Annotated in this window: 55 protein-coding genes (2 of these 55 cut by a window edge); 18 read left to right on the top strand and 37 right to left on the bottom strand. The window is 52.0% G+C overall.

Features of this window, described 5'->3' with window-relative positions; all coding sequences use genetic code 11:
• The 8 genes from TH5_RS01915 to TH5_RS01880 form a co-directional block, all read right to left on the bottom strand.
• Positions 1-922, bottom strand: the 5' portion of a protein-coding gene (locus TH5_RS01915) for a radical SAM protein (protein ID WP_114120455.1). The gene continues 302 nt to the left of window position 1, outside the view; only the first 922 of its 1224 coding nucleotides appear in the window; the start codon lies at positions 920-922; its stop codon lies off the left edge, out of view.
• Between the two features lie 110 nt (positions 923-1032).
• The gene (locus tag TH5_RS01910; RefSeq protein ID WP_147250037.1) at positions 1033-1788 is read right to left on the bottom strand and encodes a hypothetical protein; all 756 of its coding nucleotides are present in this window, start codon (positions 1786-1788) and stop codon (positions 1033-1035) included.
• Positions 1789-1870: 82 nt separating this feature from the next.
• Positions 1871-2926 carry an SPASM domain-containing protein gene (locus TH5_RS01905; protein ID WP_167443438.1) on the bottom strand — a complete coding sequence of 352 codons (1056 nt, stop codon included), beginning with the start codon at positions 2924-2926 and terminating at the stop codon, positions 1871-1873.
• A 98-nt stretch (positions 2927-3024) separates the two neighbouring features.
• The gene (locus tag TH5_RS01900) at positions 3025-3906 is read right to left on the bottom strand and encodes a hypothetical protein (protein WP_114120452.1); all 882 of its coding nucleotides are present in this window, start codon (positions 3904-3906) and stop codon (positions 3025-3027) included.
• Between the two features lie 45 nt (positions 3907-3951).
• Positions 3952-4365 carry a hypothetical protein gene (locus TH5_RS01895; protein ID WP_114120451.1) on the bottom strand — a complete coding sequence of 138 codons (414 nt, stop codon included), beginning with the start codon at positions 4363-4365 and terminating at the stop codon, positions 3952-3954.
• 335 nt (positions 4366-4700) lie between these two features.
• Positions 4701-5825 carry a radical SAM protein gene (locus TH5_RS01890; protein ID WP_114120450.1) on the bottom strand — a complete coding sequence of 375 codons (1125 nt, stop codon included), beginning with the start codon at positions 5823-5825 and terminating at the stop codon, positions 4701-4703.
• Positions 5822-6976, bottom strand: coding sequence for a radical SAM protein (locus TH5_RS01885; protein WP_147250036.1), 1155 nt, complete (start codon positions 6974-6976; stop codon positions 5822-5824). The genes TH5_RS01890 and TH5_RS01885 overlap by 4 nt, the downstream gene beginning before the upstream one ends.
• Positions 6977-6985: 9 nt before the next feature.
• Complete coding sequence (locus tag TH5_RS01880; protein ID WP_114120448.1) at positions 6986-8146, bottom strand: radical SAM/SPASM domain-containing protein; 1161 nt, start codon at positions 8144-8146, stop codon at positions 6986-6988.
• A 206-nt stretch (positions 8147-8352) separates the two neighbouring features.
• Here TH5_RS01880 and TH5_RS01875 point away from each other — a divergent pair, with 206 nt between their 5' ends.
• Positions 8353-9414 (top strand): serine/threonine protein kinase, encoded by a 1062-nt coding sequence (locus tag TH5_RS01875; protein WP_114120447.1) that lies wholly within the window; start codon positions 8353-8355, stop codon positions 9412-9414.
• Positions 9415-9469: 55 nt separating this feature from the next.
• Here TH5_RS01875 and pilV read toward each other — a convergent pair whose 3' ends face one another.
• The 13 genes from pilV to ruvB all read right to left on the bottom strand — a co-directional run bounded on the left by pilV (position 9470) and on the right by ruvB (position 23969).
• Positions 9470-10870 carry a shufflon system plasmid conjugative transfer pilus tip adhesin PilV gene (gene pilV / locus TH5_RS01870; protein WP_114120446.1) on the bottom strand — a complete coding sequence of 467 codons (1401 nt, stop codon included), beginning with the start codon at positions 10868-10870 and terminating at the stop codon, positions 9470-9472.
• A 14-nt stretch (positions 10871-10884) separates the two neighbouring features.
• The gene (locus tag TH5_RS01865; RefSeq protein ID WP_114120445.1) at positions 10885-11418 is read right to left on the bottom strand and encodes a hypothetical protein; all 534 of its coding nucleotides are present in this window, start codon (positions 11416-11418) and stop codon (positions 10885-10887) included.
• A gap of 4 nt (positions 11419-11422) precedes the next feature.
• Positions 11423-12463, bottom strand: coding sequence for an ATPase, T2SS/T4P/T4SS family (locus TH5_RS01860; protein WP_142994566.1), 1041 nt, complete (start codon positions 12461-12463; stop codon positions 11423-11425).
• A 111-nt stretch (positions 12464-12574) separates the two neighbouring features.
• Entirely contained in the window at positions 12575-13129 is a 555-nt protein-coding gene (locus TH5_RS01855; protein ID WP_097052822.1) for a type 4 pilus major pilin, read from the bottom strand.
• Positions 13130-13354: 225 nt separating this feature from the next.
• Complete coding sequence (locus tag TH5_RS01850) at positions 13355-14410, bottom strand: type II secretion system F family protein (protein ID WP_167443437.1); 1056 nt, start codon at positions 14408-14410, stop codon at positions 13355-13357.
• A 56-nt stretch (positions 14411-14466) separates the two neighbouring features.
• Entirely contained in the window at positions 14467-16212 is a 1746-nt protein-coding gene (locus TH5_RS01845) for a GspE/PulE family protein (RefSeq protein WP_167443436.1), read from the bottom strand.
• A gap of 201 nt (positions 16213-16413) precedes the next feature.
• Complete coding sequence (pilP, locus tag TH5_RS01840) at positions 16414-17163, bottom strand: type IV pilus biogenesis protein PilP (RefSeq protein WP_167443435.1); 750 nt, start codon at positions 17161-17163, stop codon at positions 16414-16416.
• Positions 17164-17287: 124 nt separating this feature from the next.
• Positions 17288-18574, bottom strand: a complete 1287-nt coding sequence (pilO2, locus tag TH5_RS01835) for a type 4b pilus protein PilO2 (RefSeq protein WP_114120440.1) — start codon at positions 18572-18574, stop codon at positions 17288-17290.
• A 10-nt stretch (positions 18575-18584) separates the two neighbouring features.
• Positions 18585-20303 carry a PilN family type IVB pilus formation outer membrane protein gene (gene pilN, locus TH5_RS01830; RefSeq protein WP_114120439.1) on the bottom strand — a complete coding sequence of 573 codons (1719 nt, stop codon included), beginning with the start codon at positions 20301-20303 and terminating at the stop codon, positions 18585-18587.
• 9 nt (positions 20304-20312) lie between these two features.
• Positions 20313-21197 carry a TcpQ domain-containing protein gene (locus tag TH5_RS01825; protein WP_147250035.1) on the bottom strand — a complete coding sequence of 295 codons (885 nt, stop codon included), beginning with the start codon at positions 21195-21197 and terminating at the stop codon, positions 20313-20315.
• Positions 21198-21219: 22 nt separating this feature from the next.
• Positions 21220-21717 (bottom strand): hypothetical protein, encoded by a 498-nt coding sequence (locus TH5_RS25250; RefSeq protein ID WP_097052815.1) that lies wholly within the window; start codon positions 21715-21717, stop codon positions 21220-21222.
• Between the two features lie 252 nt (positions 21718-21969).
• Positions 21970-22881, bottom strand: a complete 912-nt coding sequence (locus tag TH5_RS01815) for a hypothetical protein (protein WP_114120436.1) — start codon at positions 22879-22881, stop codon at positions 21970-21972.
• A gap of 50 nt (positions 22882-22931) precedes the next feature.
• Positions 22932-23969 (bottom strand): Holliday junction branch migration DNA helicase RuvB, encoded by a 1038-nt coding sequence (ruvB, locus tag TH5_RS01810; RefSeq protein WP_114120435.1) that lies wholly within the window; start codon positions 23967-23969, stop codon positions 22932-22934.
• 343 nt (positions 23970-24312) lie between these two features.
• Between ruvB and TH5_RS01805 the strand changes: the two genes are divergently transcribed.
• Entirely contained in the window at positions 24313-24705 is a 393-nt protein-coding gene (locus TH5_RS01805) for a hypothetical protein (RefSeq protein WP_114120434.1), read from the top strand.
• A gap of 83 nt (positions 24706-24788) precedes the next feature.
• On the opposite strand, the gene TH5_RS01800 is transcribed toward TH5_RS01805, so the two are convergent.
• From TH5_RS01800 to TH5_RS01785, 4 genes are all read right to left on the bottom strand, one after another.
• Positions 24789-25769 (bottom strand): ribonucleotide-diphosphate reductase subunit beta, encoded by a 981-nt coding sequence (locus TH5_RS01800; RefSeq protein ID WP_097052811.1) that lies wholly within the window; start codon positions 25767-25769, stop codon positions 24789-24791.
• A gap of 57 nt (positions 25770-25826) precedes the next feature.
• Positions 25827-26621: a hypothetical protein gene (locus TH5_RS01795; RefSeq protein ID WP_114120433.1), complete on the bottom strand. Its 795-nt coding sequence runs from the start codon at positions 26619-26621 to the stop codon at positions 25827-25829.
• A 113-nt stretch (positions 26622-26734) separates the two neighbouring features.
• Positions 26735-28657, bottom strand: coding sequence for a ribonucleoside-diphosphate reductase subunit alpha (locus TH5_RS01790; protein WP_167443434.1), 1923 nt, complete (start codon positions 28655-28657; stop codon positions 26735-26737).
• A gap of 384 nt (positions 28658-29041) precedes the next feature.
• The gene (locus tag TH5_RS01785; protein ID WP_167443433.1) at positions 29042-29671 is read right to left on the bottom strand and encodes a hypothetical protein; all 630 of its coding nucleotides are present in this window, start codon (positions 29669-29671) and stop codon (positions 29042-29044) included.
• 239 nt (positions 29672-29910) lie between these two features.
• Between TH5_RS01785 and TH5_RS01780 the strand changes: the two genes are divergently transcribed.
• On the top strand, positions 29911-31167 hold the full coding sequence (locus tag TH5_RS01780) for a hypothetical protein (RefSeq protein ID WP_147250034.1): 1257 nt from the start codon (positions 29911-29913) through the stop codon (positions 31165-31167).
• A gap of 102 nt (positions 31168-31269) precedes the next feature.
• Here the strand turns inward: TH5_RS01780 and TH5_RS01775 are convergent, their stop codons facing one another.
• Entirely contained in the window at positions 31270-31929 is a 660-nt protein-coding gene (locus TH5_RS01775; protein WP_114120428.1) for a hypothetical protein, read from the bottom strand.
• Positions 31930-32018: 89 nt separating this feature from the next.
• On the bottom strand, positions 32019-32288 hold the full coding sequence (locus TH5_RS01770; RefSeq protein ID WP_114120426.1) for a hypothetical protein: 270 nt from the start codon (positions 32286-32288) through the stop codon (positions 32019-32021).
• 338 nt (positions 32289-32626) lie between these two features.
• On the opposite strand from TH5_RS01770, the gene cas9 reads away from it, so the two are divergent.
• Together cas9 and TH5_RS01760 are read left to right on the top strand one after the other, a co-directional pair.
• A complete protein-coding gene (gene cas9 / locus TH5_RS01765) occupies positions 32627-35854 on the top strand; it encodes a type II CRISPR RNA-guided endonuclease Cas9 (RefSeq protein ID WP_114120424.1) in 3228 nt (1075 codons plus the stop codon).
• A 538-nt stretch (positions 35855-36392) separates the two neighbouring features.
• Entirely contained in the window at positions 36393-37166 is a 774-nt protein-coding gene (locus TH5_RS01760; protein ID WP_167443432.1) for an NYN domain-containing protein, read from the top strand.
• Between the two features lie 70 nt (positions 37167-37236).
• Here the strand turns inward: TH5_RS01760 and TH5_RS01755 are convergent, their stop codons facing one another.
• Entirely contained in the window at positions 37237-37920 is a 684-nt protein-coding gene (locus TH5_RS01755) for a hypothetical protein (protein ID WP_114120420.1), read from the bottom strand.
• Between the two features lie 148 nt (positions 37921-38068).
• On the bottom strand, positions 38069-38866 hold the full coding sequence (locus tag TH5_RS01750; RefSeq protein WP_114120418.1) for an Ig domain-containing protein: 798 nt from the start codon (positions 38864-38866) through the stop codon (positions 38069-38071).
• A 310-nt stretch (positions 38867-39176) separates the two neighbouring features.
• Between TH5_RS01750 and TH5_RS01745 the strand changes: the two genes are divergently transcribed.
• Positions 39177-39407 carry a hypothetical protein gene (locus tag TH5_RS01745; RefSeq protein WP_114120417.1) on the top strand — a complete coding sequence of 77 codons (231 nt, stop codon included), beginning with the start codon at positions 39177-39179 and terminating at the stop codon, positions 39405-39407.
• 173 nt (positions 39408-39580) lie between these two features.
• Positions 39581-40552 (top strand): hypothetical protein, encoded by a 972-nt coding sequence (locus TH5_RS01740; RefSeq protein WP_114120415.1) that lies wholly within the window; start codon positions 39581-39583, stop codon positions 40550-40552.
• A 387-nt stretch (positions 40553-40939) separates the two neighbouring features.
• Here the strand turns inward: TH5_RS01740 and TH5_RS25430 are convergent, their stop codons facing one another.
• Positions 40940-41110 carry a hypothetical protein gene (locus TH5_RS25430; RefSeq protein WP_167443431.1) on the bottom strand — a complete coding sequence of 57 codons (171 nt, stop codon included), beginning with the start codon at positions 41108-41110 and terminating at the stop codon, positions 40940-40942.
• A 322-nt stretch (positions 41111-41432) separates the two neighbouring features.
• Here TH5_RS25430 and TH5_RS01730 point away from each other — a divergent pair, with 322 nt between their 5' ends.
• Both TH5_RS01730 and TH5_RS01725 read left to right on the top strand, forming a co-directional pair.
• Positions 41433-42422, top strand: a complete 990-nt coding sequence (locus tag TH5_RS01730) for a DUF4238 domain-containing protein (protein WP_167443430.1) — start codon at positions 41433-41435, stop codon at positions 42420-42422.
• A 212-nt stretch (positions 42423-42634) separates the two neighbouring features.
• Positions 42635-43159, top strand: coding sequence for a Panacea domain-containing protein (locus TH5_RS01725; protein WP_114120409.1), 525 nt, complete (start codon positions 42635-42637; stop codon positions 43157-43159).
• A gap of 15 nt (positions 43160-43174) precedes the next feature.
• Here TH5_RS01725 and TH5_RS01720 read toward each other — a convergent pair whose 3' ends face one another.
• Positions 43175-43525 carry a hypothetical protein gene (locus TH5_RS01720; RefSeq protein WP_147250032.1) on the bottom strand — a complete coding sequence of 117 codons (351 nt, stop codon included), beginning with the start codon at positions 43523-43525 and terminating at the stop codon, positions 43175-43177.
• A 129-nt stretch (positions 43526-43654) separates the two neighbouring features.
• Between TH5_RS01720 and TH5_RS01715 the strand changes: the two genes are divergently transcribed.
• The 4 genes from TH5_RS01715 (at position 43655) to TH5_RS01700 (ending at position 46126) form a co-directional block, all read left to right on the top strand.
• Positions 43655-44383, top strand: a complete 729-nt coding sequence (locus tag TH5_RS01715; protein ID WP_114120405.1) for a hypothetical protein — start codon at positions 43655-43657, stop codon at positions 44381-44383.
• Between the two features lie 40 nt (positions 44384-44423).
• Positions 44424-44969 (top strand): hypothetical protein, encoded by a 546-nt coding sequence (locus TH5_RS01710; protein WP_114120403.1) that lies wholly within the window; start codon positions 44424-44426, stop codon positions 44967-44969.
• Positions 44970-44993: 24 nt separating this feature from the next.
• On the top strand, positions 44994-45584 hold the full coding sequence (locus TH5_RS01705; RefSeq protein ID WP_114120401.1) for a hypothetical protein: 591 nt from the start codon (positions 44994-44996) through the stop codon (positions 45582-45584).
• 188 nt (positions 45585-45772) lie between these two features.
• Positions 45773-46126, top strand: coding sequence for a hypothetical protein (locus TH5_RS01700; RefSeq protein WP_114120399.1), 354 nt, complete (start codon positions 45773-45775; stop codon positions 46124-46126).
• A gap of 5 nt (positions 46127-46131) precedes the next feature.
• Here the strand turns inward: TH5_RS01700 and TH5_RS01695 are convergent, their stop codons facing one another.
• The 6 genes from TH5_RS01695 to TH5_RS01670 form a co-directional block, all read right to left on the bottom strand.
• Entirely contained in the window at positions 46132-46935 is an 804-nt protein-coding gene (locus tag TH5_RS01695) for a Fic family protein (protein WP_114120397.1), read from the bottom strand.
• Positions 46936-47058: 123 nt separating this feature from the next.
• A complete protein-coding gene (locus TH5_RS01690; protein ID WP_114120395.1) occupies positions 47059-47748 on the bottom strand; it encodes a hypothetical protein in 690 nt (229 codons plus the stop codon).
• Between the two features lie 89 nt (positions 47749-47837).
• Entirely contained in the window at positions 47838-48101 is a 264-nt protein-coding gene (locus tag TH5_RS01685) for a hypothetical protein (RefSeq protein WP_114120393.1), read from the bottom strand.
• A gap of 532 nt (positions 48102-48633) precedes the next feature.
• Positions 48634-49797 carry a glutathionylspermidine synthase family protein gene (locus tag TH5_RS01680; protein ID WP_114120391.1) on the bottom strand — a complete coding sequence of 388 codons (1164 nt, stop codon included), beginning with the start codon at positions 49795-49797 and terminating at the stop codon, positions 48634-48636.
• A gap of 72 nt (positions 49798-49869) precedes the next feature.
• Positions 49870-50565 carry a PspA/IM30 family protein gene (locus tag TH5_RS01675; RefSeq protein WP_114120389.1) on the bottom strand — a complete coding sequence of 232 codons (696 nt, stop codon included), beginning with the start codon at positions 50563-50565 and terminating at the stop codon, positions 49870-49872.
• A gap of 39 nt (positions 50566-50604) precedes the next feature.
• Positions 50605-51267 carry a YjfI family protein gene (locus TH5_RS01670; protein ID WP_167443429.1) on the bottom strand — a complete coding sequence of 221 codons (663 nt, stop codon included), beginning with the start codon at positions 51265-51267 and terminating at the stop codon, positions 50605-50607.
• Between the two features lie 114 nt (positions 51268-51381).
• On the opposite strand from TH5_RS01670, the gene TH5_RS01665 reads away from it, so the two are divergent.
• From TH5_RS01665 to TH5_RS01640, 5 genes are all read left to right on the top strand, one after another.
• Complete coding sequence (locus TH5_RS01665) at positions 51382-52428, top strand: potassium channel family protein (protein ID WP_114120385.1); 1047 nt, start codon at positions 51382-51384, stop codon at positions 52426-52428.
• A gap of 2 nt (positions 52429-52430) precedes the next feature.
• The gene (locus tag TH5_RS01660; protein ID WP_114120383.1) at positions 52431-53069 is read left to right on the top strand and encodes a DUF2491 family protein; all 639 of its coding nucleotides are present in this window, start codon (positions 52431-52433) and stop codon (positions 53067-53069) included.
• An 18-nt stretch (positions 53070-53087) separates the two neighbouring features.
• Positions 53088-53510 (top strand): DUF350 domain-containing protein, encoded by a 423-nt coding sequence (locus TH5_RS01655; RefSeq protein WP_114120381.1) that lies wholly within the window; start codon positions 53088-53090, stop codon positions 53508-53510.
• A gap of 25 nt (positions 53511-53535) precedes the next feature.
• Entirely contained in the window at positions 53536-54198 is a 663-nt protein-coding gene (locus TH5_RS01650; RefSeq protein WP_114120379.1) for a DUF1190 domain-containing protein, read from the top strand.
• A 438-nt stretch (positions 54199-54636) separates the two neighbouring features.
• Positions 54637-57671: the 5' portion of a DEAD/DEAH box helicase gene (locus tag TH5_RS01640; RefSeq protein ID WP_114120375.1), read on the top strand. The gene runs 493 nt beyond the window's last position; the window shows 3035 of its 3528 coding nt (coding positions 1-3035); the start codon lies at positions 54637-54639; the stop codon falls past the right edge of the window.

Below are 57671 nucleotides of genomic sequence, written 5' to 3'. Positions count from 1 at the left end.
AAAGCGGACGGGAATGCATCTGCTCAAGGGTTGCCCCAGGTGTCATGTGAGGCACGACGAAGTCGCTTTTTCCCGCCTTTTCTCCAGCGGATTTCCCGACTTGGACAAACTTTGTCAACCACTCGATGGTGGCATCATAGTCTGGAACGAGCTCGTCATTGATCTTGCCTTCGCCATGTTCGCCGAAATAGTCAAAGGCGACTTCGGCTGCGCCAATCTTGTTGATGGCCATGTCGAACAGATCTTCCACCGGTGTCGCAATGGTGCCGCGCGTCCCTGTCACGCAAAGGCCGATGCGCGCGCCGCGGTCAGACATGCGTTTGAAGTTGGCTGCCCACTGGTCAAAGACTTTGTCTTTGTAAAAGCGGTTGGTATCCGGCTCCCAGCTGCTATGCAGGAAGAAGCGGGCTGTAATTTGGCTCGAAATCGCTTTGTCGACCTTGGCCCATTGCGCTTCAAAGTAGTCGTGCGCCTCAAGGAACATGTCGAGCTTTTCAGGGCTGACATTGATGTAATTGGACATGAAGTTGATGGCGACGTCTTCGAGCGGACGGTCAGTATAGCCGCCAGTTTCAACTGCTTCGATTGCGTGCTGAATGGTCCGATCACACGCATACTTCGCCATTTCAGCAAAATAGTCATCCGGGAGGGTATGGATTTCCCCGCCCATCACATCAAATTCAAGAGCGCTCAAAGGCAAGTGCTTCGAGAACTCAAGGGTGATATCGAGTGATTTCTTGAACAGCGGCAAAGACATGATGTCTTTGATCTTCTTGTGCTGGTTCGTGATAAAGCAGTGCTTGCAGCGAAGATTGCATGAACGGATTGGCATAATTTGCAGAAGCATGCTGCTCCGCGCCGATACCGGGCTCGGGACCACAATCTTCTTGTGCTCAAAATCATTTGCAGCGACATGGTTCATGGCGTGTTCTCCTTGCCGTCATCCGTTCTCCTTACGGAGAATAGGGTTTTATCGCATCCAAAACAAGGAAAGAAGTGTGGATAAAAGGAAACATGCGGCAGTTTTCCTTTTCAAGCGCGAGAGCTCGCCCTTAATACAGCCATAAAAGCTTCCTTCAATCTTTCCAGCGGGTCGGCATCCATCATCACGGCACTTCCAACGCCTTCAACCAGTGGGTTTCCATATGCATTACCATCTTTGACTGTCGGGTCGCTGTCCGCAAACCCACTCAGCCGAGAAGTAACCGTGACGTGTTTCGCAAACAGATAATTGTAATGATCTGGCCGGATGGGATAGGAAAGGGGAACCAAAGTGTTCAACAAGACATGGCGGGCAACATTGTGCCCTGGCAAGGCAGCGGAAACCTGGTCGTCGGATGCAGGAGAGGCTTCCGGATTGAGAAATACCAACACCTCTCCCTCAGGAGAATAGGACGAGACGGACGGAACCATGCGGTTCAAAACCATCGCTGTTACATCGGGTTGCCGAGAGACCTCGCTGGCAATAACCTCAAAGAACCGGTCAGACCAAGCCTGAAAAATGTCGTCTTCAGTGACACCCCCGACATCTATTCGGGGGATGTTCAGCGCTCTTTCCACCCATCGCCGGAAAACAGCGGGCTTCATAAACTGATAGTCCCATTCGTCGTTCGTGTTTGTTGGTATCACCACCACAGTCTTCCCACCGCGCGCGGCCACGAGAAGTGAAATGGCAGTCAGGTATGGATTGTTGCCAACAATAAGTTCGTCGCAGCTATAGTATGACTGCGTTCTACCAGAGTATGCAGGGACAAAATCACATTGGCGCATATCCAGGATATCACGCATGCGCTCTATCCCTCGTTCAGGCAATGTCCTGCCGACCACAGCGGCCTGCCGATTGGCTGTCGCAAACAGCATATTATGAGCCTTAATCACGGGAAGCTCCGTCCAGGTCGTAGAGCCACCCCCGGAGTTTGTCGCAGCCGTGGGTGTCAATGACCTCATCTATTCGGGAGAACAAGGATTTCCAGACCGGGCATAGGTCTGTCCTCCCGTAAGGATCGCCTGTGCGGTGGATTGCCTCACTCATGCAGCCACCTTCACACTCTCTGCGATATGGGCATGACTGGCACTCGGAGGTCAAATGTTCACTCCGGCGACACAAGGACTCCCAAATACCTTCTTTAAACTCGCCCCGCACTGCATTTCCAAGGCAGAACTGGTCAGAGTCCGCCATGTCCTGGCAGATATACAGGTCGCCATTCGGCTCAAGATTTAGCGAAAGAGCACCGCATTTCGACTGAAATGGACACCCGCCTTCGGAGAATAGTTGCGCGCTATCCCCGCTTCTGGTCGCTAGGCGGCTCGCCAATAGCTGAAAGAATGGCTGTATGATGATGCTTTTCTTGAGCACCCATTGATCAAACACATTCACATAGGTTTCGACCAGCTCGCCAATACTTGCGGCATTAACCGACCGGCCCCCACGAAAGACCGGTCGAAACCCGAGGCCATAATTGCTCTCTTGGGCAATGTCTGCTTCGGCGGCCGCATTTTTCACACCCTGGGCGTCCAGCACGAAAACGGCGGAAGGATTGGTCTTTCGGCGTCGCATCAAGGCAGCCCGGCTTTTGGAAAGCATGTGGCGATAGACTTCCGGGTCACCCGCGATTTTTCTTTGGTCTCCGAATGTATCCACCGATGTCCCGATCCGATGCCCGAACAGGGTTTGAAGGCCGACCACGCGATCCTCTGAGCCTATCAGATTGGATTGAACACCGTCTCTCACCGTGTCAAAAACCGTGGCGAGACGGTCACGGGCGTAGTTTACGCAGTTGTGGAGCTGCATACGCGGGACAGTGAGAATTTCACCACCAATATATTGAACCGAACAATGGCTATTGTTTCCTCTGCCATATCCATACAATGGCAAGAGCCGCCCGGCGATGAAGTCGACTGACTTTTTGAAGTCGTCTTCTTTCATTGCGTTGTCGGGCAGCTCTTGCCAAGAACTACAGAACGTGCAGTTTGCGTTACAGTGCTTCGTCATTCTGACATGGAGCGTAAATCGCTGCATGGCGGTTACACCTGTGTCCCGTCAGCCTCTTGCTCTGTTTTCGGTTCCGAGGACGGCGCCGGAGCAACTTCTGAAGTGTCCTGCTCGCTATCGTTTGCAGCCTGGTTCTCCAAGGCGTATTTTGCAGCGGCCTTCCTGGCTTTTTCCTCGGTCATGTCCTGAATCTTGCGAGCGACCTGAAGTGTGAAATTCCTGAAGCCATCAGAACCACCAAATGCTTCATAAACGACCTTCTTGATCTTGCGCTTGAAGCGGTTCGAGTACTCTTCGGTCGTGGTTTTTACAAACCGCTCAACGATATAAGGATCTGAGGGTTTGAACCCGCGCGTGCTACGCAGCTTCGAGGCGAACATATACTCGAGATACGAGGAAATCGGGAACAAGGACTTCTTGAAGTCCTTCTTTCCCAAGTAGCACTCACAGAATTCTTTCAGCCTTTTCTGATAGGCCTTTTCTTCCTTACGAGAGGCACCCAACCCGGGCGGAAGCAGGGAGACCGAAACTCCAAGGTTGGCGGCCATAGCCATGATTGTGGATGGCACGATATCGGTCGCATTCGCCGGAATTTCCAGAATGACCTCCACTTTCGCAGAAGCATGGGAAACCATGACGTCCATCAGGTCTTCGTCCAGCCCGGTCTCGTTAGCCTTATACAGGAAACCAACCTCGTAAACCCCCTCCCGAGGATCGAACAGGCCTTCGTCAACATCCACGCCATACACACAAGCAGGAACCTGGTCGATTTCCCAAAGTTCTGACAGTGTGATGTCAAAAACAGGCGGCGTTGATTGCCCCGCATCCCCCGTCTTTCCAAGGTTGACGCCCTTTGGAGATGTTGGTTGCTCGACAGAAGAAATGCCTCCTGTCTTTTCAAGCTTGACGCTCATTAAAATCTCCGTGATTTTCCGCGAGAGAAGCAGGTGGATGACGCCTTAGCGCCATCCACGAGAACCGTGGCAAGCTCCGTGACAGGCACCATGGCAATTGTTGTAGCAGTTGCCGTAGCAGTTCGTGTAGCACCCATCATCGGTATTCATGGTTGAGTCGGCAGCGACGCCTGCCTGGGCAACCTTCATAAGGTTAACGCCCGGGAAGTAATGTTCACTGAGTGTCTGACCATCTTCGCCGACATATGACTGCATCAACGACAGGAAAGCATCACTGACAGCCTCGGAGACCCTTGCGCTTCCGAGAGCCGCGTTGACGGCATCGTCTAGCTCAGGACTCAGGGACTCACTATCCGGAATGGTAATCCGTTGATCCTGACCGACTGACGCCATAGCGTTTGTGGCTGCCAAGATCATCGATGTCGAAATAGCAAGGTTTGCGGCCAAGGATTTAATCATGATGTCCCCCAATGTCGTTGGTGCGCGCGGCAGTCGCTGCGTTTATCGAGAAGCCAGCGCCTCGCAGGCACACTCCCCAGACCCATCATCTCCAGTAGCGGCAATGAAGTCTTTTAAGGATATACATTGAACCGACAAGGAAAAGCAAACTTTTATCCTTAGTTTCCGCTCAATATTCCTTGGTTTTTGTCGTGCTGGTGAAGGATTACTCCCGGTTTCTGGCGCGGCAAGCGCCTAAGTCGAAAGCGCCATTCCGGGATGGTTTGGGCAATGCCGGATCTAATGAAACTGATTTTCTCAGAACCTTAATTTCCATTATATGGTTGCTTGAAACTCTAAGTACGCTTCCAGTCACAATTCTCGTTGGAAACGATAGCAGTAGCTGCTTTAAACAGGCTATAGCCACCAGCGCATTCCCCCGAACCGTCATCCATACTGATAGCCATACACCCGCTTGAGCAAATCCTTCTGAACTCGCACGCGTGACAGTCGACAATGCGGCGCAGTTTGCGTTCTTCCACCAGATTATCCTTATCCAGTGCAAGCGTGGCTGTCGCCCGGCTGTTGCCGTCTTCGGAAGTCAAGGCTGTGCAGCCTCGCTTATAGCCGTCAGCATCAATGGTATGAAAGCGTGTGTCACAATTTCCGGACCAGCAACCATATCCCTTCGCCTCACCGCGACGTAATTCGTCGGCCGACTTCAACAGGCCGTCGAAAGGAGAAAGCGAGAGGTGAGGGCGCCCTTGCTCTGCGGCCTGTATATTCCATAGGACATAGGCACGGGCATATCTGGACATGTAGCGGCTGTACTCTGCGTTCGACAAACCGACAACATCCCAAGCCTTGCGCGCTTCACCGGTTTCCGTCACCCTTTCGAGATGCCCTCGGGTAATTCCCCGACTTTCGAGCATGCTGAAGAAATCGACCGGGTTCTTGAACGTCTGGAACAGCACCTTGGTAGCAGTAACCACCAGGTACGGATGCAAACCGTCAGCCAGAAGTTGCTCCATTTTAGGCCAGAACCGGCTTTCAAAATCGGCAAAGGATGTTGGGTCGTCTCTTCTGGTCAGGCGGATTTTGGCATCCCAGCTGACACCGACCTCGCCATTAAACTTGTCGTGATAGAGTTGCGCCCATTCATCGTTGTAGCCAAGCAAGTTTGTCTGAATGCCGTGTATCCATTCAAACTCCGGCCCAGTGGCTTCCAGAGTTTCAATCGCCTTGCGTAGCCATGCAGCCCCCATAAGCGTTGGCTCTCCTCCGTGCCACTGCACCAAAATGCGGTCGCCCGGCTTAGCGAAAGCACGAACCCTATCAGCGGTTTGCTCCACATCATCGTCACGCAGGCGGCGAGGGTTCGCCGGGATAAAGCAATGCTGACATCTTAGATCGCACCCTTCGAACACGCGCATATAGACCAAGTGGTCGAACTTTGGGGTAAAAGGTACTGTACCGCTCATACAACGCACGCTTTCTGCTTAGGAGCACTGTAGACGCTTGCGACCTCGGCAGCCCGGTTGCCAATTCTGAGATTGAGGTACCGGTCTGCCAGCTCGCGACCGCGGCTGGTCGCAAGAAACTGCCGCACATGCGTAATGTGCTTTTTATAGCCACTGCACTCATCTTCGCCATTTGGAGCCCCGTTCGGGGTGATGGGGCATCCTGAACCGCACCATGCCTGGTTCTCACAAGAAGCGCAGTAATCCTCTTTGTGCCCCAGCATCTGGTGTTTGACCCAGCGGCGGCGGGACCGCGATGACGAGAATGCCTCCCATCCTTCACGGGCAAAGGAGAACGGTTTTTCGACAGTCTGTTTGTCAGGACAGTTGTTGAGCGCCCCATCCGGCCCGACGACGATAAAGTCATTCATGCAGGAGCCACCCCACCTGTCTCCCCCGATACCAAACATGACGCCAGTGAGCACACCCTGGACAGTGCCAATAACAGGTGCCCAACCATCTTTTTCCACTCGGTTCATCACGGCATCAAACAAGCCTGACAGGAACCGTGAATGTTCCGCATTCGAAGGGCGGTCATCAAACGATGTTGCGAAGCTGTTGTAACGGTCGATATTGAAAGCCTCAAACTCACGGTCCATCATCCAGTCGACGATGTATTGTTCGCGGCCAAGTTCGCGACGGGTCGGGACGACACCGGGAATAACCAGAATTCCTGCTTCCCGGGCCATGTCGACTTTTTGCATCCAAAGGCTGTGGTAATTCTCGACAGAGCCCTTGATCTGCCGCTGACTGAAGTCGATAGACGAACCCACATGATGATTGAAGCGCTCCTGCAACATGGGCAGGTGGTCGCGCCGCAACGGAATAAGCGACGTCTGCATGCTGGTCATCGCACCGGGAAGCATCTCGTCCATCATCTCAAAACACCGGTTGTACCAATCAATTGGTACGGTCAGCGGTTCCCCGCCATGGAAAAGAACAAGAACGCCCTGATGACGAGCTTTCACCTGCATATCTGAGAGCAATGAAAACGATGACCTCAGGGTATCTTCGCTCATGGTGAACCGGTTGGCGCGGACATCTTCCGGGAGATAGCAGTGGGTGCAGCCCACATTGCAATAGTCGGTTGGCTTCAAATAACAGGTAATCATGGCCGCCCCCTAAGCTGCTGCTGTCTTCGCCGGATGAAGGTTCTGATTTCGGCGAACGGTATCCGGGTCCATTTTGAACTTTCGGATCGCTCCGTCGGCTTCGCCGTTACGAACGCTTTCCTTGATGCGGTCGAATGTCATTTTCCAGGACCAGCAGTAATAGAACTTGCCACCGAGGCCGCGGTCATAGAGAACAGCATCTCGCATGCAGCCTCCCTCGCACTCAGAGAAGTGGCGGCATGTCGTGCAGTCCATAGGAAGTTCCACCCGGCGGCGACGAATTCGTCTGGCGGGCAGCGAACGCATCATCTCGGGTATCGTGTGTTCATCGATATTGCCGAAACGATATTCCGTGTCGCCGAGGTCGGCGAATTCTGAGCAGTTATAGACATCACCATTAGGCTCGATGCCAAGGAACCGACCACCGCACTCGCGCGTCCATGGACAACGGTTGACTTCAAGATGGATGACCTTCTTGAGCATTTCATCAAGAGGCGTAATGGTGAACTCAGGCAGCTCTTTAATCCAGCGGTCATAAAGCCGAATTATCATCCTTCCGTAATTGTCCGGGGAGATAAGTTCGCCCTTTCCACTGTCGCGTCCGGCCGGGTAGCGATAATTGAAGCGCAGGTTGGGAGCCATTGCGCCATATTCCTTGACCCTCTCATACATGACGTCGGCAAGGTCCGCTGTTTCGTCCGTATAGGTTCCGATAATTTTCGGCACAAAGCCGTCGCCAATGAGCGCATCCATGCGCTTCCAGAAGATTTTCGAATAGAGCTTCGTCGAGCCTTTGAAATACCGGTTACGCTCATCCGGGTCAAAACTCGTGGAAACGGAACCTTCAAACACCTGCTCGAAGACATCTTTCCACCGCTTGCTGTCATAACTCAGCAAATTTGACTGGATTGAAAAGCGCACTTCCGGGTTGATCGACCGGGCATACTCAAAAGCCTTCCAGTAAAAGTCCGGGGGCATCAACATCGGCTCACCGCCGTGCCAGATCAGCACCGCACGCCCGGTAAGATAAGGGGCAAGCTTGTCAAAATACTGCTTGAACTGGTCTACGCTCCATTTGGGAGCACCATTAACCTCGGGCGGGGCGGAACAATAGTCGCATTGAGCAGTGCAATGCTTGGTCGGCTTAACGATGACCGTCGATATCGACATTTTCTCTCTCCGGTAATCCTTGCAGCGGTGGCGCGTAAAAGGATTTGTTACTTGTTATAAGGAGAATGACGTGCGCGCATCAAGGAAAATAATTCATATTGCTTTCGGAAAGCTTCATCTGAAATGCGGAAAGGCTCATCCACTCCGCACTTTCGGACCGGTTAAGAATCTGTTAATGATAGCCGTCGAAGAACGAGGAACCGGATATGCAGACCAATTACGTGCCGAACTACCAACTACAACTGCCCCCGTGTTCTGAGGGGACATTCGTCATTTCTGCTAGCAATACTATGTACAAGGTAGATCGTACGATTGGCCAAGGAGCGTTCGGACGGGTCTATTCAGGTCGGGATTGTAATTTCGATTCAGCAAGGGCGTTTAAGGTTATGTCGCCCCATAATGCCCATCTGGCATACAATGAAGTACAGAGGCTGATTGCCCTTCGCAGTCCAAGGATTTTGCATCTGCATGAAGCTTTCATCGACAATGGCGGTAACCTCGTTCTTGTTCAGGAACTGGCAGACAGCGACTTAGCGCGATTCATATGGTCGTGGGCCGGGCCTTCGTTAAGATACTGCCCGGAGCAGAGCGAACTCTTGACGCTAAAGGCTGCCAAGGAGCTCCTCGAAGCGCTGGCACTCATACATCGGAGCGATATCGGTCACCTGGATTTGCATCCGGGCAATATTTTCGTTACGTGCCAAAATTCCCTGGGAAGTGAACTGCGATTCCCTCACTACCAGAACGCTTTACCCGCTGTAGCGTTCAAGATTGGCGACTTTGGCATTGCTCGCGATCTAAGGAGAATACCAGGCGGGCAATTCAATTGGTCCATCTCTCCTCCCGAAACCCTCATGGGTGACGAATATAGGATGGACCATCGAATTGACATCTACAATATTGCAATGTGTCTCTTGCAGTTGTATTGCGGGCGAACCCTGTCGTTTACCAGGCAAGAACGACTGGATGGTAAGCCGTCCAGGCTTGCACGCTCCCTGAGAACGCGAATGGGCGAAGTAATTTCGTTAGGACTTCGGCGTCACCCTTTGTACCGCCCATGTTCGGCGGAAGCCTACATTCAGGAATTTCTCTCCATTGAGCGTTCAGGATATTCTGAATGGAAAAGGATGCACGAAGTCGACGAACACTGTTATGGCCCATACACCCCTTGGCAGATGAGGCGTTCGGCCAATCCGCAACGCCAGAATTTTTCGCTCGCGCATGTTGTGGCTTCGATAGATCAGACGCCACGTTTTCATCAGCGTTGAGAGAGTTAGGGGGCAGACAAATCTGCCCCCTCATTGCAGCCGCTCCCCGCGATGATTACGGATAGTAGCAATAGGTTTGCGCCAGAACGAGCGGGTTGATCTGGTTGTTGATGGTTGTAATCGCAATTCGCCACGAACTGCCAGAGTCGACAGCTCTGATCGAGATACCGCCACCAAGATTTCCGCAGATGTTCATGGCGCCACCGCTCGTGTTCAATGTACAGGCACCCCATGCTGCCCTGTGAAGGGATAGAAGAATTTTGGCTTCACCACCGGTGGCGCAATCTGGCTTTGGAACCGTCTCGTTGTGTTGCCGCATGTAGCCTTCCTGTGGCACATACTTCGGCAATAGCGCACTGACAGGCACACTTGCGCTCCTGTTCCGGACATACATTTCCGTTGCATCAACGGTCTCCACCCGGGATGTGCCATTGGGGTCGACGAGGAAGGTGTTGTCATCAAGGTCCGTAAACTGCGGAGACAGCATTTCTGTTTCAGCCAGCATTGTTCCCGTGGTTCGGATTGACCCATATGACCGAAGCCAGTTGGCATCCTGCATGAACAAGCCACCGCCCCAGTCTTCCCAGTACAGACTGTTGTTTCCATGAATTCGGGCGAAGTCGTTCCGGATGTGAATACCCTGATTGGCCGACAGTCCGTCATTCACCTCAACGTCATCACCGGTATTGTTGATGATGGTTTCTGCATCCAATTGCGACACGGCATCAATGTTTGATCCATCCATGTCCAGATCAGTATGCATCCGGTTTGCTTCAGGCACTCCAATGTCATACCGATAGAGGAAGTCACTGAGGACAGTTCCGTTGTCAAAGCCCAGCGTAGCCATCAGATGGCCAGCTTCAGGCGTAGCCGTACCGTTCGTCCAAAGAGAGGCCGCGGAGCGCCAACCGCCAAAAGCACCCTGGATGATGCCAGACGTGCCATCTGGCGGACTATCCATTATGAAGCCGCCCTCGGCACCCACCTTGCTTGCGATCGAACCCAGGTCGCCATCCTTGATATCCTGTCCGCCATAGGTCGTAATCATGACTTCGAGAACGTTCGTCGAAGGTTCACGGATAAGGACCGCGTGACGCTGGTTGTACGAATTGACATCGACATAACTCGACGGAAGGAAGCCACCTCCCTGCAAGCTTGGGAGGCCGCTCGGCCCGGATGGAACGGGGTCAGAAGCCGAAGCTCGTCCTACGGGGATAACGATCGGGGTGCCCGCGGTGGCAGTGGCTACCAAATCAGTGTAGTTGGCGCGCACGTAATTCCGGGTTGCCTCTTTCACAATAGCGAGCCTGTCCGCTGTCGCGCGCGCCCTCATCTGGAGATTGCTCTCGGACATCAAAGCAAGGACCCCGAGCAGGGCAAATGCAGAAACGCCAAGAGCCACTGCGACCTCAAGAAGCGTGATGCCCTTTTGATGTGCTTTCCTGAACCTTACCATCTTCCGTTCTCCAATCAATTAACTCTGGTCGCAAGAATCGGTTGCTGATCCGCGAGCGTCAGACCGCCAAAGCCCTGCGGTATTGCAATATTTCCCGTAATTGGCGTACCGGAACCGGCCCAGCTGTTGTTTGAAATAGTTCCGGCGCTGATTTGCTGACTTGCCGCCTGCCATTGCCCGGCATTCATGGAACCTCGTGTGTGGGCTCTCAGCGAGGCGGCCGTCGGGCCAAACTTGAACCTTGCTTCGGTGCCATTCTGCTTTTCAAACGGATCGAACACGGTCACAACGATACCTGTGCCATTTGACACCGATTTGATTTCATCTCCGTAGGCCCAGGATGTTCCGGACATGCCTGTTACTGTCGGCACGGGGCCTGATCCACACGCATTGTTCGCACAGTAGCGCACGGCCGAGGAATGATAGGCCATCATCTGCAAGACAATGGCATCTGCCACTTCTTGCTGGGCGGTAAAATCATCCTGTTTGCGATAGTCTATCTGCGAGAGAACAATCAAAAACAGTGCGATATAGAGCAGCGCCTGCATCGCGTCATCCTATCGGTGACTTGTGAGCAAGAACGTTCGCCTTCTGCCGCTCAATGTCGGTTCCAAGCTGTTCAATCTTGCCGTTGCGAATTTTCGAGCGAATGCCTGCGTCATCTCCGGGGAACAGGTATGACAGGCGAGGGGCGAACCCTTTCTGCCCTTTGCGGGTAATCAGCTCTTGATGAATGACGCCCGCCAATCCCTCTGCAAGGATACTGCGCGCGAGGTCTACGCTTTCAGATGCCGCCACATATTTCAGTAGAGAACTCAAAGCCTCTGTCGGCGAGCCCGCGTGAATTGTCGTCAGGACAAGGTGTCCATTCACGGCAGCTTTGATGGCCTCAGATGCCTCGGCCTTACCTCGCACCTCGCCCAGCAAAATATAGCGCGGCACATGGCGCATGGCGTACTTCATGGCAGACGCAAAATCACCATTGGCTACAGGTGTTTGGAAGCAACGGCCAAATGGTCCGTGTTCACCACTAAGCGGAAGCTCTGGCGGATCTTCAATGGCAACAGCGATATCGCCGTAATGGCGCAGATATTCAAGCAGAAGAGAACAGGCCGACGTTGTCTTACCCTGACCGGTTTTACCGGCAAAAATGAGTAGGCCTGACGAACGCGGCCCACCCAGAAGACCCAGATGCTGAATAAGTGTCTTCGGGTACTGCAAGTCGTACAGCCGCGGCAAGGGCCACATGGCCCGGCGACACGTGTACCAAATCCCGTTTACGTCTTTGATTTTTGAGACGCGGAAATACATGCCGTCGTATTGATACGAGAACTCATCCTCATTTCGCCCACGCTGACAGATTGCACGGTGAAACTGATCGAAATCCTCTATGGCGCCTTCGGGTATGCTAGAAAGAGGACCAGATGCCGTCGAGTTCCCATCGATGTTTCCTGCACCGCGCAAGGTGCAGTGACCGGTTTCACTGAAGAAGATATCAGTGAATTCAATGTCCGATAGGCGGAGACCGCCTTCGTCATCAGAGTTGTCATGAAAGTCGACATCCGTCGGCCCGGCTGTACTGAGTACTGACATGGGTACCTCAAGGAGAACGAAGCGGGCCACATGTTCAAAAACATCGGTCCAAAGGAAAAGTCCGGCCCCGACTGAGACGTCGGAGGCTAATGCCGGGGCCGGGCCACAGGCTTAGTAAAACGTCCAGGTAATCGTCGAGTTGTTCGACGTGCCGCAAGCAGATGTCGCCTCAACTGGCGTCAAGGAACGACCGGAGACAGAAGTGGACGAACCGCCGGTCACATCAACGGAAACGACGCCGGTGCCGAGATCCAGGGTTGCAATCTTGATACAGGCTTCGCTCGGAAGACTTTCGAACTCGACGGTAAAGTTCTGGTCCGAATTGTCTGTACCAATGGCAATGGCACCGTTGAACGAATGCTGTAGGCTGGCACTGGAACCGGTTCCCTTGACCATCCGGTTGGGAAGCTGATTGCTTTGCGCCAACAACGCTGCTGACAGGTTTTGGTAATCCGGCTGACCGGCATACAAGGAACGAACCGCCTGCTGAACGGACGCGAGCTCGCCCATGGCGGCAGTCGTCTTCTGACTGTTACTGGCGGTCTGGAACATCAGCATAACGCCCGCAAGAATAAGCGCGCCGACGCCGATGGCAGTTGCAACCTCCAGAAGCGTGATACCGCGCTGACGACGCGACCTGAAGGATTTGAGTTTTGCGGATAGCATCTCAGTCTCCGATGATGTGGTTTACCTATATAGGGTAGAAGTCAATCAAAGGAAAACGCAACCGCTATAAGCAAAAATAAGCAAAAAACAAAGCAAAACAAAATATGTGGACAAAGAGAACTTGCATTTCGATATTTTGTTTACAGTGATGGAGCAAAACGAAAGGCGCCCAGGTAGAGCGCCTTTCGTAATGTAAATGTTCGGATTACTGCAAACAGAGGTTGATTAGGTGACCTGCTGCTGGAGCGCAAAGATACCGCCCGAAATCAACCCAAAGACAGCGCCAAGGAAAACAATCGACAGGTTGCGCAGAACGTTCATCTGCTTTGTGATTTTTTCGACGCTTTCATTCAGCCATTCGCGGCCGAGCTTTTCGAGCATGTCATCGAAATTTTCCAGCTCCGAGAAGGACCGCAAGTCCCTGACGGTTTCCATGTCTGGATAGCCATAACCTGTTGCATACAGGGCTTCGCCGAGGTTTTTGCCTGCCGAGACATATCTGAGAGTGGACGACATGCGTTCGAAAAACCACGGATTTGCTCCCTTCTGCAAAATTCGAAGAATTTCGGGTATCTGCACCCCGGCTTTAACCAGGGCAGAGACTGAAAGCATAAATCCGGTTCCTGACAAGAGCCGGTAAATTGACCAAGGCGGATATTTGTCGAACTTGACCCGTAGTTTGCCCGTCCATCTCGGCAGCGTGAATAGAATGGTCATCATAAATCCGATGAAGGCACCCAGTAACGGGAACATCCAACCGTTCACGAAATCGGCCATCAACGCCATGTAAGAGGCAAGACCTGTCCATTGTTCTTTTGGGACCACCTCATCAAAGGCCGGGATAATCTGAAGGCCGAACATTGCCATAAAGCCGATGGCAATCGTTGACAGAAGGATTGGGTAGGCTATCCCGCCATAAATGGTCGATTTGATGCGCTTGCCGCCTTCCGCAATGAACACAGCGTTTTCCAGCGCCTGCGGAAGGTTCCCGGCCTCACCGGCACTAATCACAACCCGGTCGGTGTCAGGAATCCAACTGCCAAAGGCGGTGCTCAAAGGCTTGCCGTTTTCAATAGCTGTCAACCATTCCAATACCGCGATGGCTGTCGGGTGATCTGGCCTCCGCCCATCGTCACTCGCATGCTGCCACATAATCTTGAGCGCTTTGATCAGGTCAACACCGTTCGTCAGATAGCTCACCAACTTGCGATACACCCGAATTCGTTGTTTTCCGCCGAATTGTAGTTTGCTGAATGAGCGGTTCAAGTTGTCTAGGTTCATAGCATTTCTCCGACGGCCAGGCATCTTGTCGCCCGCTGGTTATCCGCCAATGTAGTTTAGGAAACTTCCTTAACGTCAATTACAGGAAGCGGGTCCATGAGTTTGCCGAATACGACTTGGCGGCGTTTCGCGTCGAACTCGCTCAATGAGCCGACCTGCGCCTCAAGTTCTTCAGGTGAGACCACCCCTTGGACGACCTTTTGCAAGCCATGCTCCAGGCAGGTCAGGCCGTCGAGTTCATTGAGCCAGTAGTCATAGGCACCGTTCTTGTTGCCATCGCGAATAAACTCCATGAACTTCTTATCTGGCATCGCAATCTCGGCTATCACGGTGCGAGAGCTATAACCATCGTCACATTCCGGGCACCCGGCTTCATTGGTGACGCAGATATGCTTGGCATTTTCTTCGCCAACAGATGCAATAAGGTCTTCATAGAGCGCTTCCTCAATCAGATCGTTCTCAACCGCCTGCGCAAGAGGAATTTTGCAATGCGGGCAAAGCTGTCTGACCAGTGACTGATAGATAAGGCCGCGCATCAGTTTATGATCGCAAAGCTTGTAGTCCTCCACGCCGTTATCGCGCAGGCGGTCAATAATCGACAGAGCATCGTTGGCATGAAGTGAACCCCACACCTGGTGCCCGGTCATCGCGGCAAAAAAGCTCAAAGAAGCCGATGCAGGGTCGCGAATTTCCCCAATCATGATAATGTCAGGGTCTGAACGCACCACCGCGCTCATTGCTTCTAGAAAAGCTTCTTCACGTTTGTTCTGGCTGTTCGCCTGAATAATCGGAAACTGAGCTGCCCCATCAATGACGTATTCGGGCGGGTCTTCGATCGTGATGATGTTTAGGGTGCCCTTGGAATCCTTGTAGACAGCATTCAGATTTCGCTGAAGAGAGGTGGACTTTCCAGAGCCGGTGGCCCCGGAGAATATGTTCATTCCCGTCTTGAGCTTGCGAAGTTTGTGCAGCTGCCGAATGTGATGCCTGCTGTATCCCAGCCTTTCAACATCACCTTGGTCAACGCCGACACCGCTTGAGTAAAGAATACGGGCAACCATGTATCGGCCCGACTCAGTTACGTTAAACTGTAACCGAACGGACTGCACACCTTCAGGCAATGGTGTCTCTGGCAGGTTTATCAGTCGGCCAAACTGATAGCTCCCGCGCTGATAGGATGAGTCTGAGGCTTGCGACATATTGAATGCCGCCGCACACAAGTCTTCGGCCATTGCGGCCGGGAGCTGCCGCAGGGGCTTCATCACCCCGTCCAGTCGAACACGAACACGGGCTTCGTATCGACCAATCATGACGTGGATATCTGACCCGCCCAGCTTCACGGTTTCCCCAATTAACTGGAGCACCGCCCTTTGCATTTCTGATTCTGTTAGGCGGTTCTTCCGCTTTCCGCCAAAACGTGTAGCAGCCCCCTCATAGATCTTGCGAATAACCTCAAGTTCGACATGAACTTCTCGCTCAACCTTGCGATAATTCCGCCGAAGCATGTCCCGCAACTGCATGGCTTCCGGGCTAATAGGGTCGTGACGCGAAATCACGAGTGTGCCGTTCGACAGAAAAGCACCGATCTTCCGAATGCTTTCCGAAACGACCAAATCCCCACTTTCCGCGGTGGGAACGTCACCAGTAAAGGTCAAAAGTGCCTTTATTTCCTCAGTCGTCGCCACATGAGTCTGCGACGTCCGACGAGGTTTGAGTTCTTGGCTAATCGGTTGTTTTGACAGCTTTACGGACTTGGTCGTCGCAGGAGCTTTGTTGGACTGAGCCGCCGAATGAGGAGCCATCCCGAAACCCGGTGGGGGAGTGGGATTGTCATTTCTGGCGGATAGACCTTTCTTGGGCGGCAGGTTCGCTGACGCAGATCTGCGTGGGGCTGGTTTCGCTTTGCGAACAGGGGTGGGCAACGGAGGAGGCGTTGCCTTTCCCATATTCAGTAAAGCCAGTATTTTTTGTAACATCAGGTCACCTGTCCCGGCTGCACGTCCTTAGAACATCAGTCCGCCACCAGGCATCAAAACGCCGCTGGATTGACTGCTGTCGCTTGTCTGCTTGGAGGCCGGTTGACTTGGGACACTATCTCCGAACGAAAGGGGATAACGGTTACCGGCGGCGTCGCGAACCAGCACACCAGTCGATGTCACCTTGTCAACTCTCATGCCGTTGGGCAGGCGCATGCCTTCCGTGACTTCGAATTCTCCAGCGTAAGGCACCAGCAGGGTCGCCTTGATGTTGTTGCCAGTACCAAGGATGGAAACGATGACAGGCATCGGACCAACATGTTCCGAAATCGACAGGTCACGCTCGCGACGGGGTTCCGGCGCCTTCGAAGGTGCCGGAGAAGCCACGGGTGCCACTTCCTCCGCAGCATCTGCACCGGTGGACTGTTCCGGGGGCGCGGACGGCTGCGCGACAGGAGCGGCTTCTTCAAGGCTGTCCGGGTCATTGTCGTCGCGCATCCCGGCGGCTTCATCTTCTTCCGGGTTATACAGAATGTTCCACAGCTCGACGCTTTTTTCGGCCAGCTCCTTTTTCTTGTCGAGAACAAGGATTTGACGCTGGGTCTCCTGCATGTCCCGCAATGTGCTGGTGTATGGGGATGTGTCGGCGGACGCCATGTCTTCGGGTGGTGTGACCTTCAGCCCATGCAGGCGACGCTCGACCTCTGAAACGTTTTTGGCGACGAATTTTTCAACGCGCTGACTGTCCATCTTCATGTCAACATGTGATGGCGGCACGTAAAGAGGGTCCTGAGCGACGGGCTGCTGCCCAGGTGCAACTGAGGCCGTTTGAGCCTGGAGCGCCCCTCCGGAGACACCGACCAGGAGAATTGCTCCCAATGCGCCCCGTAGTACGCCCTTATTAGCCATTGATTTTCTGAGGCAGTGGAAGCTGTTCATAGATTTTCCCCTCGATTTTCCAACTCATGTCCATGATGTCGAGCTCAACCTTGGAAAGCTCAAACACAGGAATTTCCGCGAGCACCCCAGCAAATTCGGTCGGGTAGTAAGACGTGCTGAAAGCAAAATTCAGCGTGTCGTAATATTCCGTCCGTGTTCCATTGGAGAACGCGATGTCGTGGAACAGTTCTTCAAAATGCGAATACAGATAGCGCCTGATCTTCCTGAGGCTGTCTGTCTCCTGTTTTTTCGGATACTCAGGAGCCTTTTCAAGCTTCCATGAGACGACGGCACTGTCTCCGTTCGGATTAATGCTCGGCCGGAAACCGTCTCTATTAAGAGTGTCGGCAATCCAGTTAACCGTGCCACCGTCTCGAACCAGAGAGAGCGAAACTTCTTCGTTGCGACAGGAAACGGTTTCCGTTTTCCATCCGGGTATTACTATTTCCGCATCCAGTATGCCATCAACGCAAGCAAAAAGAGCAGGTATTCCTTGAGCAACACCTTCCCACGGCATTGGAGGTGGCGGCGGAGGTGGCTTGCGACCGGTCAAACTTTGGGCCGCAAGGATAGCCGCTTGAACGGCAGCCTGCTCAGCGAGATAGTCCTGGTACTGCTGGTAGCCCAAGCCAAGTCCGAGAACAACTAGACCCGTTATACCGTACTTCGTTATTTTCCCGGTCGACGAGACTGAGCGAAGTTTAGTGGCTGGCTTTCGCGCTCGCAGAATTTCCTCGAGCTTTGCTTCCTGGGCGTCTTCATGCCATTCTTCGGGGGCGAAGATATGGTTCCACTCGTACACGAAGGCGAGGTCGGAGAAAGCCGCCAGGGCAGCCTCCTCGTCGTTGAAGAACCGATCACACCCCGGGAGAACGGCACCGTCTTTCGCCGCCACATAGTACAGGCCGCCTTCATTGACCTTGAATACACCAATCCAGTTTCCGTCAATCGTATCTGCGAGGAATGCAGCGAGAGACGCCATCCCGGGACGATGGTCCATCCCTTTGCTACCAAGACCGAACTGCACACCATGACGAAGACAGAACAGGTCAGCCCTTGCCCCAGTCGCAGCCCTTCGCGCCTGTTCGACAGGTTTTCCTTTTGTCGGGTCCTCAAAACCACGCCATTGCAGGCCGATAGCAAATGCCTTGCCACCGATACCAATGGTTCCGAGACCGTCATCGACGAACCCGTCAAAGCCCGCTCCACCCGAAAGGTGAATATCTTTTGTATCGTCGCCGATAGACATCTACGCTTCCTCAGTAATAGGTCGAGATCGCAGGACGGCTCTCAAGAAGAACAGGTGTCACGATGACCACGATTACCTCACGGGACTGGGTGGCTTGACGTGAGCCGCCAAGCAGCATGAAGTCGGGGTTACCTGCGCCGGACTTGTTAGCCTGATTGCGGACCTGCTCGAAACCGGACAGAACAAGGGTTCGGCCGTTCGGAATCATGGTCTGCTGAACAAAGTTCCGGCTGTTCTTGTTGGGAAGCTGGATTGTCATTCCGTTGACCGAAAACTCATCAAAGCCATCGTTCTCACCAACAAGCTCACTGATATTGATGCCGAACTGCAAAAGAATGGTCTGATTGTCGTCAAGGACGCGCGGCAAGAGAGACAGGTTAAAGCCTGTTGTAACGGTGCCAGGCGTCAGAGATGTTGTGGTATCGGTTTCCCCGGTGGTGACTTCGACACGTTCAAGGAAGTTTCGCGTCTTGGCAACCTGCACCGGTGCCGGAATGCCGTTGAGTGTCGTGATGGCCGCAGTGCTGACAACGGAGACACGACCGCGTTCGGAGAGCGCCTTGATCAGTGAAGATGAACCGCTCCAGTTGCTGTCCGGGTTGACGATGCCAAAGTTCAGGCCCGGGATACCGGTCTGAAGGGCGGTGGCGACCGCCGAATTTCCAAAGCTAAAGCCATATTTGCTCGAACCACTGAATAGCCCCTGAATATCAAGGGAGTAATCTTCATTTTCTGACAGGGTAACGTTCAGGACCTGGAGTGAAACCGCAACCTGTTTGGACATGCGCGCATTCTGGCCATCGATGTAGGCCTGAACACGACGAATGACATCTACCGGGGCCGTTACCGTAATGGTACTGGTTGAGACTGAGGCCGTTACACGACCGGCATTGCTGACAATGCTCTCGACCGAGGCAGTCATGTCATCCCAGATTTTGACAGCAATATTCGAACGGGCAGACTGATTGGAGCCACTTTCATCACCACCGGAACTTGAGGTTTCGCTGCCCGCATCAAGTGTCGACCGAACTTCGATGTCCGACGGAAGTGCTTCAACGGAATAAGTCCGGGTGACAAAGCGGAATATGCGAATTTCACCACCTTCATATGTCCAGGTCACACCGAAATGCGCCGACACACGGTCCAGGAACGATGACAGCTTGCCAACGTGGTCCATCTTCATTTTCTGACGCGAACCGACCACCGCCTTGATCAACCCGTTAGAGCTATTGGAGCTGTTCCCGCTTGCCGGGCCATTAATGAGTTCTTCAAAACTGTTAACGGCGATGCCAGGACCAATAGCCGTGCTGTCGGCACCGCTCGACTTCGAGCTGGAGCTTTCATCCTTCACGGTGAAAGTTTCGTCCGCAAAGATATCGGCCCCAAACTGAACGGGAATACCGGTGTTCTTGGTGACTTCCGTGCCAATCTGAAACAGTTCGAGCGGCGACGCATGGACAAGAGTCACGCCATTGGCCCCTTCGAACTGCGGAGGCAAAGGAGCGCCGTGTTCGGAACGGTATGAGACAGACGTGGTCCAGACGCCCTGGTTATCACGAACGCGCCGGGTATCCATTGGCGGCAAAGGGGACTTCGCCTCGGCAAGGCGGTCCGTCGAATTTTCCGCGACTTCCGTTACAGCATCATCAGCCTTCGGCATCACACTGTTGGCGCAGGCGGAGAAGAGTAGCAGCGAAGCAAGGGTCGCGGCCGTTTTGACAAACTGCATAGCTTGGCCTCAATTAATCTGTGATGGGTTATTGCTGATGACGAGGGATTTGTTGCCCCAGTAGAAATCAACGAGCGGGACCACATCGGCTCGAACGGACTGAACCAACGCTTCGGTCGCCTGGCGGAAATCACTGTTGAAGATTGCCGGAGCCTGCATCGGGTAAATGAAGTTGCTGTTGTAGACGACCGTCCAACCGGCGGTGTCTGCCCAGCGATAAAGGACTTCATAAAGGGTCTCACCGACCGAGGCGCGCCAGACGCCAACAGGATTGTTCGGATCAATCGGCGGTGCCACTTCTTCGGGGATTTCAGGGGACGTGGTAACGGCTGCCGCATCAGATGGAACACCGCCTGCGTCGACGACCTCTTCGCCAGCGCTAGAGGCAGCTTCATCCGGAACGCTCAAGTCGGCCATCAAAGTGGCCTGTGGCTGGGTTTCTTTCTCAGCCAATTCGAGCTCAGGGTCATAGGGAACCATGACGAACCCGGGGTCGGCCTGCTCCAGGGCGGCGGATGGAATGTCGGTGATACGAACGACATTGCCCTGGAAGGTAACGATAAGGTTGCTCTGCTTGGCGGTTTCCACAAGAATAGAGCGCCAGTCCTTGCCGCCGTCCCAAGACACCAACTGCTCCTGGTCCACGCCGACACCGTAGCTGATATATTGGTCGGCCGGGACAATCTGCATCACGGCAAATGACAGCGGAATATCATGCCCGAAACCTTCCAGAATCGAGTTTTCCTTGGCAACATTTGAAGCAGCAACCGTATTCTGCGGCGCATTCGCTGCCGAAGCTGACATTGCCGATACAGCCAGTCCCGCTGTGCATGCGATGCTGAGCAATGCTCGTTTCATATCAATACCCCACCCTATGATTTTCGTCGTTTTCAAGATGAACCGCCCGGTTGAGCGACTATTCTGCCGCCTGACTGACACCTTCAGTCGCGGTCGCTTCAGCAACAGGGGCGGGCCCACTGACTTCTTCCTCGCCACCGCGAATACGAACCTCGTATCCACGGCAAGCCATCGGCAGCCAGCGCGGGGTTTTATTGCGGTGATACCAGTTATGGACAGCTTGGCGGGTGATCCCGAAAGTGGAACTTGTCAGCTCAAGCGTATTCAACCGGTGCTGCGCGCGCCAAACATCAAACCATGCGAGCGAAGCAGCCGGGAAAGACGGCATGATTTCCGGGGAGTGGCGACGCGCGGCCTCGAAACCAAGGCAACTTAGCTCAAGCCAGATTGGCGGGACAGCTTTGGTGTCACCTGCGAGATACTGGGAATTCTTGGCCTTCCAGTTTCGCACTGACTGCGGAGTGATGTGGAATGCAACGGAGATAAGCCGGTCGCTCTTCAGGCCCTGCTTCTCACACCATGCAAAGAAGTCCCCATAGGTCTTTATTTCAGTCATCAACTACTTACGCCTGGCGGCGTCCCCGGTTATCTCGAAGGATTACATCATCTTCGACAAAGGAAAACTTTCAGGGCTTAAGCAAAACCCCTCTATATTTCCTAAGGTGAAACCGGGAAATTGGTCAACTCTTTTCGCAAAATCAAAAAATAACCGGGCAACATAGAAGAATTGTCCGCTATTTCAAGCAAAACTTAATGACATAAAGGAAAACTTGGGTTAGAATTCGCGCTTCCTTACAGATTGGCGATATCAGTTGGTAAACCGCTGCCAATCATCAAAGCGCCGGAGCATTTCGTTCCACCGGTGCCGGGCATCAAGACCTTTCTGAGTATCCTCTTTGAATTCACTGCGCGATTGCACGCCACAATAAAGCCGAACGACCTGCGATGCGTATTCAGCCGGGCTGTCATCATAGTGAGGCAATTCAAGAGCGAGAACAGCATCAAGGTGCGGCGCGACAAACTTCAAGCACCATTCCTGAAACTGCCTGTCGTTTCGGCATTTGATCTGGCTCTGCTGAACGGCCGTCAAGGTGTGAAATGGCTTTCGCTGGGCACGCCGGGCTTCTTCCGGGTTCTCGGGCTCTTCACCATTATCCAGCGCCCAGCAGGCGAGGTAAATTACCTCACCGCTTTTGCCAACTTCCAGTCCGGTAAGGGGATGTTTTTCCGGGCCGTCAATAATACCGCCGTCATCAAGGCGCAGGGTAACGCGCATGCCATTTCGGCAATCGTCGGCCCACCATGTCAGCGATGCCTCTCCGACGAATAGTGCGCGTTCCTTACCATCACCGTCTGACATGGACATAACAACACGCAGACGATGTCCCGCGTGCCGCGCGGTGCGCAAGCCGCGGAAAGGATGCACCAATGAAGCCTCTCCACTAAGAAGTACAAGATTGGCGGTCATACCGGCCAACGGCTTGGTCGCGAAGTCCTGGACCCGCACATAGTCCGCATAGATCGGCGCAATGTTCCGGTAATCTTCAGGGGAGCTAATATCTTCAACAAGGCCGCTACCAACCGTCGCAGCAGTTCGCGCCTCACTTGGCGGGGTCGTCACTTCCTGTAAGATTTCAGGTTCAGGCGCGGCAACGGGGGCCACAACTGGCGCTGCCTTGTCATTGCTGGCAGGAACCGACAGGCGTAAACCGGGAAACATATTGCGCCCCGGTGAAAAAGGAGAGGGACCTCGGAAAGGGGTGCTTGAGCTCATGATTTCGTGACTGCCTTTTTCGCGGTGGTCAGAGTTCGTTCTTGGTCAAACAGGCTCATTGAACCGTCGGTTTGCTGCGATGTTTCACAATGCGCCAGTATCCGCCCGCGCGATGTTCGCTCAATAATGCCCGCATGCAGCAGCCATGGTTCGATTTCATCTTCAATCGTTCCGGGATCTTCACCCAATGCGGCAGACAGGGTTTTCAATCCGGTCGGCTTGTTGCGATATCGGCCCGCAAGGCAGTCAATATATGCCCTCTCTCGCTCCCCAAGCCCTCTATCGTCAATCCCCAGCGCTTCCAGTGCATGAGAAGCAATGTCTGGTCCAATAGTCGTCGTGCTACCGGCCGTTGCGAAATCCCGAACGCGACGCAATAGCCGGTTGGCGATACGTGGTGTACCGCGAGACCGGCACGCTATCATTTCAGACGCTTCCTGCGTCATCTGGAGCCCCATGAGGCGACCAGACCTGAGTATCACGGATGCCAGGTCGTCGTTACTGTAGAGCTCCAGCTTGATGTCAATGCTGAACCTGTCCTTGAGCGGACGTGACAACATACCGGACCTTGTCGTTGCTCCGACAAGTGTGAACCGCTCGATAGGCAGCCGGATATGCTTTGCCTCAGGGCCATCGCCCGACAGAATATCAATGGCAAAGTCTTCCATCGCCGAATATAGCACTTCTTCGATATGCACGGGCAGGCGGTGAATTTCGTCAAGAAATAGAACATCGCCTTCAGACAGGGAAAGCAATGTTGTGGCGAGTTCTCCAGCATGCTTGATGGCTGGCGCCGCAATTGATTTAAAGCTCTTTCCGAGTTCGTTTGCGACGATCTGAGCAAGTGTCGTCTTGCCGAGGCCCGGGGGTCCAAAAAACAGCGTATGGTCGAGCGGCTCATTCCTGCTTTTAGCGCTTTCAAGATAAACGCCAAGCAGGCGACTTGCCTTGGGCTGTCCCACGAATTCGGATAGCAGCACCGGTCGCAAGGCCGGGTCGTCCTGAATGTTATGGCCTTGCAGAATATCTGTCATGACGCACTCTGGTCCTCGGTTAGAAAGCTGCTGGTCTTTTGCGCTCGGGATTCGGCCCTAAAGGAAAACACCTAAACGGATTTTTGCATAATTGCAAGGATAACCAACGGGTTCAAAAGAAAATGTCAACAAATTTAACGACCCGCGAGTGTTGTGTAAAGCAAAAACTAAGGAAAACGTGAAGAAATCCTTTGACGTAATCCATAAGACGGGCAAACATTATTTACGAACTCGGCCTCTGTACAACTCAGGGGCGCTCGCAATGGCGGCTGACCTGTCGCCCCGTAGTTCGAGGTTGCGAGCTCACTCTTTTGCAGGTTTTAACATCGTTCGGAGCGACAAAATGCCCAAGATGCTTTCCGTCATTACCGCCTTTCCGACCCGTTTGATGGTTGGTGTTGCGGTTGCTATCTCTTCAATTGGGGCCTCGACCGCAAATGCTGCTGGTATTGGCGACGTGGCAACTGATGTCAAAGGCCAGCTCCAGGGCATTGGTGACCTAGTGGTTGCCGGTGCATTTCTTGGGGGACTCGTTCTGATGGGTGCCGGTCTCGTTCGCTTGAAAGCCGCGGCTGATGCTGGTGGCGTTCAGGTTAAATACTCCGAAGGCCTGTGGCGCCTCGGCGTAGGCGGCGGTCTCGTTGCTCTTCCCGCAATTACCGGTGTCGGCGCAGATACCATCTTTGGCGAAGGCGGCGGTGAAGCGGCCAGCATTGGCGACATCGACATCGACTAAGGCGCTGTGGTTCGCCTTTCGTCCCGCGCGAAAAGACCCCCTGGACTTTCAGGGGGTCTTTTGTTGTCCAGCGTCAGCGAGGGCTATTCCTGAACCAGCCCATCTTCCGGCCAGACATCACCCCAGGTTCCTTGGGTCGCGTTGCGAGTATATTCGGTCGCCCGTTGTTCGAAGAAGCCAGCATGCTCGACACTGTTAAGCATGGAATCCATCCACGGCAGCGGGTTTTCGTCGATGTTGTACAGCTTGTCCATCCCAAGACGGACCAGGCGGTCATCAGCGACATACCGGATATATTGCTTCACTTCTTCCGGCGTCAGCCCCTGAACCGGACCTTCCTGGAACGCAAGGTCAATGAAACGGTCTTCGTGTTCGACGATTTCCTTTGCAATGGTCGTGATGCGTTCAAAGAGCTTATCACGGTCGATTTCCGGATGTTCCGCAACCCACTCATGAAACAGGCGGATCATCGACAGACAATGCAGGGTTTCATCACGAACGGAGTAGGTGACAATCTGTCCCATACCCTTGAGCTTGTTGAAGCGGGGGAAGTTCATCAAGATGGCGAAGCTTGCAAACAGCTGTACGCCTTCCGTGAAAGCCCCGAAAGCAGCCATGGTTTCAGCAACTTCCTGCGGGTTCTTCGGGTCGAATGACCGCATATAGTCGAACTTGTCCTTCATCTCGGTATAGTCGAGGAAGGCCTCGTATTCGGTCTCTGGCATGCCGATGGTGTCAAGAAGGTGCGAATACGCGTCAATGTGGATCGTTTCCATGTCCGAGAACGCGACCAACATCATAGCCACTTCCGGCGGCTTAATGAAACGCGTGTAATGGCGCATGTAGCAGTTGTTCACCTCAACATCCGACTGGGTAAAGAAACGGAAAATCTGGGTAACAAGGTTGCGTTCTTCGGGTGTCAGGCTGTGGTGCCAGTCCTTAACATCGTCGGCCAAAGGAACTTCTTCCGGCAGCCAATGCATGTTGTGCTGGTCTTTCCATGATTGATAAGCCCACGGATACTGGAAAGGTTTAAAGGCGATCCGTTCTTCAACTAGAGACATCTTCTTTTCCTGTGTCAGAAACTTGTTGGTCAAGTCACGGCTGAGTCGCGCGTGAAATCACGGTTTGGGGGAGGCGGGTGTTTTTGCGAGAGCGTCTTCGACTGCTTTCACAAGAAGTGGTTCGAAAATTGGATGGAGGCGACAGGAACGTTTCGCGGCCACGATGATATCGTCTTGGCCAGATCTGTCTTTCATCAGATCCACCAATCTCTTCAACTCAGTCAGCATCTCGGTAGTTAGTTCGCCTTCAGGCGTTAGCTTTCCGACGGAATGCTGATAGAATTCGTAGTATTTGGTGAAGACTGGGTAGTCCCCATCGGGGTATGATTCCTGGCGGAACCGGTAAAGGCGCTCAAAAAGGGTACGGTCGCACGGCTGGCTGATAAACGTTTCCGACGTGCTGAACCGCAGCCATCCCCGCTGAACTTCAGTCTTCTTGAGTTGCGCCAAAGCATCTTGGGCCGCCATGCAATCAAGCGTCAATTCTTCTGCCTTGATAACATTCAAAAGCCGCTGAGCATCAATTGGCTGATGCACCATGACGCGCATCTGTTCTTCCGTCGGCGTTTGACCCTTGGGCACAATAATCGGAATCAGATCAAGCGCGAAATCGAGTTGCATGTAGATTACAAGGTCGTTGTACATTCCCCGTGAGAAATGTCGCGGGAGAGATTCCGGTGTCAACTCAACGTCGCCGACTTTAATGGACGTGACGACCGGCCGATATTCGTCATTTTGGGGGTCTTCCTCCAGCGCGCGGAATCTCAGTCGCGTAGTCGCAACCACCTCAATATCACTGGCAGGCTTCCCAAATCGTTTGATGAAGTTTTTCCATTTTGCTGAAGTCAGCATTAGGTTTTCCTTTTGCGCATGAAACTATGGAGCCGGGGTGACGATGGACAAAAGGCGGGTGTTTGCTCGAAGAAAGCTACACCCGTCCCTCGTCGTCCATGCCTTACAATGTGTCACTGGCAGGCAAGGCACTCGTCATATGCGCCATTCAATGCTTCGGCGCTCTGAGGCTTAGCCTCGACGGACTTCGCGGCGGCACCACCAGAGATTCTCTGATTGGCGAAGGTCGCAACAACTTCTGTCGATGCCTCGGAAATCTTCTGCGCGCGCTTCACAGCAAGCGAACGGCAGTAGTAAAGGCTTTTCACACCCTTTTTCCATGCCGCCCAGTGAATCTGGTGTAGCTTCTGCTTGTGGATATCCCCCCGAAGGAAAAGGTTCACCGACTGGGATTGGTCAACCAGCGGTGCGCGATCACTCGCGTGCTCAACAACCCACATCTGGTCGATTTCGTTTGCGGTCTTGAAGACGTCGCGCTCAAGGTCAGAAAGGAATTCAAGATGCTGAACAGAGCCTTCATTGCGTGTGATGGAACGCCAGGTCGCTTCATCATCGCGGCCATATGATGCCAGGACCTTTTTGAGGTGCTTGTTGCGAACCTCAAATGTGCCGACCAGACGCTTCTCTGAATATACGTTGGCGGTGACAGGGTCGATACCAGGGGAGCATTGACCGGCAATAACGGAGATGGAAGCCGTCGGCGCGATTGCTGTTTTGTTCGAGAAGCGAGCCATGACGCCATGCTCTTCGGCATCGGGGCACGCTCCGCGCTCTTCAGCCAGCACTTCGGATGCTGCATCAACGGCGTCTTTGATGTGACCAAACATCCGTTTGTTCCAGACCTTCGCCATCACCCCATCGAACGGAATACCTTTTGCCTGGAGGAAGCTGTGGAAGCCCATCGCTCCAAGCCCGACAGAACGCTCGCGGGATGCAGCATAAATGGCGTCGTCCATGAGGCCGCGATATTGATTGCCGACCGCTTTATCGACAGCCTCACAGGCCTTTGCATAATCGGCCTCATCGAGGATAAGCTCACGCAGCTGTGCTTTGATAGGGTCACCGACTTCGCGAATGGCAGCACGTGTCATCGACGGTGCGTTTGCAATGAAGAAGCTCAGGACGTTGTCGAGGAAACGCATGACATCTTCAATGAAAGTCGGGTGCGTATTCCATTCGTCGAACTTTTCGAGATTGAGCGATGAGAGGCAGCATACGGCCGTACGCATCCGGCCCAAGTGGTCGAGACCGGTCGGAAGCGTAATTTCCACGCAAAGATTACTGGTTTTGACAATCAGGCCAGACTTTTTGTGATGTTCCGGGATTGCACGGTTAACGGTGTCGATGAACAGCAGGTAGGGTTCACCGGTTTCCATACGGGCAGTAAGCAGCCTGATCCAAAGCGAACGCGCACTGATTGAGCGAATTGTTTCACCGGTATGCGGTGACTTCAGGGCCCACTGGTCGTTTTTCTCCACCGCATGCATGAACGCATCCGAGATGGCGACGCCATGATGCATGTTCAACGTCTTCCGGTTCGGGTCTCCACCGGTCGCGCGGCGCATTTCGATGAATTCTTCGATTTCCGGGTGCCAGACAGGGAGATAGGATGCTGCCGAACCGCGGCGCAGACTGCCTTGGGAAATGGCCAGAGAGAGAGAGTCCTGGACCTTCATGAAGGGAACGACACCGCTGGTTTTCCCCACCTTACCAACGCGCTCACCGAGAGAACGCAGGTTGCCCCAATAGCTTCCGATGCCGCCACCGCGGGATGCGAGTTCAATATTCTCTGCCCACAAGCCTTTAATGCTCGGCAGCGAGTCCTGGCATTCATTCAGGAAGCAGCTGATCGGCATGCCGCGGTTGGTTCCAGCACTCGACAAAACCGGTGTTGCTGGCATCATCCAGTGATTGGAGATGTAGTCATACATCCGCTGGGCATGATCGGCATCATCTGCGAACTCGGCGGCCACATTGGCAAACCGATCCTGTACGCCTTCGCCCGGAAGCAGGTAGAGTTCTTTGAGCATTGCCATCGCAAATGGGGTAACCAACGCGTCACGTGAATGGTCTACGTGAACGCCACGTACATTGGTTGCGGCATCGACCGTGCTGCTGTTGATTGTGCTGTCAGATGTTGATTTAGCAACATCCGGAGAGATGCTATTCATGGCGAATTCCTGTGTGTTTTAGTTCAGATAAACTGACGGTCAGACCGGACGCGTTTTTGTCGCGAGGCTGCAATAAGACCTTCAAGTTCTCTTGCAAGAAAGAAAGAAACCAGACCTATATTTCTTCCCGTGGATATTGACTTTCCGAAAGGACATTAGTCTCAATGAGTTATGGGTAGTTATGTAAAAATCTTTCCTTTTTCCTTTGTGGCGTAGGAAAACAGGAAAGACTAATCAGCGGAATGACCGTTACGCCGTCAACCGCGAACTTCTTTGGGATAGCTGAGGAAGGTTCGTGGTGCACCACTGAACAATCTCGTTCCAGTCCTTAACCCGATGGAGGACATCTTCATCGGTATTGTAAGGCTGAGAATAGAGCACACCGACCTGACCATTTTCGGCAGCAGCGCGCACATGTCCAATACTGTCATCAAAAAGAATGCACTGCCCGCCTGGCTCCTGAAGCTCAAGGAGCGTTGCAACCTTCGACCCGTTCAAAGGCAACGTGATGATTTCATCCAGCTCAAAAGGCGCCAGATTTTTCAAACGCATCTCGCGCGTCAATGGATGGTTTCCGCCAGAAGTAACACACACAACAGGAGTGTCAGGGAGTTCCTCGCGGATGCGCGCAATACCGTCTTTTGCACCTTTCATAAGCGGAATGTCGCTATAGTAGTCTTCTGCGACACTCAGTTCGCGGATGATTTCCTGCATCTCCGCGGGCTTAAGGCTTGGGAAAGTGTATGCCAGATCATAAGACGGGTCGAACTTGTACGACATCAATGCGCGATGCCCACGTACTTCCTCAACATACCTGACTAATTGCGCCATATAGTCAATCAGCACCATGTCGGCGTCAAACACGATTTTGTATGGCATCATAATTCCTTCTGACGCGAGAGTAATTTATTGTTCGTATTCCTTTGTTCTGGCGACATCCTACACATTTTGCAGTGAATCTAAAGGAAAAAATGAAGTTGTCCTTTGTCTCTGTCGGGCATAGTCTCGTTTTACCAGCAGCGCATGGGGAAACTAGCGGCACTGCCCACTTCCAAAATTCGCTTTTTCCTGAAGATACCGGCTTTCAATCGAACGTGGGCACAACGGAGCACAGACTTATGGATTTTTCAGTCTATTTCCCGCGGGAAGAATACGAACATATGGAGACGAACTGGGGTGCCGCGGACTATCGGCAGCGCCAGGATTTGCTCGAACCTTTAAAGCTGGCAGTGGGGCGCTTCCTGTTCGATATGGCCCGAGAAGGCATGCTTCAACCGGTTTCGGGATTGCGCCACAGGCGCATTCGAATACTGGGAGAGTGGAACAAGCTCGTCAGTGACGCTGCCAGTGGCGCGACGTTTGAGGAAATCTGCGCCAACAATCCACTATCGCAATTGTATATCAGGGAAACGGACGAAACGATTTCGTGGCAGGATAATCCCTACAAACTGCTTTGCCACTACGTAACCTTTGACATGAATTCCCCCAACCTGGGCGATACCAGCGGTGAAGCGCGGTATGACGGGCTGGTGAGGAACATGAATTCAGGAACAAGTCCCCAATTTGGACATAGTCGCCTGAACCCACAGTATTGCAGCAACACCGGTGACGACATTTCGGTAACTTTTGATGCGTGGCGCGTAAACGCAGTCATAGAGCGGTTTCTGGAGCCAGATGCCTCTAAGCCAGTCGGGGCTCCCTTCACTCTCAGTGAGGAGCCCTTAACGGATGCTCCAGCACCGGTTGTTGAAGTCATCGAAGCAAACTTCCCCTCCGGGGAGGTCATCGTCACGAGCTATGTTAACCGGGACGATTTCAACGATCATGTCGAGCTGAAGATAGACGACAGGGAACTTCCCCGCCTAGATTCTGAGTTGGGTGCAGTCGCAAAAGCCAAGGCTATCGCGAGCGAACTTGGCTTCTTTACAATTTATGGCCCAGAGGTGTTTTCAGTCCTGGCCAAAAACGGAGCCATCATTATCAGCCGTCGACCGTTTGGGGACGAAGAAGAAAAAATCGACGATCCTGATGTCACTGTGCTTGCAGAATGCCTGTCTGGAGCGGTTCATACCGTCACCATTATCGACCGGGCCGTCCTGACGGAATTGTTCGCGAAGGCCTATGAGTGTTCTCTGGAGCATGCGGTGGAGCTGGTAGCTGAGTATCTGCGAGACCCATCCTCAGAGCATGTAGCTTTGACGGTAACGCCAGGAACCTATTACCTGCATGGGAGCTACATCCCAAATGAATTCCAACGGATGTTTCAATCCGATGAGTTGGACATCTCACAAATCCCTGAGGTGTCTTACATTGTGGCAAACCGGTGCCTTTGTGTATCGAACGATATCAGCGCTCCAACACCCAACGCATTCTAGCCTAGGAATCATGTGACCGTCGACGTGTCGATAGAAGCCAAAAATTTCGACACGTCGCCTCGAGTATGTCGACAGTAACGACATATGCCGACAGTCCAGCCCTCAGTCTTTCCTGACACACGTAAAGCTGTGTGTCGTATCCTTGTAGAAGGTGACCCAACTGCTGAAATTTCTGAAGTAGGCAGTGTCGGGATTGGCCGTACCGCTACCTGTCGAAGTCCAGAAATCAACACCATCCGGTAGAAGAAGATTGTTGGGAACTTCGTCTCTTGCCGGGACATACCAGTCATCATGTCCGTGTGCGACCAGATTGTAACATGTCACAAAAATGTTCGGACTAACTCCATCGTCCGGATTGGCGGTTCCGTCTCCAGCCGTGATGTGATTGTACAGGATCAGGGAGTTTGCCTCGCCTGTTATTGGGGACGTTGCTAAGGTCGCGAATGCTGAAGTACCCCAGTATCCCATTCCCATATCCGTGAAGACCGCATACATCGGAACGTTACCGTCGGGAGAAGTTCCAATGTAAACAGAGCCATCGGCGCAGATAGTGCCTGGCGAGGCAGCTTCGGGAGCTCCGTTGCAAGGCTCGGGCGCAACGGGCGGTTCTTCGGAAACATCTGTCGTCGACACAAGCTCCATTGTCCGTAGGTTATGGCGAAAAATGAAACCTGAGCCATCTGGCGACGCAAGGGCTGATGTGTGCAGATAGAAAGCCTGCGCTGCCAGGAAAATGAAGGCCGCTGTTAGGATGTTTTTCATGTTTTCCTATCCCCTAAAGGAAAACATGAAAATATCACCGATTTGAAGATCTGTCCAATTCTTGCACCTATCTTGGGTAGAAAAATCGTTCACATACGGATTGAAGGGGATGAATATTCAAAGGCAGGCTGCTCCACCGGACGCCAACCATCACGTGCCAGTTTGTCCTGTTCCCAGAAACTCAGCTTGTTGATATCGGGATACGTTTCCGGAGTATGTTCGGAAATCACCGGTTCCCGTTCCGCGGCATCCCAGAAAACCATACGCCCGTCAGGATGCAAACCAAGGCACTCCCCGTGATCCACCGTCCCGATGTGGCCATGAATGATTTCCGAACGCAGTCCAGCATGCTGTTCCATTGCAGTCATCCCATTTTCTTTGGAGCTGCCTGAATGTTTCCCTCATCTCTGGAAAGACACAAGACCTGGCCGAACGCCAGCTATCATTACTGTGATTAGAATGGTCGAGGTGGGGTGGGGAATAGAAGAGGGCGGGCCGGAGCCCGCCCCCCAAGTGGGCGCTATAACAGCTTGTCATTAGCCACCCAGCAATTCGCCTTTTGCTACAAAGACAAGCTCAATATGAGCAAAGTTTTCCTTTGCGTCAATAAATTTCTTTCATTTTCCTTAAAAATAAAGCAAAACATATTCCAAACTCCTTTCGATCCCAATCTTCGAGCTCCGTTCATGAGGGTCTTATGCAGCTGTCGATGTCAAAACTTGCTCCCGCCACGCAGGCTTTTATCACGATGAACAAGCCGTCCTATCGAGCCACAAAACCCTATCGGCTTGCATTGGACTTGGGGCAATCCTCGATCGGGTGGGCGGTCTACCTGCTTGATAAAAACCTGAAGGTCTCATCCCTTATTGACCTTGGCACCGCAATCCACCCCCATGGTCTGAATAGCAAAATGAGTGCCTCGAAAGGTGCCGAGCGTCGTAAGAGCCGGTTGGCAAGGCGGACCAATGCCCACAAGCGCCAGCGCATGAATGCATTACTGAAAGCCCTGACCAACCACAAACTGTTCCCGGCTTGCCAGTCTCAGCAGAACGCCCTCAAGCAGCTTCACCCGTATGCCCTCAGAGCCAAAGGAGTTACAGAAAGACTTGAGCCATTTGAGTTCGGCCGCGTACTTCTCCACCTTGCAAAGTTTCGAGGGCCGAAATTCAACCGGTTGTCGGACGACAAAACGGAGACTGGCATTCTCAAAGAAGGGGCTTCCAAGCTTGAAGCGGCCTTGGCAGAGCGTGGATACAGAACCATCGCGCAGCTCCAGCACGAACATCACTTGGGTAACCAGGATTCAACTCGTGTTCCGCAACAAGTCAAAATGAAAAAGCTCCGCATCCCGGCATCAAGCAAAGATGCTTTCGCCTTTTACAGCTCCAGAACCGCTGTTCTGTCCGAGTTCGATATCCTATGGGAGCGCCAGAAACAGGAACATCCGGACTTGCTGACAGACGATGCACGGTATGCCGTATTCCATGCTATCTTCGACCAAAGGCCGGTATCCATGCCAGAGCCTGGACGTTGCCCTTACCATCCCGAGGGGCCAAGGATTTCCAAAGCGCACCCGCTCTTCCAGGAATACCGGTTACGCCAAACGATTTCTGACATCCGTTTGACCGACAGCATGTTGCGAAAAAGGGCCCTGAATGACACGGAATATGAAAAACTGTATGATGCCCTCTCTACTCGCAAGGAAATGAGATTTCCGGCAATCCGCAAGTTATTAAAGCTGGACGACAGCATCCGTATCTCCCACGAATACGAAGGTGCCAAGGCGCTCAAAGGGAATGAAACCGCTGCATTACTCGGACACAAGGACCGATTTGGGACAACCTGGGCGAAGTTGCCCCTTCACGACCAGACGGCTGTTGTTGTCTGGTTACTTACGCAAGATGATGAAGATGCGCTGATTGCGTGGCTGCAAGACAGCTTTGCTCTGGCCGAAGACCGAGCACGAAATATCGCAAACACCAGCTTACCCATAGGCCAAGGCGGAGTAGGGGTTACGGCGACGATGCACCTGCTTCAGTTTATGCGCCTGCACCATTCTGCTCATGAGGCAGGGCTTCTGTCTGGTTATAATGACGCGAGGCTGATGACCGGTGAGATTTATGACGAACTTCCTTATTATGGGGAAGCTTTGCCCCATCGTGTCGGCTTCGGGGACGGGGTCAGCGAAGCTCTGGATCGCAAGTTCGGACGTATTGCCAACCCAAGCGTCCACATCGGTCTTAATCAACTGCGAAAGCTTGTAAACGCGTTGATAGCAAAGCACGGGCACCCAACACAGGTAATCATCGAGGTCGCAGACGAAATCAAGTTATCTGCGAAAGCCTTGGAAGCTCGAAAGAAGGCGAATGCAGATAACCGTTTCCGCAAAGAAAGACACCACAAGGAACTGGACAAGCTGGGCATACCTGAAGGAGGCCGTCGTGATGCATTGTTGAAGATGGCGTTATGGGAAGAGCTTGGACCTGACCCTGAAGCACGGTTCGACGTCTATAGTGGTGAACGCATCACCTTGAAATCGCTTTTCAATGGCGACTTCGAGGTTGAACACATCCTCCCGATGACGCGATCTGAAGACAACAGCCCCGCGAACAAGACGCTTTGCTCCACGCACCTGAACCGGTTGAAGGGTAACAGAACCCCTTGGGAAGCGTTTAGCCGTGACCGGATGGTCAGCGAGGACGAATGGCAGAAAATGCTTGAACGCGCCCGGGCTGCTCTACCACGTAAAAAGGCCGACCGCTTCACAGAGGCTGCATCGGAAAAGCTGATAGACCCGGAAGGATTCCTCGACCGTCATCTGCACGACACCCGCTATCTGTGCCAGGTCGCCAAGGAATATCTGTCTCTGGTCTGCGATCCGTTGCAAGTATGGGTGACAAGCGGCAGATTTACCGCTGCCCTTCGCACCCACCTTCAACTAAACACGCTTCTTAACAAAGAAGGCAATGTGAAGAACCGTGACGACCATCGTCACCATGCCCTTGATGCGGCCGTCATCGGCTTGATGGACCGGGTATATGTGACCGAGTTTCGCAGGTTTGAAGCGGCATTGGTTGAACATAGAGCCAAACCTTTCGAGTTCCGCATACCTTATGCGCGGTTCCGTGACGAACTCGAATGCAAACTGGAATACATGACAGTCTTCCACCGACCGAACAACGGGTTCCAACCGGGCAAGACCGATATGTCTTTGTGCTCCCCGGGAGAGATTCTCGTCGATACCATCTATCGTCTGGAGGGCGACAAACCCGCAGGCAATGAACTTACCCGCGTTTCCCAGCGTGTTGAAGTCCTCAAGTACTTCGACAGTATGAAGAAACTGCTTGAGGCCGACATGGCGGAACAAACCCGTGCATCGATGCTGTCTGTCATTGAGCCAGAGTTGGCTGCAAACCCGCCAAAAGACGACAAACAAAAGTCGTCTCGTGACTTTGCATTCAAATCGGCCTTGCTGAAGTGGGCGGACAAAACCGGGACTAATCGCGTCCGCATCTATACAAACAAGCGCGTTGTCATGGTTCATGGCAAACACGCCCGAAAATGCGATAATAACTCGTTCGTTGATGTGTTCCAGCAACCAGATGGTCAATGGATGTTCGATGTCGTATCGGCGTATGACGCAATCACCATGGGTACTGAGCCGCGGTGGAAAAAGACCTATCCAGCAGCTCGCAAAGTTATGCGGCTGTATAAAAATGATATGGTCTGCATTACAGAAGAGCGTCGAGCGTACATTTACCGGGTGGTGAGTTTCACACCGGGCAGATTACGATTACAACCGCACAACATGGCGAAAGGTCAAGAAGTCTCCAGCGCAGCTTCAACATGGCAAAAAGCGTCTCTCAAAAAAATCAATGTTGACATTCTCGGGCATGTCAAAGGCCTTCCTTACTTCGACCGATGAGAACAAAACCGGATTCATGTGATAAAACCGGCCAAAACCATCCCGAAAGCACACAGGAAACCCGGCATTTTCTCACGATGAATGCCGGGTTTCTTGTTGTAAATCATCGACTTACGGAAGGTCTATTGTAGCAAAAGGTAAATTGTTGGGCAACCAAGACCGCCAGCCTGTCCATCAGCACACCGGAGTCATTGTAGCAAAAGGTAAATTGTTGGGCAACCAAGACTTATTATCGCGGCTGGTCGCCAGAGCGGAACTGTAGCAAAAGGCGAATTGCGGAGTAACCAAGACACCATCATGATCGGGGAAAAGGCTGTCGATAATTGTAGCAAAAGGTAAATTGCGGAGTAACCAAGACAGCGACGAGCGAACTGCGCTTTTCTATTATTATTCAATGGTAAGGCTAACTTTCAAACCGCAGCAAGCAGTTTTCCTTTTTTGTGGGGTTTACGAAGGAAAACTATACTTTGTTGACTTGATTATGTGCCTTTTCCTGCCCATAATAGGGAAAAGCTCGCCTTGTGGAGACCGCTCTCTAATGTCGTTGTTGACGAAACTCAAAAGTTGCACCAATTCTGTATTTCGACGGGCGCATGCGCCGAAAAGCACAAAAGTGCTTGTTCTGATTGACGGAGACCAGTTCTCGAACGAGGTTACAAAACACATTTCCAGTCTACTGGAGGTGATGGGACTGTCTGCCGATGGCGCCATGCATGTGTATGCAAATGAGGCGAACATGGGATGGAATGCCAATGTGAAAGACGGCTCGGTCTCTATCACGAAGGTTCCTACTCACAAAGACGCTGCCGATTTGAGGCTTATCATGGACTTGGGAAAGTTCAAGATTGAGCCAGGCATGACGATTGCGATCGCAAGCGCAGACAAGATTTTTCTTAATGTTTTACGCATTCTCAAAGAGCGTGGATGCAGAACCATTTCCCTTTATCCTGCCAATGGATGGTCGCAGCCGGATTTCAGTCAGGCTGCCGACATTTGTATCAACATCCCTCAGTCAACGATTAAAAAGGCAATAGCGTCAAAAGCGCCTGTCAAAAGAAAGTCTCAACTGCAAATCAAACAGACCGTTCACATCCCAACCATGCAGGCAGCACTAGAAACTTATATGCAGATGGGAGGGGATAGGAATGCACGATTTCCTATCTCAGAATTCGGCAACTGGCTCAAGAACCATACAAACCTTGAAATCGACGGCAAACTGTCTGATGCCATTCGAGCGTTGCCGAATTGGCAGCTTTCCGACTTGGATGAGGCTCCTGTGATGGTAGAGCGAAAAAGCAAACCCAGTGCTTGAAGGCTTCATCGCATAGAAAATGCCCGGCCATCATTACGAAAAGCCGGGCAGGGGACAAGGCTTGGCCAGGTCAGGCCGGAACAGAAGCAGCAACGTCGGCCTTTGCATTTCGTTCTGCATGAAACTCTTCTGGAGAATATGACTTCTCCACGCCGGTTACCTGATTCCGAACCAGAATCTCGGAACATTTGATGCCGGGTTCGCCACGCATATAGCCAACATTGCGGTCGACATGGAGCTTGATGGTTTCCTGCAACTTGCCGTCTTGATAGTTGGCAATCTGATCCTTCTTCAAAACCGAGAATTTGTCGGAATCCCGCATGCCCTTGACGATCTGGCGGTAGATTTCCGGGTTGTCGATAACCACCGGGTCCTGTCCTTCCTGTTTGACGACAAACACGTCTTCCGAACCGGCCCCGTCGCCGGATTTCACCCGGGCAGCGTATTCAATCTTCGAGATTTCCGCATGCCAGGCTTTGCCGGACTTTGTCATGAAAGCATCTTCCGGCAGGTCGAAAAACTCCCGAACATTTTTCATGGTGGTTTTGACCGCCCAGTTGGTCGCACTTGCGGCGCTCACGACTGCTGTACCTCCAAGAGCCATGCCCACCAGGAAGTTAACTGTGGATGCGTCTGTGAAATCCCGAATGGTGAAGGCAGTTATGCCACCCACCGCGACCGCAGCAAGGGCCTTGAACTCAACCCCGCTGTTTTCAAATCGATCAAAGGCGAGGGAGGTTAGTTTGCTTGTCATGTTCTATTTCTCCTCAGAGATAGTTGACCGCCGGACCAAGGCAACGGCCGACACTTGACGACCATTCTTTCGAAGAAAGGTATCCCTCTACTATGCAAGTGACAAAAGCGGTGCTTTAGCTGACGTCTTTGTTACGACAAGACCTTGATTATGTTCGAAGGCAGAAGAATTCGCCTGGTTGCGATATATCCGAGTTTTCGTACCCCATAAATCCCGATGGAGACGAGATGTAAAGAGTAAGCATGTAGTGAACACCACCATTTTCAACATCTATCCCTTCGCCGGTTACCCAGTAAGGATTGGATGGTGAGGAGCTGTAATCCGGAAAGAAATCGAATTTTGCGTTTCGATTGTTCACTATAATGCTTTCTGCCACCAAATAGTCTGGCAAGGCTCCCCCCTGCGATGCGCAGTAGTCTTGCGCATCCTGCCAGGGCAGGGTCGGGTAGTCTAGTGCCATCAAATAGTAACGCACAGAAGACTGAGTGGTAACGTATTCAGAACCATCTTGGCAAGCAGTCCCAACAGGACCTGTGGTACACCCATCATAGACGAACACAGAGGCGCCCGCTGAAGCCGTGTTATTGGCAACGTCACTGACTGATATCTGGAAGTCGTAACTACCTCCAGAATAAGAGGTGCCCGTTATTTGGCCCGTCTGTGCGTCTAACGACAGTCCTGGAGGAACGCTTCCCGACCAATCCCAGAACAACGCATCGCCCTCTGGGTCAGATGCACTCAGCGCGGAACTATAAGCAGTCCCCATAGCCAAACTGGATACGATGCTACCTGACAGGACTGGAGGAAGATTTTCAGTTTCCACGGCTGATTGAAGCACATCTGTCGCCATTTTGTGCCTGAAGCGATATTCTTGTGCATCTGCTTCGGGAGCCACAACAAACGCACTTACTAACAAGGCAAAAAGCCAACTCAATTGGAAGCGCATGGCGGATACACCTCATCTCTAATGCCATATCTGTGCATCGTCTTCAAGGCCATGCCTTTGATAGCACGCTTTCCCTGAAGGATTAATCAATTAATAGTATTCATGAACTATAAGAAAACAAGCAGAGTTTTCTTATTTTAAGGAAAATTCGCTGTTACGGCTTCACCTATCAAGAAAGTCGGTCCAAATTGAGTACGAGCTCTGCTATGAGAATGGTTTCAACTGGTATCATTTTTGACGGACAGAAAGGCTTCGACTATATTCATTACCGGATAAGATGCGGACTATGTGAACATCGGAGGAAGAGCCAATGTCGGAATACGGTACCTGGGGCGTCGAGGACAACCCAATAGTCGCGCAAATCAAAAGATGCATGGATGCGTTTGACCGAATTGAGAGCAAAGTAGTTCACCGGCCGGATGATGAAGCGCAAACCACAGTCTGGCACAACATCACCGGGCGGTGGTATCCGTTCATTATTTCCGGCCTTCTCTGCGCAATTGCCATTGAGGCTGTTGCTGTCGCTGTGATGGTACGATAGCCGCCGCCCGGCTTGATTAACTACTGCCGTTAGCCCCCATATTTATGGCGAAACCTTCTGTTGTCGTCTAAAACCTTTGCATTTAAACTCAAGGTTGATGAACTGTGTGTAAAGCGCAGATAAACAACATGAGCAACCGCCAGACTTCGGGGTCTAAATATTGGAGAGGCTGAATGTTAAATAGAAATATCAAGACAGGGGCGGCGTTGGCGCTTGCCACATCCATAATGGTTTCCATGCCACTCAGTGCTGCGAGCGCTGCGGACACGGCATTTAAAGAAACAACACAAAGGTCCACTGCATTCATCAAAACAACCAGTGCTGAAGACTGCCCCTATATTCCAGCCGCGGTATCCAATTCTGGTTCGGATACTCAAGGCCTTGTGGCGGGAGCATTTCTGGGCGCAGCAAGCACTGTGGTCGCAAAGGCAGCTTACACCGGTGTAAAAGACTACCTTAACGATTTGAAGGACGCAAAAACCGCGACTTACATCGCTTCCGGTCCGGTTGATCTGACGGCAAACAACTGCATTGTCATTACCCGGGGCGTGGTTACGGCTGCCAGTATCTCTGATAAGACGGTGGAGGCGGGTATCTCTCAGGAGCGCTATAATCAGACGCTCCAACTGGCGAAGACGCCGGACTTTATGCTCCAGCTAAACATTCTTCAGGACGATGCCCAAAACATCCAGGTAGAGACAACGGCAGAGGACGGGACAGCCGCCACAGAAACGCTATCGCAGTTCGTGATTAAACCGAGATATTTTGTCTTTGGAAAGTCAGCGTCGGAGCGCAGTGAGACAAACAGCAAGGAGATTGGCCTCGTTCTGGTCCTGAGGGAAGAGCCGACATCAAAAACGTCCAAGGATGACGTAGAAAAGGACGCGACATTCGTAATCCCCATCAATCTGGGAAAAGTTGCACCTCGAACCTTCATGGCGACCTACGAGATGTTTCCAGGGGAAGCTGCCACACTCAAGGTCAAGAAGGGGACAAAGCTCAATGGTTATGCTTTGATTTCAGAGACAGAAGAGGCCGGGAAAATACTGAAACTGATATCCAGTGCGTATGAGGATAGCGGGGATGACATCAAAACCGCGCTTACCGATGCCCTGAAGGACGCCCTTCCCAAGTCTGAAGATTGATTTTACGGGGAGGGGCGGTTGACCAGCACCAACAGAAATAACCCTCGAGAGGAAAATGGGTAGGACTAGATGAAATAAGGATATTGTTGACATCAAAGAACAAAACCGGATTCATGCAAAAACCCGGTCGAAATCTCACTCGAAACAACAAGAAACTCGGCACTTTTCTGATGAAGAATGCGGAGTTTCTTGTTGTGTGTCAGATACTTATCTGAAGCCTATTGTAGCAAAAGGTAAATTGTTGGGCAACCAAGACTAGTCATCCGGCAGAAATGCGAGCGGATCGATTGTAGCAAAAGGTAAATTGTTGGGCAACCAAGACCATTAACCGGTCGTGCTGTTCGCGAGGTGAATTGTAGCAAAAGGTAAATTGCAAAGCAAAACGAATTACGACGAGGAGATAGCTTCCAAGACCTCGTCATCATCATCGAACCAGCCGTTTCCGGCTAAGTCAAACCGTTCGTCGAGCATTACGCACAGCTCAATGGCGGCCTTGGAAGGGTCGGCTGGGTGTTTACGAATGGTTTCTTCCACCTGAGTTCGAATGCTGTTGGCCATGTGGGTTCCTTTAAGTTTTTGGTCATTGTGGTTGGAGCGTGCGAGGGGCAGACGGGTCATCTCGTCAATGTTCTATAATATATCTTATGACAAATTTGTTGACGACGCCCGCAACTAGGCTCCATCTAAGAGTGGCGTGAAATCAAGGATTTTGGAAGCATTTCTTACTAAATCTCGCAGCAAGCATAAATAGCTAAGATAGCTAACCGCGCCGCTAAGCCGAGATGACTTTGCATATTTTCGAGAATTCGCCCTACCGGCCTTGAAAGGCAGACGTTCGAGAAAGACATTACGGCGAGAAAAGACTATGAGGACATCAAAAATGACGAAAACCAAAATACCCTCCGAACCCAAACATCACTTTGTGCCACAGTTCTGGATTAAACAGTTCCGGCCCATCAACAACCCTTCCATCCCTGAAAATCAAAAGTATCATGTATATGTGCTGCGTGATACAGCATCGGGCATTGAGCTGAAATTCGAGCATACATCTGGCTTGATGCAGGTTCCGCACCTATACACTATTCAGCCTGAAGGCGTTGCCAACACGGATGGCGAAACCGTCTATTTGAACCAAGTGGACAATGACGGCAGTAAAGCTTTTCAAGCTATTCTGGACGAAGACTACAGCGCCGCTGTCCGAGACGCGTTGGCAGAATTTTTCGCAGTTCAATTCATGCGTGCGCCCCAGACGTTGTCTCGCCATGCACCGCTTTCGCAAGATTTAGCCAGTGGAATTCGACTGGGCCTGGACGCAGGCAGTTACAACGAATTTTGTCAAATACTCCAAGGCATTCTCCCCACCGTTCCTGCCTTCACTGAGGAAGAGTATCAGCGCATTGTGGAGGTCTCGAAAAACATGAGCGAAAACGAAAGGAACAAATGGGAGGACGAGCTTTGTAAATTGTTGTCCGTACCTGGGGGAAACGCAGATATACCCTTTACCGATCTGCTTCACGACCGTAGTGGACTGGCCCCAATCAAGTCAGTATTACTCGACATGCAGTGGACACTGAAAAAAGCGGAAAGTGGTGACTTCATTCTTGGAGACGCATCCCTGCTCACGGACAAAGGAGATATTTCGTCTGGAATTAGGATACCATTCTCCATGTCGCAGGCTTTGTATCTCACACCTGCCGCAGCCCCGACCAGTTTGATTGAGACTGATATTGCTTCAGCGAATGAAGTCTTTAGTTTGAACCTGGAATCAGCAGCTCGCACAAGACAATGGCTTATTGGCTCCAAACAGGCTTTGGAACACAGGGATATTCAACATCAGTTCCGGAGTGCCCGCCCGCTTACACAGCCCTGATGACAGAAACCCAAAGGTGTTATCGTCATCAGGGCGTTTATCCTTGGGCACCTCTAGAATTAAAAAGAAAACTTCGATTGTTCGGCGATTTTCTTTCTTCTATAAGCGTTTTTCAGGTCAAAGAATAATTGAGAATACGAAAACATTATCTTTGCCGCCGAGGGCGATTGTGATGCGTTCATTGCCACACTCTTTTGCGAATAGGTGTGGTAATGAATGCAATAAACCAGATCGAGGGCGAACCAATGTTTCCATCTCAAAAAATAGCTAACTATTTCCTGCGCTCCGCCGCCTCTCGTGGGCAGTTTTTAAATGCTGGACAGGTTCTGAAGCTGACCTATTTAGCGCATGCGCATTATCTCGGTCAAAACAATGAGCCGCTGGTAAAGGAACCTGCCATTGCATTGAATTACGGCCCCACATTCTCGGATCTATACGCTGACCTATCGTCGTTCCGTATGGATACCATCTGTCAAACACTGCCAGAACCACTCTCGCCTGCGGCACCGGAGATGTCCGAAGACATCATGAAGTTCCTGGACAATTGCTTTGAAGCATTTGGGCATCTCGCATTCAAACAGTTGGCAGTCCTCGCGCGCCCTGAGGGTAGCCCTTGGCACAGCGCCCGCCAGCAACAAGACCGAGAAATAAGCAATACGGATATTGCAGCGTTCTATGCCCGTGAATATGCTTTCGACCCCAATTCCAGTGACGCAGGGCCATCACCTTCGATGTGAGATGCAATACCATAGTCAGCGTCTCATACCTGACGCTGCCAGCTTCGCCGCCTCGGTCGGGGACCGATACGCTTCCAGCGCTTCCTCATCGTTCTCGAGCACAAACTCGACGTAATCCCTATCGACACCCGGCATAGTGGGGAAGTTGGCGACCGTCTCTGAAGGGATGGCATCAATGTACGCCAGCAGAGACGTAACGACCTCTCTGAGATCGTGTTGGTTCTGAAGAACTAACCGCAGTTCACTAGCTTTCAGTTCGACTTCAAGTTCACTTCCCGGATTGAGAACCTGGATGCTGTCGCCGTGTCCATGCATTGAAGACCACTGTTCGACAAAAGCTTTAATTCTTGTTTCGCTCTCACACATGTTGGTACCCATTTCTATCAACAAAACCACCGCTCAAACATATTCCGGAACAAGCGGCAAGGTACAATTTATTTGTTGGTTGCGTTTATCGCTCATAGCATTTCCCCAGTATCAAAAAGGGAACATCACATGAGCAAAAACATGTTCGCCAGCATCTCAGCAGTTGTCGAGCGTACACAGATCGGCGGCATTGGGATTTTGGCCTCCGAAGACCAGAACACGTGGGAGCCTGACGAAATCTGCCGTTTCTTTCAGGATATCATCGATGGCGTACCGCTCAACGTGGTCGTTATGTGGGAAGTCTCCGACCAAGAAAACCAATCTAATGTGAAATGTGTCGAACCCTATGGCTTTCCACGTCATGCAACAAAGTCCTACGTGGTTATTCATGGCCGCGAGGAAATCGGAGCCCTTAGTTGGGCAGCATCTGTCGTCGATGGAGATTTTAAAACCGACCTTCAGAGGATCTCGTCAATTTGGAACAACGACAGATGCTTTGTTGTCGACCTTTCAACGCCTCGCCATGAGGTGCACTATGTGACAAAAGCAGAAACGGAAAGTCGGGCCACATTGATCCCGTTCGGGAACTTGCTCACTTTATCCAGCTTCACGAAATTGCTTCACATGCAGGATGAACTAGGGACCGTCAAAAATCTGGAGCCGGATGAGCAAAGGAGGCTTGGGCTATTGGCAGACCGAGTGCGCAACACTCAGATTCCGTTGGTGACACGAAGCCATCTGAAATACACCGAAGCATTGAAACTCTCTCGGCGAATGAGCGCGAAAACCTATACTGAATTTTCGAGGAATCAGAGTTCGGTGACGGAGGGTGAAACGCCCTCTTCCCTTCGGCCTTAGTCAAACATCGTGCCGGGCACAGTTGCCCTTGGAGACTTCTATGAATAACGTAACCATAAAGCACGCAGTTTGGGCCACAGGCGTTCCACCCGTCACAACCGCGTACTGGGCCCAGGAAGATTGGATGGCTTTCGAGGATGGTTTCAGGCCAGGTGATTATTATGGTGAACGCTATGACAAGCAAGCTTGGACTGAATATCTCAAGGCCAAGAACGAACGCATCGTAGCCGAAATGCGGGAAAATAGGGGCTGGTCTCCTGACCCTCGTTCTGGTGAACCACTCTTCGGTCGGACGGTGCACTCAGATGCAAAACTTGCCATCCGTCAGGCGGTGTTCGAGGCACCGAAGGTAGTAGCGTGGGTTCCGGAGGGTTTCTCCGAGCAGACCGGCTGGGTCGTCTATGACCCGAAAGAGCCAATTAAGGGGCTTGAGCCGGAGTTGCTTTGTTTGAAGCCCGTAGCACTCCCTATTCCGCTGAGCGAAACTGGGAGGAACATTTTAAATGCGGTGCTCGATGACGTTGTGCATTCCATGAGGAAACTTCACACAGACAGCAATGCAGATGTTGCGGTACCAAGGCCGTGACCAACTAATTGAAAGGGAAAAGCAATGCGCCACGCATCGTTATATGAAATTTTCGAGGATGCTATCGCGACACAAGGGTGGAGCGACAATAGCCAACGTGTCGTCCTACAGCGATACATCGAAAACCAGCAATCAGAAGCGGCCTTCGACGACCATTTGCTACAACATGCCCGCGAGGTGAATCAGGAGCATATTGTCTCGTCAGATGGCTTGGAAGGCTACATGGGCTGGAGAGACAGAGACATGGTCCGCATCATGCTTGAATACATCGAAAACCAGAAGAGTGATGATTCCTTTGCTGTTTTTCTGAGACAATGTGAATGGATAAACGGTAAGACCTTTAAGGCGGATAATGGTCGTGAACTCACACAGTCGGAACACGGGTTCGTATCGGGCAACATCCTGATCGATGTGGACGATCTCGTAAGCCGCGACCTCGAAGGTGTTATGGAGCTCTTCGCGGAGAAGTTGGTAGGAAATGAGCTGCTATCCGACATCAGCTATGATGTCGTTGGAGTGGAAGACGGTCAAATCGTCATGCGCATCACTGGCGATATTCAACATATTCTCGCTTCACGTGCCGAGAATGATGTGGACGGAAGTTTCTCTCCGTGAGTTCAGTTGAACGGTGGCGGCCAATTTGCTGATTTTTAGGCATATCTGTTGCGGACCAGGGATAGATAGTGCGGGAGTATCCATTGCCCGAGCTCGCATCGGATAACATAAAGGCTGCCCTTCTACCGCGACTGAGTTACTCGGGATGAAATCACCTTAAATACCTGCACAGAAGAGGAAGTGAGCTAATGAGTTTGGATGAATTTGAGGTGCCTCGGTGCAAGCTCCAGGGAATACTGAACGATTTTCAATCAGGACTCCTCGAGTATGACGAAAGCGATGTGTCATTATCCGACATTCTGAAGTATGGCGTTCAACATTGGAAAGATACCTTCGAAAGGCATGCTTCGGCGGGTGACCGCGAAGGTGCACACGATGCTCTGGAAAAATGTGCGGCCAGCCTGAAAAGCGACGTGGATAGCGGGTGTTTGACGTGCAATAGCGCTGACTTCGACATTCATGACTACTTCGATACGGTCATCAACCCTCTATTTTCGGCACTAGACCGCCCCACCGCCGTGTCAGGCGGTCCTGCACCGTAATCTTGCTAGGGCTTCATATCCGGCTCTGGAGAGGCATCATTCACCACGTTGTGTTTCACACCAGGTTGAACCAGTGAAACATAGGTATCAAGTGACCTTTGAACGGCTCCGCCGATCATTCTTGTGATTTTGTCATAGGAACCAGTTGAACACGCTTCATCAAGTGCGTTGTAGTAATCCAGCCGGTCCTCCTTGCGCAGAATAGCTGGCGGATATCCGAATTTCATCAGCTCAAAGTTCATAAGCAGACGTCCGGTCCGGCCGTTACCATCCACAAACGGATGCACTTTCACAAATATCGTGTGCAGCTTGGCCGCGCGCTCCACAGGGTGAAGCTGCTTGGCCTTCTCATACCAGGTCATCATCTCCCGCATTTTGTCCTCGACGAGGAGATAGTCTGGCGGCGTTATGCTGGCACCGGAGATAACCACGTTCTCACGACGATATTTCCCGGCCCCTTCCCCATCGATCCCTTTCAACACCAGAGCGTGAATGTTCTTGATCTGCCATTCGCTTAAGTCTTCCTGGTCAGCGACAATACCCTCAACGTAATTGATGGCTTCACGATGGTTTATGGCTTCAAGGTGCTCTACCAGAGATCTTCCGCCAACGGTAATCCCTTCAAGGACAACCTTGGTTTCCCGCAAGGTGAGAGTGTTTCCCTCAATGGCATTTGAGTGATACGTCCACTCCAGGTGCAGTTTATCACGCAAGGAAGCGACGGTGTGCTTCGGCAGCGGTCGGACGGCATCAATCTGAGCCTTGGACGCATCAAGAGCTTCCAGCAACATTTTCATTTCTCGTGTCATAACTCTGCACCTATAGGTCCGACCGACTGAATTTCTGACGCTAACATCTTGCTTTGTATACTAACATTTCAAATGTTAACGACCCAATTCGGTTGTTATTGTTTTCACATAGCCCCGACTAATTTAGCGGCCGAACGACACTTGGTTGGGCTTTGGCCCTTCTTCCATTTGCTTTGAGTTGAACCAAGAATCCCAACATGCTTCATCCAGATCGCTGAATACAAATCCATCATCAGCCAAGTCAGCTTTCAGGTACAGACTTCCGTCGAGAGTATCGTTGTACTCAACAACTCTCATCGGATGCCAGTCAATCACAACGCACACCCGGCTGTCAGTTTTCCGCATCTGCTCTCTCATGGATATGCACAATGCGTCATAACTTTCACCAACGACTCCCAGAGCTTTGTCGTGACCATTCCTTGAACCGGCAATGGAACGCAGCGAAAGGCAACCATCAGAAATAAGCCCCTGATATCGCTGCCGCTCTTCCGCCACAACTTCTTCTGCATCGCTATACATCAATCCGAAGTACTCGGGCAGCTTTCGGGTCAAACTGCAATAGCCTTGCATGGAGCTCACCCTTTTGGACTGATAGTCAACAACCACCACACCATAGTGAACCGGCGCAAAAGTCTCCGCAGGCTGACTTTTGGTATCAAGGAACTTACGAATGCCTGCTTCATCGCCGGTGATGAAAGTCTGCCCAATCATGAGGTTCAAGACCCTCTTTTGAATAAGCCGCTGGCTGACTTCGCCATTACCAAACCTGACGACCAAAGTCAGCGTATCACTCTCAAAATCACAGTCTTTCATCGAAAACCTCAAAAGCTACAATAACCTATAGGTAGCTGCACTCTTAACTGTTCTCTGGCAAGCGACCAGCTCGTTAGTTTGGATAACGGTCAAGATCCCGTTCGATCACCATTGAGAACTTGAAGCACCCATGGTTGGTAGGTTTGCAGGCAGAGCTTCATCAGCGCGACAGGACAGACTTCAAGAAGCTTGGCGACTTCCTGGACACGTTCCAAAGGCAGTTTGGCCTGGCCGCGTCTAAGCATCGAAACCATGTTCCCGCTTTGCAAACCTAACTTCATACCGACAAACGCATTTGTGTAATCGAGATGGTGAATTCGCTCATTAATGAGTTTAGAGACGTCATCAGGCATTGCTGCTCCATTAACTGAGGTGGCACTGAATTGATATAGCGCCGACGACACCGATATTTGCAAAAACAGCCGATTTTTTGATGATAGGTCTCTCGAGGTGGGAAAACTCCGTCGGAACATGGCAAACCGAGAAAGAAGTGTCACCCGAAGCAGATTGCCCGGAAAGCCCCAATTCTCGCCAAGATTAACTGACTAGTTCTGACCAGGTAAAAGACGGCACTGAATCGAGTGCTACGAGACAGAAACGGGTATCGGAAATCTCACTGTCGCAGATTACAATGAAACGGCCTGGCCTTACCGGAGATTTGAGGACATGCACGCCATGGATATTTAGGAGTCCCGCGGTTACTTCAGCTCTGTCATCAGCCTTTGTGTGACAAACATAGCGTTTGTAGACTGCCATTTCGGGGTCCCTCCTGCTTCAAATCCCGTCAGGCATTAACGCCTAGATGTCATGCCAATAACACTGCTGAAACTCTCCTCGCTTGTTGAAATGTTATGCTGAGCTTGATTTCAGAAGCCTTAATCAAGCTCAAAACAGAACAATATGTGGCACAAATCGGCTGGTATCTTTTGTAATCTGACCACTGTCCTCTCGCATGCCGATCCCTGCAAAATCAGTGCCGACGATCCAGGCACCGACGACCGGATAGTTGCCATCCAATTCGGGCAATGGCGAGTACTCTTGGAGCACGAAGCATTCTTCCAGTACGGCTCCTTCGGTGTTTTCCAGAACTGACCCGTTTTCAACAATTTGAACTGCTGTCCCTTCGCGCGAAAACATTGGTTTGCGAACAAATGAAGAGCCCAAATCGGTCTTATCGGCGTCCGATTCAAAATATGCTGGTAGCAGGGTCGGATGGCCGGGGAAAAGATGCCAAAGAAGTGGCAGAAGCCCCTTGTTCGAAAGAACAGCCTTCCAGACAGGCTCAATAAAGGTGACCTCCGAACCCGGGAGGAAACTGCTGAATTCCTCCCGGAACATGAATTCCCACGGATACATCTTAAACAAGCTGTCGATGACAACAGAATTCTGGTCTGCGAAGCGCCCTTCCCGGTCTACACCGATAGCGTCAATCGGGACATAGTGATGAATCAGCCCTGCGCGAAAGGCGCATGCTTCCAAATATCGTAGCGTGCCTCGATCCTCAACGTTTCCATCCACACCGGTGAAATGCACATGGCACCCGGGCGAGAACATTTCCTTGAATCTGGCGACAATCGCCTCTTCCAACCAGTTCGCCTGTCGGGATGCTTCAGGGAGTTGTCCGAGAAAGAATAGATCGTGGAGCCACATAGACTGCATCCGGCCGGATTCAAGAATGGAGCCTGGTGTATCCGCGTTGTATTCAAGCAGTTTTGCTGGCTTGACGCCATCATAAGCAAAGTCAAATCGGCCAATAAGTTCGCGTTCGCCTCCTGTCCATGAATGAACAATCATATCCCAAAACTGTTCAGGGATACGCAGCTTATTCAACCATTCTTCGGAACGCAGGGCAAAGTCAACGGCTTCACGACACATCTCGTGCAGCTCCTTCGCCGGTCGCCGGATATCTCGCTCCACCTGTTCAATGGTGAACTCGTAGCGATGCGCTTCGTGCCAGTAATCCTGTCCATACATGGTATGAAAGTTGAAGCCGATATCTTCGGCTGTTTTTCGCCAATCTGGCCGCTCAAACGATACTGCGCGCTTCATTGTTTCACCCTTGAAAAGATGGAACGGGGGAGATAACCCCTCCCCCGTTCTGTTGGTTTTGCCTTGCGGCCTTTACTTCGCGGCCTCAGCCCGAAGGCGGGCAAGCACATCACTGCCTGACGATGAAGTCGAACCGATCCCTGCGGCTGCCAGTTTCGCATCAAGCGACGAACCACTTTCCTGCGCATCAAGATCTTCGGCCGCCTCAAACATGGCTTTGCGCTGCCTCTGCTTTTCCTGAATGCGGCTGAGACTTGCTGCGGCAGAACCCAGGGCACTGTTGACGCCTGCCCGCTGTGAAGCCACCGACGACTGCGCCCGCTGCACCGCTTCAGTAGCCTTGACGTTGTCAACCTGCTGTTTGGTCTGTTCGAGCTTGGCCGTGATGTTTTTCAGCGTTGTCGCAATAGCTGCTTCGTTGCTCACCAGCTGTTCAAGAACGACGGTTTCGGTCGAAAGGCGGGCTTCGAGCGCCGCGACATGGTCCGCGGTTTCGTTCAACAGGTCTTCCTGACCACCCTTGTCAAGCAGCCCTTTCGTGATGCCGAGATACTTGTCCAGGTCCTTCTGAAGGTCAGAAACTTCCTGCTGCTTGAGCTTGCGCTTTGCCGTAATGGCTGTCTGCGCCACCCGAGCGGAGCGGATGGCTTCATTCGCATCACGGATTTCCTGATCAAGAATACGGATTGCCTGTGTATCGGCAATCGCTTCACCGACTTCGGTGGCACCGCCACGGGCGGCAGTAAACAGACGTTTGAGAAGGGACATTGTATGTAAACTCCAGATTTCTTCAATGAGTGGCGGACGTTAGGCGGCTTGCTGAACCATCAGGTCGGCCAAGAGTTCGGTAACGACTTCAACTGCATTGTTTGCGATTGTGCGAACTTCAGTTACGAAGGCCGAAATCGGTGAACGAGCCGACATGGCACCAAAAATCTCGTACCATTCTTCGCCCGCGACCGTGGTGATGCCGAAAGCAGAAAGAGGCAGAATGGTTTTGTGATTACGGAGCATCATCCCTTCGAGTTCAGCTTGCTCGGCGATGTCGGAACGCTTGCACAGGAGTACGGAGGTCAAAATCTGCTCTTCAACGACACTGACATACAGTTCGATATCGCCAAATTCATTCGCCGTGACTTTCAGAACCGGCGATGCACCGTCGACAATTTCGACCTTGAACTCTTCGCTGTCAATCAACGAGCTTTCTTCGAACGCTGTTTTAAGCGAGGCGGTGGTCCATGGGGATTCAATATTCTGCATTTTATCCTTGCCTGTGTTTGTTTGAAGGAGTTCTTTTCCATCGGCGGGTGACAGTAAAACTACCGCCCCCCGGCGAATTGCGTCTGCGACATGATGGATTAACGTCACTTTGCTTGCGGGTACCCGCACTTGCGTTCTTTCAAGACCATTTTCCTGCTGCTTCTTCAGCCAGCGGTCGTGTCTGGCCCTTTTTCCTTTTGACTGGGGCATGTGTTTTCCATATCGGTAAGCGTCGCCGGTGACCATTCTATATACCGTCGCCGTCGATGTTGACAAGGAGAATTTTACCTGATAAACGAAATAATCCTTGGAAGGAGAATATCCGTGAAGAATAAGTCTGAATTTGTTCAGAAAGCTTTGTTTAAGCTTTATCTCCGCATCTGTGACATGTCGTGGAACGTCCTGTTTATGGTATGGATTGGGCACATGGCTGCGAGCAAAGTGCTTTACATGCTCATAGGAGACCCCTTCGTCGACGACCCAATTGATTTTCTTTATTTCTACCAAACCACTGCAACAACGGTTGGATATGGGGACCTTTCTCCGTCAACCGCTGGCGGCAAATTAGTAACCATTGCTTTCGTCCAGCCTGGCGCCATTGCGCTTTTCACCACTGTGGTGGCCAAGGGCATTTCGACGTTGGCAGGAGTATGGAGAGCGCGCATGGAAGGCAGAGGCGACTTTCGCACTGTGGACGGAGCGACCGTAATTGTCGGGTATCATTACGCTCGTACGAAAAAAATGATCCGGGAACTCCTTGATGGCGGTCAGCAGGCTTCAAAAATCATCGTGCTTGCCACGGAAGAAGTAATGCTCGACCAAGAGTTTGTCCGCTATATCCGAGCCGAGACTTATGACAATGTCGAAGGATTGCGTCGATCAGGATGCCAAAATGCGGCGCAGGTAATTGTCGACACCGGAAACGATGCTGTAAACAGTGCCGTGGCTATGGCGGTTCGTTCAATCAATACAAGCGCGCATATGGTCGCCTATATTGAGGACGAAGCACACGCATCCATCCTCGAGCACACGATTACAGTCGACTGTCTCTCGTCGCATCAGGCTGAAATGCTGGTGCGTGCGGTGCAAGACCCGGGCCTTTCAGTGGTCATGACGGCCCTGCTCAGTGCATCCAATAGCAGCACAATTTTTTCTGTTGTTGTTCCTGACGCAGTTGAAGTCACAGCCGACTGGCTCAGGCAGCGTTTGCACCAACTCTGCAAGGGGACACTGCTTGCTGTTGAAAGAAATTCGACTGTTGATTTCCATGTGACCGGCGATGCGTTGCCCGCGGGCACCCGTGTCTATTTCGTCTCCCCTCACCGCCTGTCAGACAAAGACATTGGCTGGCAAGCAAAGAAGGCGGCATAACCATGTTTGGATGGCTGAAATCAAAGAAAAAGGAAGAGCCCGCTGCTAAGGTTCTGCCGGAAATCAGTGGTCTGGCTCTCGGATACACTGTTCAAATCGATCCACTTTTGGGCAAAATCCAACCCGAAGGTTCCCTGTTCGAACTGGAAGACGCCACAATGGTGCTGGAAGGGCACGGGATCGCCGATATGGGTGATGGGACTTTCATCCATCGCTTCTACGGTGAAACTGTCAACTTCATCCAGTTCATGGTGCAGAACGGTGCAGCGGAAGGCGATGACGCCATTTTGTTCTTCACCAAGCATGTGTTCCACCCTGGGTCTGAAAATGACTGGAATGAGCATCTAGATCGCATGAAACAGGTTTCTTACAAACTGCGGTCAGGGGAAACGTTTGACCGGTTCTGGTTTGACGATTCCGAAAAGGCTGAAGACCCCGTCCAGTTCCTCGAAACTGTCTGGACATCTGGGGAAAGACATGTCGGCCGTGACTGTCAGCAAATTTGCATGATGTTCCGGCGTGAACTTGAAGACGGCTCACCTGAACTTTTGCTTGTGAATGCCGAAATTGATGACCGCGGCGATCGGAGTGTTTCCCTCCTCGTTGGCGTTCCGCTCTCAACCGCACAGTATTCCGTGTAAGAAAAGGACTTCCGAACCATGAATCTCTATTTCGCAGCACTGCTTGACTCTCTGTCGGCTCTCCTGCCATTCACTCTCCAGTTTTTCCCGGCACTTATCTTGGTGTTGCTGCTCATGAAGCTCTACACCATGTTCACTCCGCACAACGAAGGCCAGCTTATTGGTGACAATAATCTGGCAGCAGCCACAAGCTATGGCGGTACGCTCATTGGCTTTGGTCTGCCTGTGGCATCAGCCCTCATTGACTCGGTCAGCTTCATCGACGCAATGGTTTGGGTTGTCGTTGCCGGACTGGTTCAGCTTGGAACCTTCATCATCTTCCGTATGTTCCATAGTTCGATCTCGGATGACATCAACAATGGAAAAATCGCCCCGGCGCTGAAGCTGGCCGCCGTCTCCGTCCTGGTCGGTATGCTGAATGCCGCCAGCATGACGTACTGATTCTGTCACCCGAAAGGATAACGTTATGAAACGTGCATCTCACATCAAAGCTGCACTCTTTGCGACGACAGCTCTGGTTCTTGTCGCTTGCGGCCCTGACGAGCAGGCCTCGAACGACACTGTCCGTGCCATGGCCATGGAAGTGAAGGAGCCATACTCCAGCGTCGCAGACTGCGTCGAAAAGTCCCAGTACCTTACCGAGGCTGGCTGTGAACGCGTTATGGCTAACCTACCGGTTCCATCCATCACTGAGCCGGAGCCAAAGTTCAACAGCCGCCAGGAATGCGAGCAGGTTTATGGCGTTGGCGAATGCGGTGGGCCGGGAGCCCGGAATTCTGATAGTGGCGGCGACTTCTGGACTCCTTTTCTTGTCGGCATGATTGTTTCCGATGCTCTTGACGACATTGGTGACCGTAACCGCTATCGCGACGACCGGTACCGCAGCAACTACGGCACCCAGCCGTATGTAAGCCCGAAAACTGCGTCGAAAGCTACATCCACGGTTAACAGTTCGACCTCGAGCAGCAAACCGTCGACATCGGTGACCAGTCTGACCAAAAAGACTTCGTCATACACACCTCCCAAACCGCCGAAGCCGGTCGCCAAAACGACACGAACGAATGTTGTGAAATGGAAAGGCTTCGGTGGCAGCAGCAGCCGCTCATTTGGCCGTTCAAGCATGGGTTAAACCCCAAAAGCTGTCGAGCTAACGAGAATAGAGGGCCATCGGATATCTGATGGCCCTCTATCTGTTTTCTTAAGAGGATTTCTTAGAAAGATGGTTCTACAGTCTGAAAAGAAACGATAATTCTTTCATCTAGGATTTCGAACTTCGAGGAATGAGTGTGCGATCTTATGCTCGATATAGGTGTGGAAGGACAAATTTACGTGCGAAATAGGTTTAATTCCGAAATTTCATCTGCTAAAGATTCCAGAAGGTCAGAGTGCCTTTGGGGGCGTACTGACTGCATCTGCGAGTTGTAGCCACGGTGTTCCATATGATTTCCGACTTCCGCGGACAGTTTGTAATACCGCCTCACCGGCAATGCGCGCCCTCGATAATACTGCATCGAGGGTTTTTCTATTCCTGCGGGGAACGCCTTGAACAAGGACTCTGTGAGCATCCATGAATGTTGAAATGCCGTCATCTTCCGACGATTTCGAAGAAGTCACCCTTCCCGAGTTGATTGATTTTTCAAATCTCGAAGTCCCAGCCAGACCAAGTGAGCCGGATACGGTATCCTCTGTACTCAAATCGTGGATTGCTCTTGAGGTTTTGTCACCGACGCTCCCGTTCGAAAAACCGAAGGAGCTAACAGACAGGAAACCTCACGATGTGTTTCCGCTGAACAACGGGCCACTCCCCTGGGAAGGCAAGGTTGATAAATGCTCCCAGCGCCAGCATTGCAGACAGGGTGAATGTGCACAAGCGGCAGACGATGAGTTTTCCAATGGGTGCGTAGACAACGTCGTTTTCTTTGAGATCGTTCTTGGCAGTATACCTTTAGCACCCGCAACCCGACAGATAATTGATGTTTACGGCCCCAGTGCATCTGATGCGAAGCTGAATATCGGCAGCAAAAAGTCCGTTATCGCCACCGCAGTTGTAAATGAACACGGTCACATCGTTGACGTTGGAGTCAGCTCATTTGCATGGGGCTTGCCCATGGCACTGGACCATAAACTTGGTGTTTTGTCTGAATGGACATCGGCCGAAGAAAACATCAAGCTAAAGCTCAAGGAAATCTTTCGGGGATCTAACGAAGAAGGCGATGAGAAGCCGGTAACGCGTAAAGTAATCAAGGCGGCGTTCGAGTGGATGCTAGACCAGTGCTCATTACGTGACCGTGGACTTAACATTCTAGAGCCTTCATTTTGCCTGCGTCGAAATTTCAAAAAAGGCGAATCAGTATCCAGCAACAGTTCGATATTGAACTCGTTCTTCATAACCGACCTCGAACTTCTCCTGAGAAAAGTGGACAAGGGGGAGGAACTGCCCAAGGGGGTCAACGACTTTCTAGGTCTTTCCCCTGCCCCTGAGAACCCCAAAGACCTGTTACGTGACCACGAAGCGATCAGACAGGCTGTACATCCCGACTATATGCCCCATTGCAAGTGGCCAGGCTTTCCGCTTGTGCTGCTCCAACAGGCAGCCGTAAACATCGCCCAGCATGAATTGAAGGGCAAGGATGGCCTGATGGCTGTCAACGGTCCTCCTGGAACTGGAAAGTCTACTCTTCTTCGCGATATTGTTGCCGAGCGGATTTATGAGCGTGCATGCGCCATGGTGAAGTTCAGTGACCCATCCCAAGCTTTTGGCGCGACCGGCGTCAAAATAACCTTCGGCTCGTCAGATAATTCGTCCGATGGTACTCAAAAGTCTGGGGCGTTTGAGGTTTTCGGTCTTGATAAAAGCCTCACGGGACATGAAGTCGTCGTAGCCTCGAGCAACAACAAAGCAGTCGAAAACATCTCGATGGAGCTTCCTGAGATGTCGGCCGTAAATGGAAGTGATGTCCGCTACTTCAAGTCCGTCAGCGACTGGCTGTATAATGAACCACCCATCCCAGTGAAAAAGCGGAACTCGAACAACATGCGCAAATGGATGACGTCCATTGTCGCGAACGGGTATCGAGATCTGGAGCGGAACACCTGGGGATTGATTGCTGCCCCACTCGGAAAATCGGCCAATAGACGCAAGTTCCTGGATAAAATCTATTTTGACCGGGAATGCGGATTGAGAGCTTACCTCAAAGCGTTGATTGAGCTCGATGGTGGCTACTTAACCGAAGATACGACGCCAACGGTCGCGCATATTGAGGGACTTCAGCCTTACCCAATACGTAAAGCGGCCTGGAAAGATGCCTGCACTAAATTCACGTCGCTTCAGGATGACATTATCGGCGAAATCAATCTTATCAAAAAGGCTGCAAATGCCCACTCAGAATTAAACGAAACACGTGAGCGCATTTCTGAGATTGATGCAGAGATTATCGAACAGACCCAGCGCCTAAAAGCTGACCCGGCTGGGGATATTGCCTATTCGAACCGGCTCAAGGAACTTAACGATCACTTATCTGATCTGGTTGATGAAGTTGCAGCCTGCGAGCGCGCGCGCCCGGGTATGATAGCGATGTTCTTTATGACAAAGCCTGCCAAGACCTGGAAGGCAGAGTTCCACCGCATTCTCAATACCAAAGCGGCCACGGAGAAGAAAATCCGTGATATCCAGCGAGAAATCCGCGAGCGTGAAGAACAGCAACTTGAGGCTCATTCAAAAAGCGAACGATTGAAGGCCGAACGAGACGAATTGATACTGGCCTCCCGTAGGCTGCTAAACAATATCAGTGTCTACAAGGAAAAATACGGCACCTCCTTTGTCGATGAGGAGTTCTTTGAACAGGGACATGACAGATACAATCGAATTTCACCTTGGGCGTATGAGGAACTCAACGAACGGCGTCACAAACTATTCAAGGCTGCCCTTGATGTGCACCGATGTTTCATTCTGATGGCGCCACGGCAGATGCGAGCCTGCATGTCTGCTTTCCAGGCAATCTCCAGCGGGTATCCGGTAGATGCGGAACTCAAACCGTTCGTCAAGGACATATGGTCGTCGATTTTTCTTATTGTACCGGTAATTTCAACGACCTTTGCTGCGGCCCCGCGCATGTTCAAGGACGTCGATCCCAATACTTTAGGCTGGCTCCTCATCGATGAAGCAGGTCAGGCATGCCCGCAACACGCTGTTGGCTCGATTATGCGCTTCAAGCGGACAATGGTGGTTGGCGATCCGCTACAAATCGAACCGGTCGTCATTTTGCCTGAGAAAGTGTCTCTGGCGCTTTGCAACAATTTCAGGGTCACCTTTGAACGTTGGTTTGCGCCAAAAGTGTCGGCGCAGGTGCTGGCCGACCGTTGCTCTCGCTATCAGGCAAAGTTCGAGACGGAAATAGGGTCGCGAATGGTAGGTATTCCGTTACTGGTGCATCGTCGCTGTCGCGAACCCATGTTCTCGATTTCCAACGCCATTGCCTATGACGACAAAATGGTCCATGCGGAGCCTGCGGAGAAACAGACTCTATTCAGGCAAACATGGGGACCATCAACGTGGTTTGACGTAAAGGGAAGCTCTGAGGATAAGTGGAGCAAAGCGGAGGG

Source organism: Thalassospira xianhensis MCCC 1A02616 (assembly GCF_003326475.1).
Classification (GTDB): Bacteria; Pseudomonadota; Alphaproteobacteria; order Rhodospirillales; family Thalassospiraceae; genus Thalassospira; species Thalassospira xianhensis.
This window is presented reverse-complemented; position numbering and strand designations above follow the sequence as displayed.

Excerpts from the sequence above, each read along its gene's own strand:
- TH5_RS01695 (WP_114120397.1), bottom strand. The coding sequence starts at position 46,935 with ATGACACGAGAAATGAAAATGTTGCTGGAAGCTCTTGATGCGTCCAAG.
- TH5_RS01680 (WP_114120391.1), bottom strand. The coding sequence starts at position 49,797 with ATGAAGCGCGCAGTATCGTTTGAGCGGCCAGATTGGCGAAAAACAGCC.
- TH5_RS01660 (WP_114120383.1), top strand. The coding sequence starts at position 52,431 with ATGTTTGGATGGCTGAAATCAAAGAAAAAGGAAGAGCCCGCTGCTAAG.
- TH5_RS01675 (WP_114120389.1), bottom strand. The coding sequence starts at position 50,565 with ATGTCCCTTCTCAAACGTCTGTTTACTGCCGCCCGTGGCGGTGCCACC.
- TH5_RS01895 (WP_114120451.1), bottom strand. The coding sequence starts at position 4,365 with ATGATTAAATCCTTGGCCGCAAACCTTGCTATTTCGACATCGATGATC.
- cas9 (WP_114120424.1), top strand. The coding sequence starts at position 32,627 with ATGCAGCTGTCGATGTCAAAACTTGCTCCCGCCACGCAGGCTTTTATC.
- TH5_RS01730 (WP_167443430.1), top strand. The coding sequence starts at position 41,433 with ATGACGAAAACCAAAATACCCTCCGAACCCAAACATCACTTTGTGCCA.
- TH5_RS01780 (WP_147250034.1), top strand. The coding sequence starts at position 29,911 with ATGGATTTTTCAGTCTATTTCCCGCGGGAAGAATACGAACATATGGAG.
- TH5_RS01775 (WP_114120428.1), bottom strand. The coding sequence starts at position 31,929 with ATGAAAAACATCCTAACAGCGGCCTTCATTTTCCTGGCAGCGCAGGCT.
- TH5_RS01715 (WP_114120405.1), top strand. The coding sequence starts at position 43,655 with ATGAGCAAAAACATGTTCGCCAGCATCTCAGCAGTTGTCGAGCGTACA.
- TH5_RS01850 (WP_167443437.1), bottom strand. The coding sequence starts at position 14,410 with ATGAACCTAGACAACTTGAACCGCTCATTCAGCAAACTACAATTCGGC.
- TH5_RS01710 (WP_114120403.1), top strand. The coding sequence starts at position 44,424 with ATGAATAACGTAACCATAAAGCACGCAGTTTGGGCCACAGGCGTTCCA.
- TH5_RS01790 (WP_167443434.1), bottom strand. The coding sequence starts at position 28,657 with ATGGCAATGCTCAAAGAACTCTACCTGCTTCCGGGCGAAGGCGTACAG.
- TH5_RS01685 (WP_114120393.1), bottom strand. The coding sequence starts at position 48,101 with ATGCCTGATGACGTCTCTAAACTCATTAATGAGCGAATTCACCATCTC.
- pilO2 (WP_114120440.1), bottom strand. The coding sequence starts at position 18,574 with ATGTCTATCGGCGACGATACAAAAGATATTCACCTTTCGGGTGGAGCG.
- TH5_RS01815 (WP_114120436.1), bottom strand. The coding sequence starts at position 22,881 with ATGTTTCCCGGTTTACGCCTGTCGGTTCCTGCCAGCAATGACAAGGCA.
- TH5_RS01875 (WP_114120447.1), top strand. The coding sequence starts at position 8,353 with ATGCAGACCAATTACGTGCCGAACTACCAACTACAACTGCCCCCGTGT.
- TH5_RS01800 (WP_097052811.1), bottom strand. The coding sequence starts at position 25,769 with ATGTCTCTAGTTGAAGAACGGATCGCCTTTAAACCTTTCCAGTATCCG.
- TH5_RS01865 (WP_114120445.1), bottom strand. The coding sequence starts at position 11,418 with ATGCAGGCGCTGCTCTATATCGCACTGTTTTTGATTGTTCTCTCGCAG.
- TH5_RS01720 (WP_147250032.1), bottom strand. The coding sequence starts at position 43,525 with ATGTGTGAGAGCGAAACAAGAATTAAAGCTTTTGTCGAACAGTGGTCT.
- TH5_RS01910 (WP_147250037.1), bottom strand. The coding sequence starts at position 1,788 with ATGCGTGATATCCTGGATATGCGCCAATGTGATTTTGTCCCTGCATAC.
- pilN (WP_114120439.1), bottom strand. The coding sequence starts at position 20,303 with ATGCAGTTTGTCAAAACGGCCGCGACCCTTGCTTCGCTGCTACTCTTC.
- TH5_RS01750 (WP_114120418.1), bottom strand. The coding sequence starts at position 38,866 with ATGCGCTTCCAATTGAGTTGGCTTTTTGCCTTGTTAGTAAGTGCGTTT.
- pilV (WP_114120446.1), bottom strand. The coding sequence starts at position 10,870 with ATGGTAAGGTTCAGGAAAGCACATCAAAAGGGCATCACGCTTCTTGAG.
- TH5_RS01880 (WP_114120448.1), bottom strand. The coding sequence starts at position 8,146 with ATGTCGATATCGACGGTCATCGTTAAGCCGACCAAGCATTGCACTGCT.
- TH5_RS01670 (WP_167443429.1), bottom strand. The coding sequence starts at position 51,267 with ATGCCCCAGTCAAAAGGAAAAAGGGCCAGACACGACCGCTGGCTGAAG.
- TH5_RS01845 (WP_167443436.1), bottom strand. The coding sequence starts at position 16,212 with ATGGCTCCTCATTCGGCGGCTCAGTCCAACAAAGCTCCTGCGACGACC.
- TH5_RS01900 (WP_114120452.1), bottom strand. The coding sequence starts at position 3,906 with ATGAGCGTCAAGCTTGAAAAGACAGGAGGCATTTCTTCTGTCGAGCAA.
- TH5_RS01795 (WP_114120433.1), bottom strand. The coding sequence starts at position 26,621 with ATGCTGACTTCAGCAAAATGGAAAAACTTCATCAAACGATTTGGGAAG.
- TH5_RS01745 (WP_114120417.1), top strand. The coding sequence starts at position 39,177 with ATGTCGGAATACGGTACCTGGGGCGTCGAGGACAACCCAATAGTCGCG.
- TH5_RS01770 (WP_114120426.1), bottom strand. The coding sequence starts at position 32,288 with ATGGAACAGCATGCTGGACTGCGTTCGGAAATCATTCATGGCCACATC.
- TH5_RS01890 (WP_114120450.1), bottom strand. The coding sequence starts at position 5,825 with ATGAGCGGTACAGTACCTTTTACCCCAAAGTTCGACCACTTGGTCTAT.
- TH5_RS01855 (WP_097052822.1), bottom strand. The coding sequence starts at position 13,129 with ATGCTATCCGCAAAACTCAAATCCTTCAGGTCGCGTCGTCAGCGCGGT.
- TH5_RS01655 (WP_114120381.1), top strand. The coding sequence starts at position 53,088 with ATGAATCTCTATTTCGCAGCACTGCTTGACTCTCTGTCGGCTCTCCTG.
- TH5_RS01650 (WP_114120379.1), top strand. The coding sequence starts at position 53,536 with ATGAAACGTGCATCTCACATCAAAGCTGCACTCTTTGCGACGACAGCT.
- ruvB (WP_114120435.1), bottom strand. The coding sequence starts at position 23,969 with ATGACAGATATTCTGCAAGGCCATAACATTCAGGACGACCCGGCCTTG.
- TH5_RS01690 (WP_114120395.1), bottom strand. The coding sequence starts at position 47,748 with ATGAAAGACTGTGATTTTGAGAGTGATACGCTGACTTTGGTCGTCAGG.
- TH5_RS01740 (WP_114120415.1), top strand. The coding sequence starts at position 39,581 with ATGTTAAATAGAAATATCAAGACAGGGGCGGCGTTGGCGCTTGCCACA.
- TH5_RS01785 (WP_167443433.1), bottom strand. The coding sequence starts at position 29,671 with ATGCCATACAAAATCGTGTTTGACGCCGACATGGTGCTGATTGACTAT.
- TH5_RS01700 (WP_114120399.1), top strand. The coding sequence starts at position 45,773 with ATGAGTTTGGATGAATTTGAGGTGCCTCGGTGCAAGCTCCAGGGAATA.
- TH5_RS01760 (WP_167443432.1), top strand. The coding sequence starts at position 36,393 with ATGTCGTTGTTGACGAAACTCAAAAGTTGCACCAATTCTGTATTTCGA.
- TH5_RS01860 (WP_142994566.1), bottom strand. The coding sequence starts at position 12,463 with ATGTCAGTACTCAGTACAGCCGGGCCGACGGATGTCGACTTTCATGAC.
- TH5_RS01705 (WP_114120401.1), top strand. The coding sequence starts at position 44,994 with ATGCGCCACGCATCGTTATATGAAATTTTCGAGGATGCTATCGCGACA.
- TH5_RS01725 (WP_114120409.1), top strand. The coding sequence starts at position 42,635 with ATGAATGCAATAAACCAGATCGAGGGCGAACCAATGTTTCCATCTCAA.
- TH5_RS01905 (WP_167443438.1), bottom strand. The coding sequence starts at position 2,926 with ATGAAAGAAGACGACTTCAAAAAGTCAGTCGACTTCATCGCCGGGCGG.
- TH5_RS01805 (WP_114120434.1), top strand. The coding sequence starts at position 24,313 with ATGCCCAAGATGCTTTCCGTCATTACCGCCTTTCCGACCCGTTTGATG.
- TH5_RS01885 (WP_147250036.1), bottom strand. The coding sequence starts at position 6,976 with ATGATTACCTGTTATTTGAAGCCAACCGACTATTGCAATGTGGGCTGC.
- TH5_RS25430 (WP_167443431.1), bottom strand. The coding sequence starts at position 41,110 with ATGGCCAACAGCATTCGAACTCAGGTGGAAGAAACCATTCGTAAACAC.
- TH5_RS01755 (WP_114120420.1), bottom strand. The coding sequence starts at position 37,920 with ATGACAAGCAAACTAACCTCCCTCGCCTTTGATCGATTTGAAAACAGC.
- TH5_RS25250 (WP_097052815.1), bottom strand. The coding sequence starts at position 21,717 with ATGACTGAAATAAAGACCTATGGGGACTTCTTTGCATGGTGTGAGAAG.